The sequence below is a fragment of the Streptomyces sp. NPDC003011 genome (genome assembly GCF_053591515.1).
Genome location: NZ_JBSFTY010000057.1, coordinates 1 through 54,157, shown reverse-complemented (window position 1 = coordinate 54,157; position 54,157 = coordinate 1). Strand labels below are relative to the sequence as shown.

Here is a 54,157-nt window from a genome sequence, read left to right as displayed (position 1 = left end):
CAGGGCCCTTCTTCGGTGTCGTAGGGGTCTTCGGCGTCTTCCGCTTCGGCGAGGTCGGGCTGCCGCCGCCGGCTCCGCTTCCGCTCTTCTTCCGGCGCAGGATCCGGCCGAGGATGCTCGGCGAGGAGGCGCCGCCGGATGCTCCCGGCTTGCGGTGCTTGCCGCCCTTCGGCGCGAGCCCCCCCGCGCCCTTCCCCTTGCCGGACGACTTCGGGCCGCCCGGCAGGCCGCCGCCCTTGGCCCCGCCGAACAGGCCGCCCCGCATTCCGGAGGTGCTTGGCCCCTTCGTGCCGGCCAACGTGTTCCGCGGCGTCTTTCCGCCCAGGCCGGCCGGGGACATCTTCTTCCCCCCGCCCTTTCCGGCGGGGTTCCGAGATCCGCCGCCGCCCAGGGCGCCAGAGCCGCCCCCGCGCCCGCGCCCGGTGGAGCCGAGCCCGGCGCCGGAACGGTTCAGCGCTCCCGGTCGGCGGCTGCCGCCCGAGCCGAGCCCGCCCGAGCCGAGCCCGCCGGAGCCGCGGCCCTTGCCGGTTCCGCCGGAGCCCCGGCCACTGCCGGAGCGGCCCGCGCCGGCACCGCTGCCGGACCGGCGCGACCCTCCGGCCCCGGTGCCGCCGCCCGACCGGCCTCCGCGTCCTGGTCCGGCGCCGCCGTTGGACCGGCCGGCGCCTCCGTTCCTCCGGCTGCGGGCGCGTGAGGCGGCCCGGCGGCCCTTCAGGACGAGCGCGGTGGTCGCGGCGGCAGCGGCGGCGAGCACCGCGAAGATCACTATCTGCAGGCCGAACGTGTGGATCAGCCAGCACAGGCTGATCATGCCGACCAGCACGCCTCCGGGGATCAGGATCCCGGCGAGGCTGTCGTCGCTCGCGGTGGAGCGGCGGCGGGTGGTGCGCTGTGTTCCGCCCCCACCCGCAGCCGGGGCCTGCGGCTGCGCAGACGCCTGCGGCACGGCGGTGGCCGTGGCGCCGGGGGGCTGCATGTCGTAGCTGGGGGTGGTCACGGGGTGCTTCCTCCACTCGGGCGGGTCAGATCCGGTCGTTACTGTTCGTGTTCGCCGTGATGTCAAGCTGGGTTGTCAACGTCAACGTCAAGCGCGGATGTCAACGTCAATTGGCCTGATGAAAGGGCCCTTTTCCTGGGGCTGAGCCGGGATTCGGGGGTGTCTTCGTCAAGTCCGCTGCTTGACGTTGACGTTGACAACCCCGGCTTTACATCACGTTGTGTAGTTGTCGCGCGGATGGTCGGACGGGTTGGTCGCGGTCTGGGAGGCGCTCTCGGACGTGAGGTTGGAGTCGCCGCCGGGGTTCTCGTCGGCGCCGGGTCCCGCGTTGGTGAGTTCGACGAGGCTCTTGAGGTCGAGGCGGATCGTCAGCGGAAGCTCCACCGCCTTCTGGGTCGACGTCCTGAGCCCGCCGTTCGGGAAGGCGGTCCGCAGGTGGGCGTAGACCAGCTGCGTCGCACAATCCAGTGCGGTCACGGCATCGTTCGCCGTGGTCGCCGTCCACTCGTACTCGGTGCCGTTGATCGCGGTCATGTAGCTCTCCTTGGTCCAGATGTCGGTCAGTTGTCGGTGCCCGTGGCAGCGGTGGTCTCGGTCTCGCCGGTGGTCTCGATCACGTGGCGGCGCCCGCTGTTGAAGTACTCGCGTGCGAGCTTGAGGCGCAGGGCTGCAGTGGAGTGGGGACGGCCGGTGAGTTCCACCGCCTCGCCCGGGTTGTTCTTGGACCCGAGCTTCACGGAGTCAGCGCTGCCCCGCTCCCACATGAGGTCCAGCAGCGCCTGGATCTCGGCTTGCGCGTCGCCCAGGCTCGTGACCTTGGGAGTCTCGGTCTCATCGGTCTCACCAGACCCGACCTTGTCCTGGCTGTTGCTGGTCTCGTTGGACTCGCCAGACCTGGTCTCGGTGGTCTTGTTAGACCTGGTCTCGGTGGTCTCGTTGGTCCCGTTGGACTTGGTCTCGGTGGTCTCGGTGGTCTGATCGGTCTCGCTGGACTTGGTCTCGTTGGACTCGGTCCCAGTGGTCTCGCCGGACTTGTGTGCTCGCCTGGACCCACGCCGCCTGGACCTGGTCTGGGTCTCGCCGCCGGAACTGGACCTTGATGGTGCGCCAGCCGTGGTGTCGGACTTGGACTGCTCGGCAAGCGTCTGAGAGACCGGGATGCCATACCGGGCCAGGATCAGTGGACGCAGTTCCTCTGCGGTTGCCTCCCGCCGCCACTTGCCGAACTTGCCGGGGTGGCGCTGCTTGAGTTCCTGGATGTAGACCCGCCGCTCCTGCTCCTGCTTCAGCGCCTCGTCCAACTTGCGGATCTGCCAGATCCGCATCCGCCGCACGAGGAAGGCCGTGGAGGGGAAGGCCAGCAACCAGCGGTCCATGCCGACCGCCTCGATGTGCTGCCCGCTGCTGATCTTGGCGATGTGGGCCACGGCGTGCCGGCCGCCTTCAGTCGCGAGGACGAAGAGCATCGGCATGACGGTGTGCATGCCGACGGCCACCGGGTCGCCCCAGGAGGCGCTGGCGTTGAACCAGACGGTCGCGACCGTCAGGCCCCAGGCCGCCTGGCGCAGCAGGGGGAACGGCATGCGCCGCCAGGTGAGGAGCAAGTCGAAGGCGAACAGCACGACGATGCCGGCGTCGACTCCGATGGGCAGCCACTTGGAGAAGCCGCCGAATCCCTTCTGCTCGGCGAGTTCGCGTACGGCGGTGTAGGAGCCGGTGAAGCCGATGCCGCCGATGGCGGCCGCGCCGAAGAGGATGATGCCGATGAGGGCGGCGTGGACCCAGGTGACCTGGTTCTCTCCGGACTTGCGGCGCTCGAGGCGCTCCTTGCGGCGAGCGTCCTTGTCCTCGCGCTTGAGCTGCTTCTCCTTCAGTTTGAGGACGGTGGGGCTGAGGGCGTCGGCCATCTTCTGGTCGGCCTGCCGCATGAGCGCGTCGGCTCGCGTCTTGGTCTCCTCGGCTTCCAGCCTGACCTGCGTTGCCGCGTTCAGTTCCTGCTGGGCCTGCTCCTGGAGTCCCCGGGACGTTGCCGCAGCCTGGTCGAGGTACCCCTGGGCGAGCTCGGTGGCCCGGCTACGAGCCTCCTTCCCGGCGCGACGCTCGGATTCCGCTTCTGTGGTGGCGAGCTGACGTACACGTTCCGCTTCCTGATGGGCGCGGCTGCGGATCTCCTCAGCGGCGGCTTCTGCACGGGTGCGGATCGCCTCCGCCTGCCCGGTGGCCTCGGAGTGGATCCGCTCGGCCTCGCCGCGACTGCGCACAACCTCCTGGTGGGCCCGCTCGGCGTCACCGGCGGCCGCGGTGCGCACCCGCTCGGAGTCAGCCGCGGCGTCGGCACGAAGCTGCTCGGCATCGCTGCGGGCCCGGGCGAGTACCTGCTCGGCCTCGGCGCCGAACTCCTCCGCCCGGCGCCGCGCGGTCGCCACCAGCCGTTCGGCCTCCCGGCTAGCCGCGTCCCGGAGGTTGTCAGCCTCACGCCGGGCGGCAGCAAGGAGTTCGTCCGCCTCCCGACGTGCCTCGGCCAGATGGGCTTCGGCGGTCTCGCGGGCTGTCTTCTGGGCGCTCTCTGCCGCGTCGGCCGCTTCGGCGCGCAGACTCTCCGCCTGTGCACGGGCCCCGTCCAGCAGTTCGTCTGCCTGGGTACGCGCGCCAGTGAGGACCTCCTGAGCGGAGGATTCCGCGTCGGCGCGCAGGGCGTTGGCGTTCTGCTGGGCCTCGTCGAGCAGTTCCTGGACGGTCTTCTCTGTCTCCTGCTCGGCCTGGGCCAGGTGTGCCTTCGCCTGCTCCTCGGCGTCGGAGATGATGCGGCTCGCCTTCTGCTGTGCCTCCTTGACCAACTCGTCGGGTGCCGTGGCAGCCGTCTTCTGCCCGGCAGCACCCCGGCTGCGGGTGTTGGAGCGGCTGTTGCGTGCGGCCATGGTGAGTGGGGGTCCTTTCAGACGGTGAGCGCGAGAGCGGCGGTGACGACGAACAGCAGTCCGGCGCCCTTGAGCAGGAGCCCGGCGAGGGCCAGTCGTCGGAACTTGGCCTCGGTGATGCCGGACAGGACGATCAGTTCGCCGTGCCGGTCGGCGTCCGGGCCGAGGGCGAGGCTCAGTTCGTCGCGGCTGCAGCGGGCGTAGTGCAGGAAGTTCGCGTTGCTGCTGCCGGTGAGGCGGGGCAGAACGACGTCGAGCAGGAGCCAGGTAGCGATGCCGACCAGCAGGGCGGCCAGCCCGGCAAGGGCGGAGACGGGCCAGGGCTGACGCAGTACCGTGCCAGCCTGCTCGGCGAGCGGTCCGGCGACGATCGCGACACTGGCGAGGAGGATCGACGCCTTGGTGTCGGTACGGGCTATCTCGCCGCGCACCACGGTCAGTTCCTGTTCGACCCGGTCGTCGCCGGACCGCTCGAGGACCTCACGCGTCGCGCCGATCTCACCGGCGACGGCGAGCACCGCGAAGGGCAGGGCCACTCCGGGACCGGAGCTGTCCTCGGGGGTCCAGCCGCCCAGAGCACCAAGCGCTGAGCTGCGAGCTTCGACCGCCTGCTGGCGGCCGGCCGTCTGGTCCAGGTGGGTGGTCACCGTCCGTTGGTCCTTTCGTCTGCGGTGGCTGGTATCGGGGCCGCCCAGCACGGGCCGGGCGGCTGGCGGGTCAGGTGGAGATGGGACCGGTCGGGGTCTTGTGCAGGACCGGCCCCGCGGAGGCCGTCGACCGCGGCGGCCGCTGTCGCTCGGTTGCGGAGACGAGCAGGGCACGCTGCACGGCGAAGACGGCTTCGGCGGCTGCCTCACCGATCCACGGCCGGGCGGCCATCCACAGCTCGTTCAGCAGAGCCGCCTTCGACAGCACGGTGCTGCGCGTGTCGCCCACGACGTCTTCGCCGTTGCTCAGGCGCGTGAGCTTGGTGAGGACCGGCTCGATGGCGTACTCGTACTCGCCGGTGGCCACCACCGGGCTGAACGTGCCGTCTTCGGCGAAGGCGAGCAGGAGGTACAGGCGCGCCCGCCTGGCGTGGACGCCGGAGCGGATGTGGCCGTCCTTGTCCTCGCGACCGGCCGCCCGGTGCGGCCAGCCCTGGGGGTGCAGGCCCGACATGATCTGCTCGTGCTTGGCGAGTTCGCGCAGGTACTGCACGCGGCCGAGGCCGTCTTCCTCCGACAGTGCGAGCAGCGAGCTGTCGACGGCCCGGAGCTCCTTGTAGTAGTTGCGGCGGGCCAGGTGCCGGTTCCACAGCTTGTCGATGAGCTTCACGTACGGACCTCCTTCCTGGTGTGGGTGCCGCCCGGTCCTTCCGGGCGGTGCGGTGCGTGGCGCTGTTCCTCGGGAGCCACAGGCTCAGGGCGCGGGGAGTGCTAGGACGACCGTCAGGAGTCGCGGTGGCCGAGACGGTGGACGCGCTGTCCGTGTCCGTCGGCGTTCACCACGCGCTTGCCGTACTCGGCGACCTCGGCGCCCCGGGTCTCGTTCCCCTTGCGGGTGAGCGCCGCCCGGAGCGTTCCGGTGCCGGACGTGAACGAGGCTGCCGCCTCCCTGTCGCCATTGGCGATGGCCTGGTCGATGCCGCGGGTCATGGCGCGGTGACCGGTGACTTCGACGACCGCGTCGCGGATCCTGCGGATCATTGGGGTCCCTTCGTGGGTTCGGCCGGACTGGCTGAGGTTGTGCCGCCCGGTGCTTCCGGGCGGTGCGGTGCGTGGCGCTGTTCCTCGGGAGCCGCAGGCTCAGGGCACGGCGGTGGGGGCTGTGCTGGCGGCGTGGGTGCGACGGAGCTGGGAGACCATCGACACGACCAGGCCGAGGAGCAGTCCGACGGTGACGAACACGCCGGCCGCCCAAGCGAGATGCGCGAAGGCGCTCAGCCATCCATTGATCAGCACGTCGATCAGTGAGGCGATCGCGATGAGGAGTGCCGTGACGAGGACGAACATGACCGCCGCGACGCTGATGGGCTCCACCGCCCGGCTCGCCGCCGGGCTCCCCGCGCCCTTGGCGGGCGCCGGGAGCGGAGGAGTGAGGGGCGGGGGCGGGGTGGTGGCCGTAGCCGCAGCGCTCGGCATCAGCGCTCACCGCCCGACGTACCGGCCGGCCCGGCGCTCCGCGCGGAGACGAGGTGGTCACTGCCGGTCCACGCCATCCGGTCGAAGACCGTCTCACGCGGCACCGAACTGACCCGAGTGGTGGTGGTGTTCATCGTCAGTGCCTCCTTCCTGGGGGTGGGTGCCGCCCCGGGCGGGGCGGCACCTCGGGTCAGTGGTTCTCGTCGTCGTTGAGGTGGAACGTGGTGCGGAAGTCGGTCTGCGGGACCAGGCCGGTGGCCGCGTACGCGGTGGCGGACAGTGCCTCCCGTACACGCGGACCGAGCTCCTCGGTGACGTGCAGCAGGCCGTCCTGAACGAAGTCGCGGCCCGCAGTGCTCAGCGGGGCGTTGTCGCCCCGGAGCCGCACCACCGGGCTGGTGTGCAGGATGTCGAGGGCGGAGAGGATCTCGCCGAGCAGGCCCGCGTCGTGGGAGTCGGTGCCGCCCACCGACGCGATGTGCGCGGCGAGTTCGCGGCCGGTGGCCGCCGGGTTCTCCTTGAGCGCTTCGTGGAGCCGCGCGACGGCGGCGTAGGCGTCCGCCACGGCCTCGCCGACCGTGCTCGTCGTCTTCGTGGTCGTGTTCGCGGTCACTGCTCCCCCTCGACAGCGCGCAGTGCAGCGGCCGACTCCGTGTCGGAGCCCCGCACCTTCCCGGTCAGGTCGGCGACCTGTCCGGCCGAGACCTGGAAACTCCGCAGCGGACGCCGCATCGGCCCGTCCTGAGCACCGAGGGGCTCCAGCGTGATCTTCATGACGGGCGTGGAGTCCGAACCCGCCCGCAGTCCGGCCACGTACCAGCTGGCCAGGGCGTCACCGAGCGCGTCGCGTACCTCGTCGGCGTCCAGCACGACCGCCGGAGCGCCGGTGCCGGTCACGAGCGACAGCCGGCCCGTGCCGCTGACGGTCGGAGCCTGCGGGGCGCTGTCGGCCGTGGCTTCGTGCTCGCTGCGCGAGCCGGACCGCATCTCGCGGACCTCGATCGTCTCGATGACCGCGGGCATGTCCTTCAGCGGGCGCCGAACCGTCCCGCGCAGCCGCACCGGCTGACCCTCGAAGAGGAAATCGGAGACGGCCCCGTAGTGCTCGGCACCGATCAGGCACGTCGCCGACTCGCCGTTCATACCGGTGAGCAGGACGCTCGCACGAGGCTCGTGGCCCGGGCCGGTCACGGACAACGTGGTCACGGAACCGGTCGCGGTCACCTCGGTGCCGTGGGCGACGACGTCCAGGCTCTTGCTGTTCGGGCCGTAGTCGTCGAGGAAGTCCACGCGCATCCGCCCGGGACGGTGAAGAACCGCCGTAGACGCTGCCAGCGTGGAATCGTTGTAAGTGGGTGTGCGCCGTGCCAGAGGCGCACCGATAGCATCGGTCACAAGGACCACGACCCTTCGGCTTTGACGAGACGGAAAGGGTTTGGTTCGCAGGCCCCGAGTCGTTGGTGCACCCACACCGCCGGCTCGGGGCCGTTCCGCTTGATGTCGAGATGCTATACCAACCAGAGCGCCGTGGTCTAGGATACGACCCCGGAAGATGGAAGAGAGGGATAAGGCATGGCAGACGCCGCCGCCTACAGACGCGTTGCGGAAAGCGTGCGCGCCAAGATCGAGGCAGGCGACTACGCAGACAACTCGGAGAGGCGTCTGCCCAGCGTGGAGAGCATCGCGAAGGACCACGGCGTGTCGAAGCAGACAGCCCACAACGCCATCCAGGCGCTCGCGACCTCGGGACTCCTCCACGTTGTGCGTCGGCAGGGCGCTTTCGTTCGGGAGCGTCCGCGCGACCGTGCCGTAGTCCGTGATCGCACCGTGTACCGAGATGAGATCGGCTACTTCTTCGACAAGAACGCCCAGAACTGGCGCGCCGTGAGCCAGCCGAGGCACCGAATCGACCCGGCGCCCGACCACGTCGCCGACCTGCTCGGCGTCGCTCGCGGTGAGAACGTGCTGATCCGCGACCGCGACATGGGACCAGCTGACTCCGACCAGGCGCTGCAGGTGGCGATCAGCTACATCTCGCTTCAGGTCGTCGCCGAGATTCCCGTAGTCGGCGGGTCGGAGACGGGTCCCGGCGGCATCTACGACCGAATCGAAGAGCACTACGGCGCCCCGCTGGAGTGGCACGAAACCGTGTCGGCTCGTCTGGCGAACATGGACGAACAAGATCGGCTGGCCATCGCGCCGACAGCGGCTGTGCTGGTCGTTACTCGCGAGGCGCGGGTGACCCGTCAAGACGGGAGCTACCTGGTTGCCGAGGTGAACGAGACGAGCATGCCCGCCGATCTGTTCGCCGTGTCCTACACGGTCCAGCGCGACGACTCCGCGGCCTGGCCCCGTGACGAAGGCGCGTCGGCGACCTGATCCGCTGGTGTCGCTCAGTCGCCAACTGGGGCTTGCTGGCTGGAGCATGGAGTAGAAGCCTCCCTTCCGGGGGTGGTGATCGACACCGTGTGCCTGCGCGCTGAGGCGCGGGAAGGGGGACAGAGGCGGGCAGCGGAAGTGACCACCCCTTGTCCCCCCGCCACGCCCAGGTGCGGCGTGCCAGACTCGACAGCAAGGGGACGCGGCGACAGCTGCGGCGAAGGAGGGCACGGGATGTACGAAGACCGACCGGCCTGGGCTCAGCGCATGGAGGCCGAGCGGAAGGCCCGCGGTTGGTCGCCGCTGGAGGCAGCGCGCGCGATGATTGCCTACTCGGACGACCCCATGCCCGACGCCAAGACCGTGGCCCGCCAGTGGCGCCGGTGGGAGGCCGGCGAAGTCGAGCCCCGTGACCGCAAGACGTTGATCGCCCAGGTCTTCGGGACCACGACGCACGCCTTCTTCCCTGTGGCGTCGAAGCGTGACGGCCGTGCGGAAATCCAGGCCGTGTCCGGGATGGACACCGTGGACATAGTGGCCAGGCTGCGTGCCTCCGACTTGGACCAAGCCACCATGGACGCGCTCGCCATCACCGTGGACCGCCTGTGCTCGGAGTACGCCTACTTGCCCAGCGGGCAGCTTCTGGCGGAAGGCCGGGCGTGGCTGACCCGGGTGGTCGGCATGCAGTCGCAGCGCCTGACCCTCCACCAGCACCGGGAGGTACTTGTTCTGGCCGGCATGCTCACCCTGCTCGTTGGCTGCGTGGAGTACGACTCCGGAGGGCGCCAAGGACGCCTGGCCGCCGAGGGGACACGGCAAGCCGCGCTTGCCCTGGGCTCCGAGGCCGGACACGCGCCAATCGTCGGCTGGGCGCACGAGATGCAGGCCTGGTTCGCCCTGACTCGGGGCGACATCCGCGGGGTCATCGCGGCCTCGGACGAGGGCATCGCGGCAGCACCGAACGACAGCGTCGCCGTTCAACTCTGGGCCCAGAAGGCCAAGGCGTGGGCCCGCCTTGGCGACCGCCGCCAAGTCGAGGTCGCCCTCGACTCCGGCCGACGTCTCCTGGAGGGTATGTCGTACCCCGCCAACCCCGACAACCACTTCACGGTCGACCCGGCCAAGTGGGACTTCTACGCCATGGACTGCTACCGGCAGCTCGGCGAAGACGCCCTCGCCGAGACCCTCGCCCGCGAGGTTCTGCGGGTTGGGGTCGACTACGACGGCTCCGACCGCTCCCCCATGCGTAACGCCGAGGCCCGTGTCACGCTCGGTGTCGTCGCCGCCCGCCAGGGCGCAGTCGATGAGGCTGTCTCCTACGGGATGCGGGCCCTGGGGGGTGAACGGAAGTCCCTGCCGTCGCTGGCCATGGTTGCTGATGACCTCGGCGGAGCCCTCGCCCGCGATCACAAGGACCAGCCCGAGGCCCGCGAGTTCCTCGACCACCTCCGGGTGCTGCGCAGCGCCTGACGCGCCGATCGATTCCGTGAACGGGCCGCCCCTCGGGCGGCCCGTTTCGTGTGCCGACGTGCGGGGAGTCGATGCCACTGACGCCGCGTCAACGCCACAACGACTGTTGGAAGCTGAGGTCATTCCATTCCCTGGGCAGATGAGGGGGACTTATGGAGTGCTTAATTCAGCTTCTGGATCAAGGCGGTTGAGCGAGAGGCCCTGCCGTGTGCCTGGTGTATGACTGGTGTACGACTGGCCCCGTAAGCTGCTGTTGGCGCCAGCAGAGGGGGTGATCAAATGACGGTTGTTGTGAAGTGGACTGGCCGTGAAGCAGCTGCCCTGGGTAAGGCGCTCTCTCTTTCCATCCGGGGGTACGCCGAGTACTTGGACGTGAATCCAACGACCGTGCAGAAGTGGCGCAACCGAGGGCGGGATCTCGACGTCATGCCAGAGACCGCACAACTGTTGGACGAGGCGTTGCGGCGGTGTGCCCCCGAGGACGTAGCCAAGTTCGAGGCTGTGCTGGCGGAGGATGAGCGCACGACAGCCCCACTCGCGCCCTCAGCGTCAGGCCCCGTTCCTCTCGGGCCAGCGCGAGTAACCAGCCACAAGTTCGTCCCGGTCTACCTGGGCGCAGCCGTCGAGCCCCTGTTCGCCGAAGCCGAGCCATGTCCCCTCGGGCCCGGTGGCCTAGAGCACCGGGCACTTCCTGCCCGGCATCCCGACGCTGCGCCGGAGTCGCGGCTGCACCTATACGCGTGCGGCGTCGCGATCTTCCATCTCGTGCAGCCTCGGACCATCGAACGCCTCGGTGAGCTGGCTACCTGGCGATACCAGTCATACGTCACGGACATGGACTGGGTGACAGACCAGCTGCGGCAGCTCCTGGCGAAGAATGGCTCGTCCACGGAGGCCGCCGCGACGTACGTGCTGTCGGCCTACCACCTCAGGGACTCCCCCTGGGAAGGTCCCCACTTGGAGACGGCTCTTCAGGTCCTGACTACGCCTTCCGTGGTGGTAGACCGCGAACATCCCGCCGGTCCGCAGCGTCTCGGCGACCAGGCCGAACTTGCCCTGTTTGCCGAGGGCTACGCCCACCCCGACGCGGCCGACTTTGGCATCAGGGCAGTGTCGATGGGGCTGGCTGGCTGGTCTGGCGTGACCTATCACCCGCTCGCAGCCGAACGGGCGTTGCCAATGAATGCAATCGTCGATCTCGAGCTTGACGTCCAGACGCTGTGGGCCTTGAGCACGTACGTCCTTGACGAGGTGGAGGCCGCCCGGGATCCAGTCATGCCGGACGAGGCGTATGGCTGGCGGTGGCTGCGGGGCGCTTACTCGCGGTTGACTGCGGCACGGCCCCAAGAGACAGCCCAGCACCAACTGATGCGTGAAGCGGTCCTCGCAACAAGCCAGTTGCCGGACCGGCTGCGTGCGGCACAGGAAGCCCTACGCGAGTCGAGTATGTGACCGAACCCGTTTCGTCTGGAGGACTTGGTGATCCCTCGTACGGCAGCGCTCGTGGTTGTCGACGTACAACACGGCTTCGTCAACGACCACAGTGAGCACGTGGTGCCACAGGTGGTGCGGCTGGTCGATACGTGGGGTGCCGCAGGATTGCCGGTGGTCTTCGCCCGGTTCCACAACGTGCCCGGGTCACCGTACGAGCGGATCTCGAACTGGACGCGACTGCGCACGGCTGAGGAACAAGCACTGGTTGAAGCGTTGGAGCCGTACGTCGCCTCGGCGGCCTTCGTTGTCGACAAGACCGTCTCGAGCGCGCTGACCGAGGACCTGGCGCGTGTTGTAGAGGAGCGCGGTTGGACGGACCTGGTGCTGTGCGGCATCGACACCGACAGCTGCGTATACGACACCGCCGTAGCCGCGTATCACACCGGCCTCACCCCGTGGATTGTCACGGATGCGTGCGCTTCCACCGGCGGCACTGAGATGCATGACGCGGCTCTGCTGATGGCCCGGCGCAACATCGGTGCTCGCCAACTCCTCACCGTCGACCAGGTCGCGGACCAGTTTTTCGGCCACCCCGCTGCTGGAGAGGGAGCTTGCGCGTGACGTCCTGGGATGCAGATCTGCTCGTCGTCGGCGCCGGGCCGGCCGGGGTCGCCGCCGCGGTGATGGCGTCCAGTCTGCGGATGCAGACCGTGGTCGTCGAGGCCGAGCAGGTGGGGGCGAAGCTGCAGGCGATCGGTGCGATGGAGAACGTGCCGGGCGGCTGGTCGACCGGGCCGGCGCTCGCCGAGGCACTCGCAGCCGACTTGGCACGGCACCAGGAGCTGGGGCGCGTCAATGTGTTGTCCGGCCGCGCCGTACGGGTGGCCGGAGACGACGACGGTGCCGAGGTCGCCCTCGAGGACGGCCGCGTCCTGACCGCGTCTGCCGTTGTGGTGGCCACGGGGGTGACCACGCTCGCGCCTGCGGACGTCCCGTGGATCGATGCGCCTGACATCAGGTGGCTGCCGCCACTGTGGCGGGCAACCGCCGACGAGCTTAATGGTCGCCGAGTTGTGGTGCTGGGCGCGGACCGCCCGCTGGGCACCTGGCTGAACGCGCACACACAGGCCGACGTGCACTTCGACGTGCTGTTCCCCGGGGCCGACCTGTACAAGACGGACGAGGTGGCCGACGACCAGCGGCTGCGTCTCGACCTCGTCGACCGCGTCACCGTCGCTCGCGTATCTGAGGGCTTCCGAATCGCTGCCTGGCACCCAGCCGGCGGGGCACATACCTTCATTGTCGACACAGTGCTCACCAACCTGGGCTCCAAGCCGGCCGCAATTTCCGGGCTCGTCGTGGGTGCGGACGGATATTGCCCTCCGGACGAGCAGCACCCTCGAGTCTTCGTGGCGGGTGACCTAAAAGGCGCCAGAATGCAGCGCATCGCAGTAGCTATGGGAGATGGCTCCCGGGCAGCTCTGGCACCGTATTACCAGGCCCAGGCCGTGCCCGGCTGACAGGAACGCTCTGCTGTGGGATCGCAATTCCCGTGTCATTTTCTCCGCCGCAGTCTCACGCCGATGCCATGTCGCAGGTCAGCGGCTCGCATCGAACAGGAGGGCTGAGGAAATGACACGGAACCTGAGACGGATGGCGGATGACACGGCGTGAGACAACGAGCAAGGCCGCAGGTCACAGCGTCGGCACATGACACGCGGCCTGAGAACCTACAGCCGCCTGCGAACCCTTCGACGCGCGCCCAGCAGCACTCGCAGTGATCCCACCACCGGCGGTGATACGGACCCACGCAGCAGCCGTGCGCCATGCGCGAGCGCTGCGTCCGCGGTCAACAGCTCGATCTCGACGACCGCCTCCAACAGCACCCCGTTGGGGTTCGCGGTCAGGGCGGGCAGTTCCTTGGCCGCCAGCAGTGAGGCGCGGGCCGCCTCGATCTGGTTCTCCACCAACTCCCGTACGGCCGGCGATTCGCGCCCCTCCGCGAGGTCTTTCTCCGTCACCGAGAAGCGTTCCAGCGTCTCCGTTGGGATGCCCAGCCGCCCTTCCGTCAGGTCTTCGGCGAGGTCGTTGACGAAGTCCAGTCGCTGGCTGCCGTCGATGAACATGCGGCATGCTGCCCGGAAGGCACCGTCGTCGTGCTCCGGGCCCAACAGGGACGCGACGAGCATGAAGGCGGGCAGCGAGTAGGCGTCCAGGTAGGCCTGGTAGTCGGCCTCGGTGGCGAAGCCGGCGAATTCCAACTCGGCGGTGGCGGTGGACAGGTACTCCTCCACCACCTCCCGGAGTCGCGGGTATGTCGCGGTGGTGTTCAGCAGCGTACGGATCAGCGGATCGTCGCTCGCGCCGCTGTCCAGCGCCTTGCGGATCTCCTGTTCCCACGACGTCCACGCCGTGGCCCGCTGTGGCTTCGGGCCGGTGTCCAGCAGGTTGTCTCCGTGATGCATCACTGCTGTCGCCGCCACGACATGGGGCAGTACCGCCTTGGGCAGCAGCAGACGGGCCGCGAGGTACGAGGCGCGTCTAAATCGCGCGACGGACTCCCGTTGGGCGCCGTAGTCCTGCCGGAGGTCCGTCTCCCGTATCCCTGCAGCGTCCAAGCTCTGATTCCACGCACTCATGCGCCGATCGTAGGCAGGACGGGCCTGTCGGTCAGCCTGCCCAGCCGATGTCACGGACCTCGATCGCGCCGGCGTGCGGCTTGTAGTGGATCCAGCAGCGGTGTCCGAACGCCTCCCGGATCTCCTCGACGGAGCCTGGGTCTCGCACGTCGGGCCAGGCCCGCGGGTCCATGCGTGCGGCCTCCACGAGCGCCATCACCTCTTGCCGGGCGCGGTCGTCCGGCAGTTGGGCCATGACCTCGACCGCGAGTTCTTCCACCACTACGCCGTACCGCATTCCGCATGCCCCCGTGTGATCGACTCGGCAGCAGCGTACGAGGGAGTTGCCGCCCGCGTTTCGGCCTGTGGATAACTCGGGGCCTGCGGGAGCCGCCCACTGTGCCCACTGTCGCTCAGGTGCGCTGAGCAGCGTGAATGGCGCTGCGGATGGCGGTGTCGGCATGGCGGTCGTCTATCACTTCGTAGTAGTAGCGGGCGCCGTGCGGTTGGGCACGGAGTGCGGAAGCGACGGTTGCGGCGGCGTGCCCGGTCAAGGTGATCAGCCAGTCCCGGATGCTGTTGCGCGGGTCCCACCGGTCCCAGCGGCCGTCCCAGTCGCACATCCCCTGGACCGCGGCGTCGAGCATGGGCCATTCCTCCTCGTGTGCGGCGAGGCGAGCGACCTTGAGGAGCCACCAGATGGCTCGGGTGGCCTCTTCCTGGGTGGCCCAGTCCCCCCGGTCGCCGACCGCGTGTCCGGTCAGTGCCTTGACGACGGCGGTCGTCTGCTGAGGATTGGCGAGCAGTGCCGTCTCTGCCGCGCGGACATCGAGTTTGGTGACAGCGGCCAGGTAGAGCTCGTAGGAGTCGGGCTGGTCGGCGGCGAGGGTGAGGAGCTGGGCGGCTGCGGTGGTGTCGTCGCGCTCGTTAGCGTCCTCAAGGAGGCGCGCAGCGCGGATGATGGGGAGTTCGTCCTGGGAGCCCGTCTCGCGTTCCACGAGGGCGAGGAAGGCGTCGATGGTCTGGGGGCGTTGGGTGGGGTCGAGCTGGGTGGCCTGGCGTACGACGCCGTACCACGGCCCGGGCGGGGGCAGCAGGGCCACGTTCGCCTGGGGCCAGGTGCCGGTGAAGATCCAGCCGATGAGCTGTCCGAGGCTGTAGATGTCGCTGGCGGGGGTGATGTCGTGGCCGTCGACGGACAGTTCGGGTGCGGCGAAGCCTTCGGTGCCGATGCCGGCGCGGGTCAGGAGGCCGGCGGTGCTGGTCTCGCCGCGCGCGCGGCGCGCGATGCCCCAGTCCGCCACTACCCAGCGGCCGTCGAGGAGCAGGACGTTGGAGGGCTTGATGTCCCGGTGGATCCAGTCGTTGCGGTGTGCGTCGGCCAGGCCGGCCGCCACGGAGCCCACGAGGGTGTGCAGCTGCGTGGGGTTCTGCAGTTCGGTGCGTTTGTCCTCCACGGTGGCTTCGGCGAGCGGCATGACGAACCAGTCGTGGGCGGGGCTGAAGTCGAGGAGCGGCATGACGTGCGGGTTGCCTCCGAACCGCAGGGCGGCTTCCACCTCGCGCCGCATACGCCGTGCGTCCCTGTCGCCTTGGCCCCTGCGCCGTTTGAAGGCGACGACCGTACCGGAGGACTTGTGTTCGGCGCGGAAGACCTGGGCCTGCCCGCCGTCGTTGTTGAGCGGCAGTCGGTCGAGGCGGTAGTCGCGGCGCTCGCCCCGAGCCGTTTGTCGGACTGGGTCGTAGTCGGTTCCGGGGGCGGCGGCGGTGGCGGTGTCTGGTTCGGTGGGGGCGCGGTGTCCGGTGAGGCGTATCAGGGTCGCGCGGGTCCGTGTGGGGTCGTTGTCGGGCAGCGAACCGAGCAGGTAGAGCGGCCCGGCGCCGGGGTGCTGGGCAAGCCCGAAGACCTCACCGAGCTGGACCTCTGCCAGTGGCTCGCTGTCCCGGCTTGTGAGGTCGGTGCGATGTACGGCGACGCGGTTTCCGCTGCCGTCGGACGACACGCTCAGCACGCTGTCCGCGCCGGCGAGCAGCACGTGGGCGGGGAAGTGCACGGGGGTGGGGATCCATTCCTCGCGCTGCCCGGCATCGGTGGTGCGGGCCAGGTCGATCACGGCGCTGTTTCCAGAGGCGGCAAGGAAGAACCGGCGTCGGTCCAGCCACACGGCCGAGCGCACTGCTGCCTCGAAGGTGATCGGGTAGCGCATCTGCTCGCCTGCCCGTTCGCCAGCGCGCGTCAGTGCGAGAGACCCCTCGCCGGCTCCGAAGGTGACCCCGGATCCGGAGATCACCCAGGGTTCCCCGTCCGGCCCGGGCAGGAGGACCGCACCGTCTTCGAAGCCGCCCGCGACGGCGTCGAGCTGGCCGTGGCGCCAGCGCACGAGGGCGGAGCCGCACAGCACCCGTACGGCGCCGTCCTCGCCGACGAGCGGTGCGCCGTGGCAGCCGGGCAGCGGGAGGTGCCAGTGGGCCTGCCCGCGGGCGAGGTCGACCTTCAGCAGGCCATCGGGGCAGGTGACCAGCAGCGTGCTGTCGCTCAGCCAGGCCAATCCGGTGGGTCTGGTCTGCTGCGGCTGCCCGACGAGCAGGATCTCGGCCGTCACGCCCGCCCAGGGTCGGGTCTCCACGGCCAGCGGCGAGGTCAGCCGTGCGGGCGGGGTCATGTGCCAGGCCTGCGCCGCACGTTCGTCTCCGGCCATCAACTCGGCCAGCGGCGCATGGGTCAGATGCCGGCTGTAGAGGTCGTGGACCAGCTGGGCGAGCGGGAGAAGTCCAGTGGCGGCCGCTTCCAGATGCGTGCGGTCCACCAGGACGCAGAGCCCGGACGCGGCGGCGATCATCTGCTCGTCCGGGGCGCTGTGCTCCTGGTGCCAGTGGACGTGGACCCAGCGCAAGCGCATCTTGCCGAGGTCGTCCGCGACGTGTTCATGGACCCCCCGGAGATACGCTCCCCAGTCCTTCCGTGGCAGGCCGGGGTTGGTGACGGTGAGGAGGTAGTGCCCGCCGTCGAACACGAAGGAGAGCGCCTCGCCGAGCGCGAGGTACGGGATGGTCTGCGTGTGCGGGACGGACTGGTACAGCAGCGCCTGCACGATTTCTCGCACGGTCTCCGCTGAGACTCGGTCCTGCCGTGTGAGCTGGCCGTATTCGGCCAGCAGTTCCCCTACACCGTCCATGGATCGCTCCCGCCTTCGTGGCCGACGCCACCTCCCGGCGGCGGACGTCGGCAAGGTTCCGCCGCTGATATGCGCTGGTAAAGGAGGTAGCTACGGGAGGGAGCGGGTCTGTCGCCAGGCGCTGCACAGAGCGGTGAACTCTTTCTGGCGCTCTGCCAGCAGGTCCTGGGGACGCTGCAGATGGCAGTCCAGGAGGTACACGCCGTCCTGGAAGTGTTCGAAGCCGATGGCCGACCACAGCTGGCCCAGTTTGGCGGCGGCCTCGCGGTGTTGGGCCTCGCTCATCTCGCGGCCGTCGGCGGAGCCGGGTTCGCAGGCCACCGCCGTGCACCCGGAGGACAGGCGGCGGATGGCTGCGCCCGCCAGGGTGGAGCCCAGCCGGAAGCCACGCCAGGCCGGTTCGAGGATGACCCGGTCCATGACGAGCAGATCGCCCACTGGGTGGGCGAGGGTTTCTTCGCATGCTGGGTCCCACTGCCCGCGGGCGACGTCGAGGACGGTCTCGCCGATGCGGCAGAGGTCCTGACTGTGGGAGTCCATCGCCTCGAACGGATCGTCGGGGCCGAACATTCTCACCCGCGCGAAGGACATCCGGCCCACGGCCACGTCCTCCACCGCGTCCAGCGTCTGCTGGTCGACGTCGCTGTGCGCGGCCATGTCCTCGGCCAGGGTGTCCGCGTCGATCCGCGCGGTCACTTCCCAGATCTCCAGAGTGTCGTCGAACTCGAAGGCCTGCACGGGGTGTTCGTGGCGGTAGGCAAGGCTGATCAGCGACGGATCGGCAGGCAGCCGGGAGACATCAGGCAGTGCGGTGGTCACCTGGTCACCGTAGTAGCCACTGTGCCGTGTCCGCAGGGGAAAGAGCCACGTCCACCCCGTCCGCAGCTCGCTGCACCGTGTCGGCCGACGGCCGTTGTCTTCTGGCCGGGCCCGTAGCGCGGGCTAGGCCGCCGACGAAACCGGGAGGACCTGCGGCGCAGGGGCTTCGCGGATTACGCGAGATCGCTTCCCGCCGGGGGCGAGTCGCCGACGACCGCGGCGGTCTCGGCCACCAGGCGGTCAACCGGTCCTGTGTCGCCCAGCTCGACCGCGAGCAGGGCGCGTACGAAGGCGGTGAGCTCGATCCTGTCCGTCAGCACCTCGAAGCAGCGGTAAACGCTGGCCGAGTACCGGGCGCGATGCCGGCACCCCGCCTCCAGGCAGCGTCCTTCCGCTGCCAGAGCGAGCCGCTTGAAGGCCTCATCCTTCTCCTGCGTGAGCTGGGCGTCGCAGCCGAGGTGATCCAAAGTGATCCGGTGATGCGTGCCGGTTGCCTCGATCGTGAGCCGGCCGCCGCCGGGAGTGATGTAGCGACCGCAGGCCACCGGACCGTACGGGTGGATCAGCGGTACACCAGTCTCCGAGGCGCGCAGGACGGGCAGACCGTCGTACTCGACGTACGGACCTGCCATGCCGTGGTCAGCCATCCGATGCCCTCTCTACACGTCCGGGCCCAAGGTTACGGGCGCTCCGGCCCAGGTCGGCCACGGCGTACGGTGGCATACCGCGCACTCTTTGCTCGCCGGACTCCTCATCCGCAGGCCAGCGGCCGAACGGCCCGAGCTCGCCCGGCCCGCTCGCCCCGAGCAGCGCGGCCCCGCCCTTGTTCCGGTGCTCGCCGTGAATCACGGCCCCTCCTCGCCGTCGATGCCGTCGTACGCAGGCCATCCTCACGTGGACGGCCGGGCTGGCGGACCGTGTTCGCCGTGCTTGGCCCGAAGAGGTGGTCTCCGGTGGCCGCTACGGCATACGCCGGGTCCGGGGTTCACGCAACACCAGCTTCGGGGAGCACCGACGAAGCGCCGTGCGGCGCCGACGAGTTCGCCACCGCGGAGCAGCGACGACGCGGTCCTGCACCGCGACGAACGGGCGGCGCTCACAGGGATGAGCTGCGGGCGCGACAAGACTACGGTCGCCAACTCAGCACCCGTCAGCCCTCGTTCACGCCGTCACGCCAGGGGGCGGTGAGCGTTTGGTAGTGCTCATCGGTGATGAGGTCGCGGACAAGGACGGCAAGGGCGGCATGGGCGGTGGCGCCGCAGGCTCCGGCCTGAGCGGCCTCCTTGATCTCGTCCTTGCTGGGAGTTGCCTCACCGAGAATCTCGGCTTCCACGCCGCTCCAATCTCCGGCCTTGACAGCTGCCCGCGTGGCGTCCTCCGCAGCGTCCCAGACCGTTTGCCAGGTGCTGGCTCGACCAGAGCCCTCCGCAGCATCCCAGGACGCGGCCTGGGCGTCGTCCCAGGCGTCGGAGAACCGAGCATCAGGCCAGGCGGCGGCGAGTTGGACAGCCTCGGACGGCGTCAGGCGAGAGGCCCGCTCGATGAGCGCGGCCACTTCCTGTCCATTGGGGCCGTAGGCGCTTGGATCCGGCAGTCGCATGATGGAGCCTTCCTTGACAGGTGGTGAGGTGTTGTCTGTTTCGCGGCACCGCGATGCGGCGCAGCCCCCGGCGATTCGGGGGAACGCGGGTATGGCCCGTCGTGGTGGCCCCGCGAGTGCGGGGAAGCCGGCAACGCACAGGCGTGCCGTGGCCTCCAACATAGCTGGTCGCCTCGTCGGAGAGCGTGCCCCAGGGCAGAGCGCATCGTGACAGGCCACGGCCACCTCACCCGGTGCCGACGAGTTTGCTGCGTCGCGGCGCAGCTCGACGACTACCGTCGACGTGAAACGATCTCCCAAGAGGGGCGCATCGTCCCCCGCTCCCGCTCGGGAAAGCGTCCTGCGTTGACAGCGGTGTATCCGGTCACCGGGGTGACTCGCTTGTATCGCGGAGTAAGCGCGCAGCAGGGCGGATGGCGCCAGATCGCTTGGGGAACGATGCGGCGCCCACATCTTCGCTCGAACTTCGGTGATTCTGCTATGGGTTGGGGATGTCGTCGAGGTCGAACTCTCCGGTGACACCTGTCTCACAGAACAGGGCATCGTCATGCCGCACCCCACGCGGCCACAGGCCCTCGCAGTCCCGCTCATCGACGACCACGTGACCGGCTTCCAGGAGGAAGTACTGGAACCAGGCGAAGGCACGTTCCTCCCGAGGAACAGGGCCAATGCACCCCGCCCCCTCAGTCCACGGCCAGACCGCCTTGGAGCCGACAACAGGGTTGCCCGCCTCGTCCAGCGCGGGCCCGAACGCACCGATCCGGACGTAGATGTTCAGGCAGACACCACAGGAGCAGTGGGGCGTGACCAGGTCGCCGGGACGGCGGCCGTGGACCTTCCACGCGGGCCAGTGGTTCGTACGCGGCATCCACCCCTTCTTCTTCTGCTCGCGCACCAGCCGTGCGCAGCACTGGCAGGCCTTCGGGATCCGGCCGTGCGCGGCGATCATCGCCTCGTACTCGGCACGGGTGCTGGGCATGTAGAAGTCCGCGAGGTCCCCGCCGTATCCGGAGCCCCAGTCGGGCTTGCCCTTGTGGGCGAGCGGCAGCAGGTCGAGTCCGCTGGAGGCCTCCCGCAGCAGCGGCAGCAGGGCGGCGGTGTCGCTGTCGGCCGGCCACACGCCGTCCGGCAGTACGGTGACGATCCGTGCCGCTGCCGCTTCGGCGTCCGGGAGCGTCAGGTAGGGAAAGCGCGCGGCCACGATGCCGTCAGGGGTGGAGATGGTCCACGGCTGGATGCTGCCGCCCTCGTAGGCAGGGTGCTGGCGCAGGACTCGCTCACCGCGCGGCGGGAAGGACCAACCGGTGTGCACGACCAGGCCGCCCGGCTGGAGGTAGCCGATGCCCGGCTCGATCTTCATGTCGTCTGCCACGGCCGGGGCGAACTCGATCTCGGTCGCCCCGGCGGCCGGGGAGGTGCCGACGCTCACGCCGGCCCCTCGACGGCTTGAGGCACCATCACGACCGGGCGGCCGCGGTGGTCGAGGACGACCAGCGGACGCAGTTCGCTGGCGGCGTCGAACACGGCCTGCCCGATGTCGTTGCCGCCGACGACGGCGTCTGGACTGTCGGTGACGTCCATGAAGTCGACCGGGCACTGAAGAGCGGCCCGGACGGCCTCACGCGACGCGGCGAGCGCCGGGGGTCGCAGGCCCGCCGTGGTGGCGGCCTGGTCGAGGTCGGCGTCGGACGGACCATGGCCGACGCCCGAGCTGAGCACGGCGCTCACGAGCGCGGCCTGGTAGTGGGCGGGGTTGCTTCCTTCGCTGATCTGCATGTGCTGTTCGGCGCTCATGCTGCTCCTCCTTCGTCGTCTGGCGTGGTGCCCGGTCGCTGTGCTGGGCGCGCGCCGGCTCCTCGGGGCTGCGGCGGCAGGAATCCGACGCGAGCACCCGGGCGGTTCAGCCGCCGTCCGTGCTGTTCGTCCAGCGGTGTCCGTTGGGGCAGGCGAATGTGTGACTGCTCAGCAACTGGAACGGACCGCGGACGCGGGTCGGGGCGGGGGTGGTGTGCGGGGTCAGCCGCGGAGCATCCAGTAGTCGTCGCGGAGCATCCAGCGGACGAGGCTGCCGTCCTCCTTGCGGACGATGCGAACCGTCCCGTCCGACACGACGTCGTAGCCGGTGACTAGCGCGTGCAGCACGTCGCCCGCCACGATGTGCCCGTATACGTGATCCCACGGGCCGCGGCGCCGGACGAACTCCCACGTCTGGCCGTTGTCGGTGCTGGTCTCGCTGATGTAGTCGGCCGAGGTGTCGATGCTGGTGACGCGGACGTCCTTGTAGACGGTGTCGTGGTGGACGAACCAGTCGCTGCTGTCCATGTCGGGGACATCGCGGCGCTCGGCCGACGGGAGCGTAGCCATGGCAGGTCCTTCCGGGTGGGGCGGCGACGAGTTACGCCGTGGCGCGGACCGTGGCGGACATGCGGGTCAGGGCGATGTACTCGCTGTCGTTGCGGTGCTTGATGCTGCCGTCGTCGCCCCGTTCGGTGCTCTTGACGGCGAAGGAGAGGGTGCGCTTGTCGAACTCCCGGCGGGCCAAGGCCTCGTTGTCGACGAAGACCTTCTCGATGTATTCCGGGTAGAAGTCCTGAGCGGAGACGATCATCCAAACGGTGGGGCCGTCGGCCTCCAGCCGGTCGGCCATCTCGCCGAAGTACTCGTTCTGCCGTTTGGCGGTGCGCGGGTTGGCGTCGACAAGGTCGCCGAGGAAGCCGCAGAAGTCCCACGGGCTGAGGTTCTGGACGTGGTCCAGGACACTGTCCGGGGCCTTCTCGTTGTAGATGAACATCGTCCAGGCCACGGTGGCGTTGTAGCCGGCTGCGGTGCGTTCGTCGCGGTCGTCGGCGCGCTCCTCCGCAACGCTCTCGTGAGCGAAGCGGATGGCGTTGTCGATCCGGCGGTGCTGGTCGTGGCCGTTATCGAAGCGAGGGGTGCCGGGTGTGAGGGCGAGGGTGGTGCGGAGGTGGCTGGCGAAGGTCTGTCCGTTGGTCATGGCCCCTCCGGGTCGGCTGTCTGTCTGCAGCTGCGGGATCGCAATGCGCTGACGCATCCATAGAACTTGATTTAGAGTTGTCTGGTCAACCCCAATTAGACAGGGAATCCGCCGTGTACAGGAAGTCATCCGCGAACACCGTCGACAGCGCGCGCATTCGTCTTGAGCTCATCGTCAACGATGAGATCGACCGCGCGCTCCGCGAGCGGCACCCCGATGAAGGGACGGACGCATGCGCGCCCCAATGGTCACCACGTGCCCTGGGCCGACCGTTACGCATGACGATCCATCTCGCCCTCGACGACCTGGACCTGCCCGGCCCGGTATCCGCTCGGGTCGCTGCGGATCGATACACCACCCTGCAGGCCAACACCGTCGGCGAGGCCAAAGCCATTCTCAGCGAGGCCTTGGAAACGATCGACGCCGAGCTGAGGCGGCGGCCAGCTCACGGCCGACGCCGGCGCCGGGTTGCGGACCGGGACCGGCCACTGCGCACAGTCGTCCACTACGACCTCGACGACCTGGATCGCGACGGCCCGCTCGACGTCAACGAGTGCTGGCACATGCCCTACGACGGCGTCCCGCCCGGCCTTCAGCCGCGCAACTGTCACCCCGAGTACGCCGCGTACGACCGGCCTCGCGTGCGACACGAGCCGCAGTCACAGCCCCGCCGCACGCTGCTCCAGCGGATTCTCGGCGGGTGAGCGCCACCGCCACGCGGCGCGGTCCCGCCAAGCAGATCAGTGCCGCAGCGCGCCGTACGCCGAGGTCTTGGATGGAAGGGTCGTCATGATGCAGCTCGACCGGTTCGCCGACGGCCGGGAGCCCCGGATCAACCTCCTCCTCGACCTGGACCACCAGCGCCGGGCCATGGCGTTCCACGAGGCCGGGCATGCCGTACTCGGCATGCTGGCCGGCATGCGCTGCAATCACACCGGCCTGCTGTCCTACCTCACTCCCAGCCCTTCCGGCGACGGCATGGCGACCGCATGGACTGGACTGACGAACTGGGCTCCGTACTACGCCGTCTTCTTCGACATCGCGGTTGCGCACGGGGAAGCGGGCAGGGTGGCCGAGACCCGGTATCTGTCGCAAGGCGGGTTGCTCACGGTGTCGACCGAGCCGGACGCGAGGCACGATCGCCTCGCCGCGGCCGCACTGCTCGCTGATGTCGGGTACCGGATCGCGGCCGTGGGCGAGCCGGTACCCGCGTCCGGTACGACGTGGGAAGCCGTCACGATCGCCGCCGAACGACGGTGCGAGGAGGAATGGGCGCGCATCACCGCTGTGGCAGACGCGATCACGGCCGCCCCGTACCACACGGTTTCGGGCGACTTGGCGGCAGCGGCCGCAGGAATCCCTAACCCTCCGCGTGCCTGCATCACCGAGTGAGGGCCGGCCGGTGAACTCCGGCCGGTGCCCCTCCCGTTATCCGTTCATCGGCGGCCGACAACGTGAGCACGAGCGGGTACGGCATCCCTAGAGCCGGTTGAGGAGAGGCCACAGCAGCGTGTTCCGCCCCCACTGGGGGTCGACGAGCGTGATCTGCCAGGCGTCGACCACGGCGCGGACCGCGTGAGGGTGGCAGTACAGGAAGATGCGCCAGATCTCGCGAGGCAGAAGGTGGCCGCCGCAGTCGGTGTTGACGCTGTCGCCCCAGGTCGTCACATCGACCGAGCCCGGTTCAGCGTCCTTGTGGCGGATGCGCGGGGGGTAGGCCCGCACCAGCAGCCCGGCGTCCGCCGCCTGTGCCGCCAGGGCACCAGCGCGCAGAGGGTCGGCGACGAAGCCGCTGACGAAGGCCCGCTGGCGCCAGGGCCGTCCGAGGAAGGTCTCCAGCTCACCGGGCTGACTGCCGTCGGTGAGGAACCCGCCGCGGTTGGCGGCCTCGAGGGCGCCGAGCAGTGGCCGCGTCTCGAGGTCCGGGCCGGTGTGATGGCCGTTGGGGTGCCGCACCAACTCGCCCTTCATCCAGTCGGCTGTCAGCGCCGCCAGGTCGTCGAAGGTGCGTGCCGCGTACCAGGTCCGGGCATCGCGCAGCTGGCGTGCCGCTTCTCGCCCGTATCGCTTCAGCGTGCCGGTCACGGACCTGTCCGGGCGGCCTACGGCCGCGGTGGTCGACGGCGCGGGCAGAGGGTTGATCCCCGACGTCTCGCAGCGGGATCCCGGGCGGTGAGCATCACGGCCTCCGCGGTCTCGTTCGTCCAGCGGACCCTGCGGGCGGCGGGAGCTGCCGCCGGGGTGCTTACTCATGCCGGCCAGCTCGTTCGCGCCAGGCCAGGAATTCCTGCCGGACGTAGGCCCGGGTTCCGCCGGCGGGGTCGAACTCCGGGGAGTCGGGCCCGATCGGGCCGAGGACGTGGACGCTCGCGTGGTCGAGGTCGAACTTGAGGAAGTCGAACGCTGCGTGGACTGCCATCGTGCTCGCCGTGTCCACGGCTGCTTCGGCATACAGCGTGCGGTACACGTCCAGTTCGAGCTCGTGTGCCGCGCGGTCCAGGTAGGCGGCCCTGCGGAGAAGGAACTCGCGGTGCTCGCTGCTGTCCACCGCCGGCCCCTGATGTGCCAGGGCCGCGGTGGAGCGCGCGCTGACGTCTTCGGCGAGCAGCAGCAGGGCGAGTTCCTCGTCCACCAGGTCGGGGGCGCCGGAGTACGCGGTCGCGTAGTTGGGCGTGCTGAACAGCGGGGTCTCCCAGGCCTTCCAGCCGAAGCCGCATCCACGGCAGTTGAAGGTGTCGACGTCCTTGCCGCCGTCCGGGCCGTGGACGAGGTGAGCTTCCAGGTCGGTGCAGCCGCACTTGGCGCAGCGGATCGAGGGATTGGTGAGCATCAGGTCCTTCCCGGTCGGGTGCTGTCCTCCAGGTCTCGGCCGAGGATCCGGTCGGGGTCTGCGACGACGGGCCGCCACTTCAGGCGCGGGGCGGGGTCCCAGCTGGCTCGGAGGCTGATGGTGACGGAGAGCGGGCCGAGGGCGTATGTGCCGTGGGTGTTCAGCTGGTCGCGTGCCTCGCTGGGGTTGAAGTGGAGGTCCAGTTCGGTGGCGGCCAGGCTCAGGGCGCCGAGCGCGGTGACGAGTGCCGTCCGCGGCTCGGGCCCGGCGGTCAGGGTCTCTGTCATGCCGGGGCGTTGGACGACGACACGGTAGGTGGCGATCGCCTCGTGGATGTACTGCTCAGCGTCGCGGGCGACGCCTTCGACGACCCGGGCGACGATGTTGCAGATGTGCTCGGCCGCTGCACGCAGATCGAACTCGGGTCCGTCTCGTCCGGGGCCCAACTTCGGAAAGGCGCCGGATCCGGCGAGCAACAGTGCGGACTGGTAGTTGCCCCACCCTCGGATGTTGATCTCCAGACGGAATCCGTGGTCGCCGTCTGAGCTGAGCCACACGTCCGAGGCGCCGAGCGTGCTGAAGATGTGGTTGGTGCTCATGAACTCGAGGAGCCGGTTGGCGGTGGTGAGCGTGGGGTCGTGCTGGGGGATCATGGTTTCTACGAGTTCACGGATGGCACGGTCGCGGAAGGTCATCGTTCCTCCGAAGGGCATCGGCTGACGGCAATTGATCGTGTCGAAGAGGCCTGTCACCGATCAGCTGTGTCAGCTTTCCCGATGGTGCGCCGGTGTGTGGGATCCGCTGCGTGCATGTCAGCCGCCATCAGTGCTGTTCGTCCAACGGTGTCCGTCGGGGCACTCCAGCGTGTGGACACTGAGCAGTTGGTACGGGCCGCGGTCGTCCCATCGGTGAGTGCCGGCCGACGCCGTCGACTCGCACCAGGGGCACTTCCAGCTCGTGAGCTCGCACGTTGCCAGCGGCCTCGGGTCCGTCGACCGGGACGTCGGCTTCAAGACCGGGGGCATCACGGTCGGCATGGGCGTGAGCGGCGCCGCCGGCGGGTTCGGTTTGCGATCGCCCCAGGCATGGACGGCGATCCAGCCCCTGCCCAGGAGTCGCGCGGGGAACAGTTGAGCCAGCCCGAAGGCGCCGGCCGCAACCACCAGCGTGCTCACGGCAACCATCACCGCCGGGAGGTTCAGCACCCGCCACGCCACGGCACCAGATGCCGCAGCGGCGGCTCCTGCGACCACCACGTCTGCGTAGTAGATGGCTTCGGCCAGTGGCCGGGCGATCAGCTTCTTGCTGTTCGCCTTGGCACGCCCCGCGATCGCACCGACGGACGGCAACCGCCTGGGCTCGCGCTCGATGGACCACCACGAGTACTGGAGTCCTGCGGCCTCGATGATCGGGTCGTCGAGGTTCCATGCGTCGCTGGTGAATTGGTCCCAGCAGGCGGAGTCGGGGAAGTCACTGGCGGCGATGGCCTTGTTCAGGGTGACGAAGACGCCGCGCCTCTCCCGGTCGTCGTGCTCGCCGCCTCGGGGGTAGAACCACAGGACGTACCTGTGTTCGCCTGTCCCGAGGCGCTCTCGCCAGCGGCGCAGGCGGTTGCCGTAGCTGGCTGCGGTTTCGGCCGGGCGGTTCGCGGATCGGGTCTGCACGCGCACCTCCTGCAGTTCTGGGCTCCCGCAGCGACCCCCTGCGAACCGTCTCGGAAGGCGCACGAGACAGTCACGGCAGGCAGGATCGCAATACGGCTGGGAGACTCCATAGAACCGTATTCAGGGTTGCACAGTCAACCCGCAATTACGCCGGGCCCGCCCCCGCCTCCGGGCTCCGTCGTCCGCCGATCGGGTGCCGGACAGGGTGCTAACCTCCGGCGATGAGCAGCGCAGCCTCCGGCCTCGTGCCGGTCCACATCGGTCAACCGGAGCCCGGATCCGAGCGCGATCGGGCCTTGCGGCTCTGGGCGCAGCAGGGACGGGACCGCCCCGCGCCCATGCGGGTTCCCGAAGATGTGGACTGGCCGCGGCACGGCCTTCAGCCGAGGTGGCTGGGCATGGAGAGCAGCGACTGCGCTGCCGCTCTGTCGCCGGGCTATTTCCACAACCAGGGCGACGAGGAGATGAAGCGGCTCCTCGCCGGCGCCCGCCAGCGCGACGAGCTCGCTCTCGTGCTGACGGTGATCGGCCGAGTCGAAGAGGACCACCGTTCCCGCAATGTGTTCGGGTCCGCCGACGCGTCCGTGAACCTCGGCGATCTGTTCACGAGCGCGGGAGGCCGCCGCCTTCCCGCCGGAATGCGGCCCGAGATCGCGCCGGGCCTGAGCGGTGCCGACAGGGACCTCGCGATCCGGCTGCTCACCCGGCCCGCGGACGCCCCGTGGTGGAGTCTGCAGCTCAGCGGCACGCATCTGGTACGCGGCGACGGCTCCGGCTCCGAGGACCACCCGGCCGAGGGGGAACTGCACCCCATCCTGGTTGACGCCCTGGGGGACCCGGTGGTCGCCGCCTGGTCGCCACCGGCGGGAGACCAGCGCTGGTACGTGATTCCGGACGGCACCAGCTGGGACAACGTGCTGGGCTGGCTGGTCCACTGGGCACTGCCCGAGTACGTGCCCGGGGCGCTTCGCCGTGCCCGCTCGCCGTTCTTCGTCGACCCGGACCTGCAGACGGCCGGTGAGCAGAGCGCCCGGCAGGCGCTCGGAGAGCTGGAGGCGCAGTACGCCGAGGAGAAGCAGCGTCTGGAGCAGGCGCTGCGGGAGGCCGAAGAGAAGGCCGAACCCGTGCGGTACGGGCTGCTGTACGGCACCGGAGACGAACTGGCCGCCGCCGTCGCACAGGTACTGACCGCCGCCGGGATGAGCGCCGTCGACCTGGACGTGGAGCTCGGCGGTACGAAGTCCGCCGACCTGCTCGTCAGCGCCGAGGGAGTCTCTTCGCGTCTCGTCGAGGTCAAGGGCGTCTCCGGTCCCGCGCAGGAGCACCTCATCGGGCAACTCCAGCGGCATCTGGAGACCTGGCCGCATCTGCGGCCCGACGAACCGGTCTCCGAAGGCGTACTGATCATCAACCATCAGCACAAGCTGCACCCGTCGGAGCGGTCGGCGGACGTCTACAGCCGGCCCGAGGCCGTCGCCTCGCTGGCCTCCCTGCCGGTGACGGTCATCAGTACGGTGCAGCTGTTCAACTGGTGGCGCGTCGGCGACTGGACGGCGATCCGTACGGCCGTGCTCGGCGCCACGAGCGCGGACGAGCCAGCGCCTGACCCACCGCCGGCGCAGCCCGCTTCCGATCGACCGCGCCGGTGGTGGAAGGGCCGGGGTCGGTAGCAGACGCAGGCTACGCGGGAGGACTGAGAGTCCAGTGCGCTTGGTCGGCGTTAGGACTTCCTGGGAGTTGTGCCGACGGCGCCATCGAGCACGGAGACCCAGGAAGTCCCTGCCGCGCGGGAGTGTTGTCCGACCTCATCAGACCCGAGAGTCCGAAGAGCGAAGCTGGCCGCCGCGCAAAGCCAGGTGGGGGCTATGCAAGCACCTTTCAACGGTGCCCCGCAAGCGCCCACGCGTTCGAGCGGCGACGGCGTCTCCGGCCCATGCGGTGCAGGGCGTCGGCGCCGATGGTGCCCGCCCGAGTGCGCTGCGACCGGACTGCGCGATGCCAGCCCCCCGGCGCACCTGCACGGAATGCCTGGGCTATGAGTGATGGTGGCGTACGGCGTGACGTCCCGGGGCGTCGCTCATCGCGTCGTAGCATTTCGGGCTGCATGCCCGGCCGAGGCTCGCGCTCATCCAGCCCAGCTCAAGGAAGTCGTTCGGTTTCACCTCGAGGGAACCGCAGTTGTCGCAGTGCACGACATCCGGGCCCGGGCACGGAAGGTCCGGCTCGGGCTGCCCGATCGTAGGCTGCGGGTCGCGCAGTTTGTCGCGCACTTCGCGCCAAGCCGCCCGGGCGGTCCGGTCGGACATGTACGTCTTCGCCTCGTGCCCGGCGTCGGCGTCAATGCCGTAGTCCCACCATCCCTCGCCGACCGCCCACAGCGAGCGGGTTTCTCCGCCGCGGAGGGTGAAGTCGTGGCGAGTCAGGTCGGCGGACACGCCGGAGCCCTGCGGCCCGAACAGGCTGCGGTGGTCGTTGCTCCACTTCTCCACCTCGACGCTGGTGTGCGTGCGGGCGGTCGGGAGTTCGACGGCCAGGGCCTCCGGGACAGTCTCGGCGGCCTTCTCCAGCAAGTCGATGGCCGTGCGTCCGGCCTCGTTGGGGACGGCCAGGTCCTGGGCGATGACCTCGGCAACGGTACGGACGCGGCCGTCGTCGTCGGTGCGCAGTTCGTAGGCGCGGTAGGCGCCGATACCCGCCTCGGCGAGCTGGGCGGCCTCGGTGACACGCCAGCACTTGGCAGGGTCGGCCGGCTCGTGGTGCGGCTGGTAGACGGGCTTGGTCATGCCGCCCAGGCTCCAGCCGGCCGCGCTCCATTCCTCCTCCGTCCGGCCGGTGAGAGCGGCGGCGTCGTCGCCGTCGGCCACCGTCATCATCTCCAGCAGCCGGTAGAGGCGTTCGGGGGTGAATGGGGTGCCGGACAGGCGGGCGGCGGCCTGCGGGTCGGCTCCGGCGACGGCGTAGGCGGCCGCGGACCGGCCGAAGGCCTCCTCGTACGCGTCGATCACCGCGGCGCGGTCGTCGGTCAGTGGCAGCGCGTACTCGCTGAAGTAGCCGCCCATGGTGGAGCGGTGGACGTAGACGATTTTGGCGGCGGGGTCCACGGCCAGCTGGTCGCCGATCCCGCCGTGAGGGTAGTCGGTGGGTACGTAGCGCAGGGTGGCCGGCCGGTCGGAGGGCATCGTGGGCACACGTCCGGCGAAGGCGTCGGCCGGGGCGGGCGGGATGTCGTGCCAGTAGCGCATGCCGAGCAACTGGTGTCCGGCATGCCGCAGGTGGTCGTTCGGGTCGTCGTGCCTGCTGGCCACGATCGTGTAGGCGTCGGCTGGCTGGCCCCTCAGCGAGGTACGCGGCACCTCGCGGACCCGCAGCACCGTGCCAGGCGTCCAGGTGATTCGCCGCTGTGGTCCGCGGCCCTCGAGGAGGAGTTCGCCGACGACCAGCTCGCACGCTTCCAGCCGGGGCGCGGTCCACGAGGAGTGCTCCCCGGCGTACGCCAACCGCACGCCCGCCCAGGCCGGATCCAGGCGGCCGACGGTTTCGACGTCGTCCAGCCGGAGTTCCACATCCACATATTCGACCAGCTCGCGTCCGGTCCGCCCGTAGGCGTGCAGCAGCATGCCCAGCACCAGATCGGTCTGCCCGGTCGTGAATCGGGGGACGGCGCCGTCCCACTTGTCGAGGACGAACGGTGCGAGCTGCTCACGCCACAGCGGGTTCTGGGAGTCCGGGACATCCACGCGCAGGTCGGTGGAGCCAGCGGTGAAGTGCCAGTGGAATCCGGGCCGGGTCACACCGTGGTGGCGCCACCGGGCGGGTGGCGCCGCCGAGGCGTCCGAGGCTGCGCTGTGGCCGGAACGCAGGCGGTCGAGGGCCTGCGTGTAGGAGATCCCCTCCGCCGCGGCCAACTGGCGTGCTCGCGCCTTGAGATCGTTGCTTCCGTGCTTGGTCATGACTGGCCTCCGCCGGCGGTTCCCCACGCCTCCCGCCTGTGGCTCTGGTCATGGCCGGGCAGGGTCGATCGTCCGCGGGCCCTCACCCGGATCTGCGGTCCGGGTGCCTTGTCGGCGAGCCTTCGACCCGTGCCACCAGACGGCGTGGGCGCCTGTGGTGACGGTCTGGGTGCGTGCGCGTCCTGCACCACTCGGAACTGTAGGGGACGGCACCGACAACCGCGGAAGTCGTCACCCCTCGCCGACGCTGTAGCCGTCTCCCGTCGTACGGTGTCGGCAGGTTCGCCGCGGCGCCGTGAGGCGAACCGCCCCAGCCAGCGGTGACGGGATGCGAGGTCGGTGTGGAGGAGGACGAGGCGCTGCAGGGCATGCGGCGGTGGTCGGTGGCGTCCCTGCTGCGGGACGCCGCGCACACGGATGTTCTTGAGGAGAGGACCTGGGAGCAGGTCCGGCAGGAACTTCGGGACCGCTCCTGCGGCGTGCTGCCGGGCCTTCTGCCGCCGTCCTGCGAGGCGTTCGTGGTGGTCTTTCCGCTGGATCGCGGAGAGTTCGGCCGGATGCTGGAGGCGGCCCGTCAGACGGCGGAGACCGGCACGCAGCAGGCTGCGGAGGAACTCGCCCAGGCTGCCCGGTCGTTGGGCGCGCTGACCTCGGTGCCCAGCCAGCGGCTCTACCGTGGTGTCCCTCCGCTGCCGGGGGCTTCGCCTCGCGCGCGGCTGGACCACCGTGTCGGTATGGAGGGAGACGGCTACCTGGCGATGCCGGCCGCCGAGGCGCTCGGTGCGTTGGAGCTGGGCGGGCGGGCGCCCCGGCCGCGTGACGGGGTGTTTCCGCTCCCGCCGTACGCGTCGCCGGGGTCCTGGGTGGTGGTCCGCCGTGGTGTGCTTTCCGCGCCCGGCATCGTCCTGACCGGGGTCCAGGCCGCCTACAGCCACCGGGAGGGGATCGGCGCCGAGCAGCTCATCAGTTATCTGGGGACGGCGGCGGCTGCTCTGCACCCGGAGCCGTCTCGCTGATCACGATGTTCTCGGGCACCAGCTCCCCGGCGAAGATGGCAGCCCGGCCCCTGTCCAGGTCCAAGCGGCTGGCGACGGCGTTGAGCACCGCCTCGTCTGCCGCCTCCAGCAGAGCGTCAAGCTGTGCATCGTCGTCAGCTTTGCTCGGCTCGGCTCCCTGGGAAGTTCCTGGTTGCAGGGTCATGACTGGTGGTTGAGGTGTTCGAGGGCGCGCTGCAGCAGCGGGCGGTGCGCGGGGTAGAGGGTGCGCCCGGCCGCGGTGACCGCTGCCGTGAGCTGTTCGAGGGAGCCGAACGGCCACCATCCCGCGTCCGCAGCGTCGTCACCGGCGGTTGCGGCGACCTGCTCGGGCAGCTGGTAGAGGGCACTGGTGGACGCGACCCAGGCGTTGTCGGTGTTGCGCCAGTCGTCGATGACCTGGCGGCCGAGGATGGTGGGCTGCTGATCGGCCAGGTCGATGCCGGTTTCCTCGCGCAGCTCGCGCACCAGGGCGGCCGGGGCCGTCTCGCCCGGGTCGATCATGCCACCCGGGATGGCTTCCACCAGGATGTCGTCGCGGGTGATCAGCAGTACCCATCGCTGCTCACCGGTCCCGGCGACCACGATGGGGTCGGCGGCCTGGTTCTCGCCCCACTTGCCGAGGTTGCGCCCGGTACGCCCGGTGCGCCCGTGCGGGTGCAGCGGCCAGCCCCGCTCGTCGAACTCGAAGTGCACCAGGGCGCCGGCTTGCCGCTGCTCCCAGTCGCGCACCAGGTCGGGCGTGGCGTGCCCCTCGGCCCAGTCGGGCACGTGCTGGGTCAGCGCCAGTGGCCGCAGCTCGGGCGGCGTGATGTTCACCGGTGCGTACCCCGGCCAGCTCACCGACCAGCAGCGCCGATTCTCGGGCACGGGCACGCCGGGGTGGTCAACCGGGGCGTAGCCGTCCGGGCCGGGGGCCGCGATGTCGGCGGTGTAGCGGGTCTCGTTCATGATTTCTCCTGGTCGCTGCGGAACAGACGCTCAACGTTTGGTCGGCGCGATGAAACGGCGCACAGCGACCGTCAGGACGCAGACCTCGACGCAGCCCATCAGGACCGCGCCCGCCCGGACCGTGGCGGCAGCGGCTCCGGTGTGGTCGTGGATCAACAGTGTCGCGCCGAACTGCGTGCCCATGAACAGCGCCAGGCAGGCAATCATCAGCAGGGTCAGACGTACTCCCAGTGGCATCCAGTCCGGGCCGCGCGAGGGCCCCAGCCGGGTGGCGACGTGTTCCGCATGCGCGGCCAGGGCCAGTTCCTTGGCGATGGCGGGCTCGGTGGCGCTCCCGCAGGAGCAGTGTGCGACGTAGCAGGCCTCGCCGGCGCGCACCGACGCCTCATCGTCGATGACGATGTTCGGAACGTGGTGGCCGTCGTCGATGGCGAAACGATCGAGTGCCCCTTTCATCGCATGTCTCCGCTCGGTGCGTACAGGCCGGTGAGGAGGACCTCGAGCAGCTCGTAGACGTCCGTGTGGTGGGTGGTGCGGGCCTCGCCGGTGCGGGCGGTCACCTGTCCCGTCTTGAAGCGGAACCCGTAGGGGTGGGGTTCGCTGCCGTCGGGATCAGGGTCGTAGGCGAAGTCCGCGACGATGTCGAAGCGGCGGCCCTCGTGCTCGGTGCTGGCCTGCACGGTGAGATTGATGGTGTCGCGGCTGGGTCCGCTGGCGAGGGTCCCGGTCTGCTCGAAGTTGGGCAGCGAGCTGAGGCGGGAGGCGAACGGGCCGACGTCGCCGGTGATGTAGTCGCGTTCCTCGCCGTCGGTGTACCGGAGCTGGACGACGTGCTCGCCGCCGGCCAGCTCCTCGCTCAGCAGGCCGGGAAAGACGAACCGGCTGTGGCTGTAGGCCGTCCACAGCGGGGCCGCCTCGCCGGGGGTGGTGTGGTCGCGGGCACACCGAGAGCACATCGGGTCGTAACGGTCGACGACGACCTGGCAGAAGCCCTTGCCGCACCCGACGCACAGGAAGTCGTGGAGGTCACGCGTCCAGCAGGTGACCGTCATCGCGCCGAGCACGAGGTTGTCCCAGGAGCCGACGGTGAGCCCGCTGTCGACGACCGCCTGCTGCCGGTCGCGTGCGTACCAGGTGTAGACCCTGGCGGCGCGGCTTCGGCCGTGCAGGGAGATGAGAGTGTCGGCCCACGCCCTCTGCAGGGTCTTGTCCTGATCGCTCATGTCGGGGCGGCCGTTGTAGTCGACGAGGACGCCCATGCCGCGGTCGTCGGCGAAGAGGCGCTGCATCTGTGCCAGTAAGCGGCCTCGGGTGGTCTGGGCTGTGGTGCTGGTGGGCATGGGCTGCTCCTTCGGCAGGGGCGGTGGGTGCCCGGTCCGGTCGGTCAGGGCGCGAAGGCGGCCGGGACGGGTCCGTGGCCGGGGAAGGGAATGTCCGCGTCGGCGGGGCGGGCCGCCGGGTGGCGCAGGGCGGTGACCGGGACCGCACCGGGCTCGGTGGGCGGGGCGTAGACGAGGCGCCAGGTGCCCTCCCACTCACATCCGCAGGGATGGTCGGGGTGCGGGTGGCGGATGAACACGGCGTGGGTGTGCACCGCCCTCAGCAGCCTGGTGGTCCGGTTGGTGCCGGGTCCGGTGGTGCCGTTGCGGTGTTCCAGGTAGTCGGTGGCGGCCTCGCCGACGGCCATCCAGGGGTGATGGCCGAGCGCGATGAACGCGGCGGGCGGCTGAAGGTGGTCGTCCATCTCGGGGCCGATGCCGGTGATGAGCATCCCGTGGTGGGAGCGGAAGCCGTGCATCAGGGCGTCCTCGCCCTCGGGCATCCACAGGTGCTCGGTGGGGTGGGTGGCCCCGTCGTCGCCTTCGACCGTCTCCAGTGCGTACAGCGGGGGGTTCACGGTGCTCATGGGGACTGCTCCTGCTCGCTCAGAAAGGTCGTCGCCAGCGGGGTTGCACTGCTTTCACAGACTGGTTCGGCCGCACACGGCATCCAGCACCCGCCACAGCGCGTGGTCGCGGCCGATTTCGGGGTCGATGAGGGTCACCTGGATGGCCTCGGTCGCGGAGGTCACGGCCTTCTGCTGGGTGCCTTCCTCCCACAGGGCCTCCATCTCGCACGTGCCGATGCGGTGTCCCGCGAACTCGACGGGCTCGCCGTTGCGCTTGGTCACCGCGATCGGCCAGCTGTCGGCGCCCGCGGGGTGGTGGACGAAGACCTGGATGCCGGCGCGCCATGCCTCTGCCGCGATGCGGTGCAGCAGTGCGTCGTTGTCGCGGGCGATGAGGCCGGTGACCGTGGCCAGTTGCTCCCACCGCTCGCCCTCGCTCGTCCGTACCCTGCCCGGTCGGATGCTTCCGGCGAGCGTGACGATCCCGGCCGTGTTCGCGGCCGCCAGGGTCGGGACGAAGGGCCGGATCTGGTCGGCCACCTCGTCGGGCCCGTTGGGGTGTTCGCCCTGGATGCGGCCCTGCAGCCAGGCCGCGTTCAGGCGGCCGACGTCTGCGAGGGTGCTGGCCGTGCGCCACTTGGGGGACACGGCGAGGGGTTCTGCGGTGACGTCTTGGGTCATGATGGGATGGGCTCCGTTGGTTGGCGAGGCGTTGGGTTGTGGTGGGTTCGGCCGCGGTGCCGGGTGAGGGCCCGGCGGGCGGGGTGGAATCAACCTACTGAATTTCAGGTGTTCGGGACAACCCTACTTTTGGTCGGCGGCCCGTACGGGCCTGTGGCGCGCGGAGTTAAGGCGTCCTTCCCGTGCGCGTGCGCCACAGCTCGTCGAACTCGTCGAGGGCTTCCTCGGCGCTGCGTTCACCGGCGGCGTACGCCAGTTCCAGGCCGGTGTCCGGGCGCGCGAGGTCGAGGGGCGTGTGGGGGCACGGCGGGCGCAGCGGTGTGCGGAACCAGGCGACGACGTTGGGGACGGTGTTCAGTGCGTCGATGGTCACGCAGGTGGCGGTGAACCGCGCGAGTCGGGTGTGCGCCTGCTGACCGGCCGGTTCACCGGCCCGCCAGCCGGCGACCGTCTCTTCTGTGACATCGAGGAGGGCGGCGTACTCCTCGAGCCATCCCAGTTCGTCCAGGCGGGAGACCAGCTCGGCCGCCGGCGTCATGGAGAGCGCGTCCGCCAGTTCATCGCGCTGGCGCGAGGCTCCGGGCGCCCTCTGCGTGAGCAGCCTGCCCGGGTGCGGAGTCCGTACGGCGACGTCGACGGACGGCCCCTGGGAGAGCACCGTGCGCAGCAGTTCGCGCAGTTCCGTGTTGTTCGGGTCCCGGGCAAGGAGCGAAGCTTCGTCGAGGAAAATGACGAACTGGCCCTCGGTGATCGCTTCGGGGGTGCCATGACGCCGCTCGATCTCGCGCTGGGCGCGCCGCAGCTGCGCCATGAAGGCGTTCAGCGGGGCGTCCGCCGGCAGCACCTGTTTCCCCATGGCCGCCCGGCCAAGGAACTCGCGCTTCGCGTCCGGCCCGGAGATCACCTCCAGCCTCACGGCAGGTGCTTCCGGCGTGGGTTCGGGGTCCATGGTGAGGGTCCTTTCCGGTTGACGTCGCGCTCCCGTGACGCTGCCCGGTGCGGGCGCGTCGGCATCGTACGCGAGGACGAGCGGGTGGAGCTCGGGGTCGGGCGTGTGCTCATGAGTCAGGCCGGGCTGGCGGCTCATGTCATGGACGTGGGGCCGTGGACGCGGGCGGAGAAGTGCGCGCGTGCCCGTTCCACACGCGAGCCTGCCGAGTCACGGACGTAGCTGGCCGCACTGTCGATCGCGTCGACCGCGGATTCAAGCTCGTCGTCCAGTTCGGCGGAGCCGTCGTTGAACGGTGCAGTCGTCGCGGTGAACAGGTCGCCGAGGACGCCCAGGATGCTGTTGTCCGCGTCGCGGTCGTCGTGGAGCGCGCCCAGCAGGACGAGGCGGGCATGGTCGTCGAGCCCGGCCCGGGCCTCACGGAGCATCTGCCGTAGATGGAGGCGCGCTACGGCGGCTGAGCGGCGGATCCGCTCGCTCTGCCCCGTGTCGGTCATGCCGTCGTCGGCGCGGTCGACCAGCGATCCATGGTGGTCCTGAGCGCCTCGTGCCAGTCGCCGGTGAACGCCGCGGGGGCGCTGAGGTCGCTTCCGATGATCGAGAAGACGGCTTCGCGGGCGTCGTTGTCGTCGGCCGGCTGGTAAGGGGCGAGCTTTCCGGTGGTGGCGGTGGAGTCGGAGGGGGTCGTCTTCACGGGGTTCTCCTCGGGGTCTGCTGGTCTGACTCGGGGTGGTCCCGCCACCGACTCGGCGGGACCACCCCGGGCCGGGTCAGCTGCTGGTGGTGGCTCGGCGGCGGTATCGGACGGTCCTGGCGAGTCGATTGACGTCGCAGGGGCCGCTGTGACTCATCTCGTCGGGGTCCGCCAGGGGCGGGGCGAGGTTCACCCGTCGCCGCCCTCGGACTTCAGCAGTGCATCGAACCCGGCGAACATGTTGGCAACGGCCTTGTCACTGGCGTCCAGAGCAGGCGGCCGCGTGGCTTCCTCTGAGCAGTTCCGGTAGTCGGCGATCGACACCGCTCCGTCGGAGAGGGCCTGCACGTCCTGCGCGGACAGCCACACGTCGCCGATGTACCGGCCATCCGGGAGGCGCAAGGTTGCCATCAGCGCGCGGTCGGTATCCGGACCCATGTTCTTCAGTGCCTGGTAGAGGGCCTGGGCGGCCGCTTCAGGGTTCAGCGAGGGTTCAGGGCCGGGCTGGGTCTGGGACTGTTCGATGCTGGTCGAGGCCGCGTAGTCGGCATGGGTGAGCAGCTCATCGGTCATCGCGGCGAGGTCGCTGGTGAGCGTGCGCGCGGTGACGTCGTCGACGCCGGCCGCGTCCAGGACTTCCCGGGTGCCCGCATCGATGATCCGGAAGATGAACGTGGGCTGGTCGGGTGTGGGTCCCATGGCGGTGAGCTGGTTCAGCAGGCGGGCGATCTCCTCGGCCACCTTCCGGCGCTCGCTGGTGTCACGGTCCATCAGTTGTCCACCGCCTTCACGATGACGAGGAAGTTGTCCGTCGCGAGGTCCATGACGACCTCGGCGGGCAGGCCCTCAAGACGGCGGGCCTGGGCGAACTCCTCCGCGGGCCACGAGCCGCGCGGCCCGCCGGCGGGGAACCTCTCCAGGACAGTGCGGTCCGTCCTCATCGTCCGGTCACCTCCCGGGCGGCCCAGGCCTCGATGACGGTCATCGTCAGGACCCTCGTCGCGGTGCCGCGCAGCTTCACGCGGGCCCCGTCCACCAGGACGTCCTTGAGGCGGGTGTACGACGGGTCGGGGACGAGGATGATGGCGGTGCCGCCGGAGCCGTCGATGACGGCGCGGGCGCGGCCGCCGCGCGCCGGTTCGACGCTCTTCACGTCGACGGTGGCCTCCACGGTGGCGCCTGGGGTGACCTTGTGCAGCGGCTGGCAGTTCGGGCCGAGGTCGGTGGAGAAGTTCACGAGCAGGCCGCCGGGGGCGTCGATGGGCTGCGGGCTCGGGGCGGTGTCCGAGCGAATGGTGCAGGTGACCTGGCTCGCCGCTGTCGGGCGAGCGCCGGTACGTGCAGACATGAGGATCACTCCTCCTGTGTGCGGAGTCGGGTGGAGCCCGGTCGGAGAGTGCTCTCCGGGAAGGACTGATTCCGAGACTAGGGAATAAAGGTTGCATAGACAACCCCACTTTGATGGAAATGCAGGCCCTCGGCACCCGTCTGCCCGCCGTTCCCCATCGGTCACACCTGCGCCCCACCCCCGGGCTCCCTGCCGGTCGCGGGTTCAGAAGCTCTCCTGGAGGCGAAAGGCGGTTTGGCCTCGCTGCTGCTCCGGCCGCGCGGTGTGGATCAGCGGCAGGAAGATGCGGGCGCCGGAGTGGAACTCGGCGCCGACGCCGGGGTGGCTCGGCGGTGTGTCCCGCGCGCTGTAGGCCCAGACCCGGGCGATCTCCGGGGAGCCCATGTTGGTCACCGCAGCCGCGAGGTACCGCTCGGCGCTGTGGGGGGTGATGTGCCCCTTGGTGATGTCGTACAGGTTCGGCCAGGGGGCTCCCGGCAGGCAGGCGCCGGTGACGGGCACTTCAGGCTGGTCGTAATTGTCACCGGGAGCTCCGGTGGCGGTGATCCCGAGCCAGAGACGGGAACCGCTGGTGAAGGTGACTTCCAGCCCGAAGGGGCGGCTGCCTGGTTCACTCCAGGCGTCCACGGACTTGATGTCCGGGGCGGTGAGTGCGGTCAGGCAGAATTCCTGGAAGCGTTGCGGACGCATGGCGCATTCCTCCTTTATCGGGCGGGTTGCTTGAAGCGTACGCGCCAGCAGTGACAGTCGGTGCGTGAGCTGCGAGCAGTCTCAGAGCAGGGCGAGCGGGGCGTGTGACCGGTAGCCCTCCCGCGGAGGGCGGTGGCCCGATACCGTGGGGGCATGGCCCGCATCAGCATCGATCTGCCCGACGACGACTACCAGCGGCTCCTGGCCGAGGCGGAGGAGCAGCACGAGCCCGCCGAGGAGTACGCCGGCCGCGTCCTGGCGCAGAGCCTGAACAAGAAGCGCTTCCTCGAGGGCAGCGCTCTGTTCATCAGCACTCCCGGCATGCGCGAAGAGTTCGCGAGCCGCTTCGGACCGCAGGCCGGTACCGCCTCCACGGCGGCCTGAGGCGCATCGGTGGAACTGCAAGTAGACGTTCCGTGGCTACTGGAGATCGCCCGGACCCAGCTCGGTGACCCGGATGTCACGGACTGGGGGGCGTTGGAGGCAGCGCGGGCCAGGCACTGCTTTCGGGTGATGGACGACCTCGTCTACGACAGGCCCCATCACCGGGCCGCCGCTCTCTTCCACTCCCTTTGCCGCGTCCCTGCCCTGGAGCACGGCAACGAGTTCTTCGCGGCGGCGGCAGGGGCGGGCTACCTGCACGCGAGCGGAATCCAAGTCCACGCCACGGCCAAGGAGGCCGCCGACCTTGCCGAGCAGGTGACTGCCGGGCAGTTGGACGTGCGCTCCCTGGCGCATGCGCTGAAGGCGTGGACTGAGCGTCCCCAGCCCTAGTCAGGGCTCCGGCCCTGGCCGGCCCGCTCGGAGCGCCATCGGCCTGAGCGCTCCGAGCAGCGCAACGTAGTGAGCTTCAGGAGCCAGCGGGTGCTATGTCTGCTGTGCGGCCTTGCTGTGAACGCGGGGTCTTGGCGCCCACCTTGCCTGGCTCGATGGTCCTCGGGTCGACGGCTTCGCCGGGCGCGCCCACCTCGTAGTCGCCATTCGGATCGCTGTCGCGGTCGTGCGGCAGGAGGAAGAACACCCGGCGGGCAAAGAGGCCGCTGTCGGGGTCCCGCTCGGCGTCCGCTGCGAGATTGGTGTAGCCGACGATACGGCCAGCACGGTCGTACCGGGGCTTTCCGCGCCGGTTGTTGACCTTGTCCAGGGCCTGCCGGACGTAGTCGAGGTTCGCCGAGTCCTCCAGCCACACCACTTCTACTTCACCGGTGAGCTGGCTGTCTTGCAGCATCGAGCTCATGGCCGCAGACCCTCCTGGTTCTCTTGAGCCGGCCTCTGGCCTGCGCGGGCGGTCACGCCGCTCGTCCGCTGGCCCCCAGTGGGGCCCTGTCCGAGGTCGCGTCCTTCATCGTACGGCCAGGCGTGCAACTGCCCCAGAGCGCAGAGGATCATCGCCCCTGCCCCCCTCGGTGGTCGCCCTGGCCGGGGCCTGGCCCCTCTGTACCGACTTCGGCGAGCAGCGCCAAGCCGGGGTACAGCTTCCTGTCGTTGTTCTTGATCATCTCGGCTGGCGAGGACAGTCCGAGTTCCTGCCGGATCCGGCTGGCGAAAGCCCGGCTCGTCGCCCTGCTGATTCCCTCATCCGCACACCAGCGGCTGTAGGTCTCGTACAGGAGCTTCTGCTCAACGCGCAGGTCCGGGTCGGGCCGGCCTTCGTCGCCCTTGGTGCACCGCTCGCTGATGAACCGTCCGATGTGGTCCTCGGTCTTCTCGTACGCCTCGGTCGCCAGGCGTACGGATGCCGGTCCGGTGAGAGGGTCCCGGGTGGCCAGGTACAGCCGGGCTCCGTCGATCAGCCACTGCAGGATGCCCGGGCCCTCGTCACGGACGAGTTCGGCCGCCAGGTTGTCGATCTTACGCTCGTTGGGGACCTTGCGTTCGAAGGGGATAAGCCGGATGCGTCGCCAGAATGCGTAGCCCCCGGTGCCGACTTCGGGCCGGTGGTTTCCCAGGAGCCACAGCTTGTGGGTGGGCGTGAACGTGAAGAAGTTTTGCCGCATCCGCCGTGCGGTGATGGCGTCCCCGCCTGTCAGAAGCTTGACCCGGGCCTCGTTGAACTTGTCGTTCGGCTTGAGCTCGCTGCACACGACGATGCGACGCCCGTGCAGTTCAGTGAGTTCGGTGCTGTGCTCAGTGAACTTCCCCTTCTCCATCAGGAAGCCGGGCGGCGCCGCATTCGCGTAGTCGCCAAGGATCTGCATCATCACGTCCAGAAGAACGCTCTTGCCGTTGGCGCCGGAGCCGTGGAGGAAAGGCAGGACCTGCGCGCCGACGTCGCCGGTGACGGAGTACCCGAGCAGCAGACGAAGGAACCGGATGGTTTCCAGGCCCCTCTCGTCGTCACCGAAGGTCTCCCGCAGAAACGCCTCCCACCGCGGGATCGGGATGTTCATCGGGCCCACGGTGGTGGCGCGGGAGTGCATGTCGGTGAGCGGGTTGGGCTTGCGCAGCTCGCCCGTCTTCAGATCGACGACTCCGTTCGGCGTGCACAGGGAGTAGATGTCCCCGTCCAACACGTCCGGGTCCAGGCTCAGCCCGGGCGCAGCCTGAGCCTGCTGCAGAAGCGCCTTCACACCAGCGGTGGACTGGGTGCGCTTGCGGTGGGCATCCAACTTGCTGTCGCTGAACCTCCCCCGGCGGTCGGACAGCGGGATCTGCTCAGCCATGTCGCCTGCAGCCCAGATAGCCGCCTTCTCCCCGCCGGTGCGCCTCCACCGGTACTGGTCCCAGCAGAACCAGCCCAGCCCTTCGACATGCCGGAACCGGTCGCTGTACAGGCGCGCGAACAGCTTGGCGTTGCCGCGGTCCGTCAGCTCATCGGGGAAGAGCGTGAGGTCAGCTCCGGTGTGGAGGTCAGGGGCATCGGTCTGTTGCGCCGGCAGCGTTGCGGAGCCGCTCAGGCCCAGGTCCAAGGTCTGCTGCTGATGGATCTGCTGTGCGGCGACCACGGGGTCGAAGTGGACGTTCTCGGCGCTGCTCATGAGCGTCCTCGGGGGTGGAACGGGCGCTGCGCGCCAGCGGACAGAGCGGAATCGATGATCGACAGACTGCGCCGCTCGAGGTGCGGACGTGCCCGGTTGGCTGCTTCTAGCAGCTGTGCTCGCACGTCGATCTCCTTGAGATGACCGCCCTGGATCAGCCCTCCAGCCGTGAAGGCAGCCCGGTTGAGCTTCTCGGTGAAACCGGCCCCCTCGGGGATCGCCGCGCACGCCTCGACCTCCGCCAGCAGCGGTGCCAGGAGGCGACTGGCGGCTGTGGGCGCGCGCCGTGGACGCCGTGCCGACGGCACCGCCTGGGCGGTCTGCGGGCTGGCGGGCGCCGCCGGGACGTGGCCGGTGCGGGCCAGCTCGACTGCGAGCCAATCCGGGAGGAGGGCCGGTTGGCGTGCTTCTCCTACCGCTGTGTAGGTGCCGGCTGCGGTACGAGTCGTCGGCGCGATGATGTAGCCGTGGTCCGAGCGCACATCGACCTGCCAGGCCAGTGCAACCTTCGGGCTCGATCCGGCGGATGACCGGTAGCGGATCTCCGGGTGCGGGTTGCGGTACCAGACGTGAAGGCCTCCCGAAGGAGTGCGCACCCGGAGGGTCTGCTCGTCGTCGGCCGGGCTCGGCTGTTCCCGCAGGGCGGCGAGGAGCGCGAGGGTGTCGAATCCGGTGGCCAGTCCCGTGAGGGTGACCTTCGGTCCGATCGGAATGCCCGGCAGCAGCCGGGACCGGTCGGGGAGGTCTGCGGAGTGGGCGTCCACGTCGATGACGACCAAGTCCGCCGGACCGCAGGAGACCCCCACACCGAAGCGCGGCTGCGTCGACCACCAGGCATCGATGCGTTCTCCTGACGTGGTCGCGGCATGAAAACCGTGACACCAACGCCCGGCCGGGATGCAGAGGCAGGCGGTGGGCGCATGCCGATCCTGCCTGCAGGGCTCGCAGTTGGCCGCGGGCGTCTTCTGCCGGGGAGCCAAGGGATGGACTGGCCAGCCGTTGCCCGCGCACCAGCGGGCCACAGCGTGGGGGTCTGCTGTCCCTACTGGGGCTGTGGAGGCTGTCGCAACCTGGCGTGACACTGGCGTCCTTGTCGGGTTTCTTCAGTCGTCGCCGTCAGTCCCGTTGGGAAGGCCCTGGTCAGCCTGGCGGGCCCAGCGGCTGACGGGACTGACGGGACTAAGGAATTCGCATGCGGCACTGAGGGTAGCGCACGAGCGCCCACGGGCGGGGAGCCTCTCCTGCGTGTCGGAAGTTCAGTCCCGTCAGTCCCTTAGTCCCGTCCGCCGGCGGCGGAGCCGGTCGGTCCCAGGAACGGGACCGACCGGGCTTCGGTCCCGTGGCGTTCCTTGAGTCCCGTCTCGGTCCCGTGAAAGAACAGCAGGTCAGGGCGTCCCGCTCATCAGGAACGGGACTGACGGGACCGAGAGTGCCATATATGAGCCGCATACCTCTGTAGGCGACGGTAGCTACTCTTTCGTTTCGTGCGCGCGCATACGCACACACGTGATGGCCATAAGCGGCAATGTCAGTCCCGTTAGTCCCGTTGAATCCCGCGAGAGTGCCGGTGACCTGCGTTTTTCCTGTGCGGGACTGAACGGGACTGAAGAGATGGGACACCCCGCCGGTCCCGTCAGCCGCCACCGCACGGTGGCGTGTCTGGAGAACACGGTCCCGTCAGTCCCGTCAGCCGCCGGCGTCAGGACTTCAGGACTCCCTGACCCGTACGAAGCGCAGCGTCGGATGCCGTGTGGTGCCGACCGCGACCTCCACCACGAGGGTGGCAGCCAGGGGCCAACGTCCGTCAGGACGGCGTGCTGAGAGACGGCTGGCGACTGCTCGGCCGACCGACACACGGTCCGCAGGGCTGAGTTGGGCCGTGCGTCGGATCCTGCCGTCGGGCAGCCGTACGACGAGGCTGGCGGGACGGTCGGGGGGTCCGATCACAGACAGAAGCTCTGCGTCGAGGGTCTCGCTGTGCCTCACTTTGACCCACCGGGTTCGCGCCGGGACGTACAAGCTCTCGGGCCGCTTCAGGACGAGGCCTTCCACTCCTGCGAACCGCAGCGCCTCGTACCACAGAAGAGCTTCTTCCCGGCTGGTCGTGGCATCCACCTGTTGCACCGGCGGGCCGGCCTCGGCGACGACCTGTTCCAGGTGAGCGAGCCGCTCGCTCAGCGGCCGCAGCCGCAGGTCGGTTGCGGGTCTGGCGAGGACATCGAACAGCACGAACGCGACGGGCGGCCACTTGCGGCGGTCCCGGCCGCGGCGCCGGGCGAGTGCGCTGAAGCTGATCCGTTCGTTTTCCCAGGCGACGAGTTCTCCGTCGACGACCGTGCCGATGGCGCAGTGCGCAAGGGCGGTGAGCACCTCAGGGAACAAGGGCCCGAGATCGTTGCCTTCGCGGGAGAGGAGGAGGGGACGGTGGTCCTCGAGGACGGCGCCGACGGCACGCCAACCGTCGAGCTTCACTTCCGCGCGCAGGGCGGCCGGCCACTGCGCCGCAGACGGGAGACGATCGGTGGCGACCGGCCGTACGACGTCCACCGGCGGCCGCACGGGCACCAGGTTGTCCTTCACCCGGCCAAGCCCACCGGCCTGCTGCTCTTCCGGCCCGGCGGCGCGCACGCCAGCCAGGATGGTGTCCACCGGACGGCGGTCCTCGATCGCGGCACCGGACAAGGCTGTGTCCCCCTCGACAGAGGCTGGAGTCGAGCGGGACACAGGGAGAGTTCAGGAGCTGACGGCGGCGGTGTTGAGCAGGCGCTCCAAGCGGGCGTCCCGGTCGTCGGCGAGGAGGTCGAGGAAGGACAGCCCGGGCTGGAAACGGAACCGTGTCCAGGCGGGGACCAGCTGCAGCTGCGCGTCATGGTCGGTCAGACGGCGCATGCCAACCTTCCACTGCTCGTCGATGGGCAGCGTCTCCCAGTAGGCCCAGACATCGCTCGCGTCAGCGTCCGCACCGACGACTTCGTGCCCCCAGTCCGCCCGTGGCACAGGGAACGACTCAGCGTACGAGACGACCACGGGCTGGTCATCGCGCCGCTGAAGGAGGGCCTGGACGTCCTCCCATCCGTGGCCGCGGCGGTAGGCACCCTCGGTAAGAGCTTCGTCGATGATGTCGGCGAGCCAGGCTCGGTGTGAGCCGTCGACCCAGCAGTTGTTTTCGCACTGGCCGAACAGGCGGGCAGCCAGTTTGACGATGTCGCTGCCCAGCACCAGAGCAGTGTTGAGGACGAGTGGGTACATGCCGATCTCGTGCTCATGGTGGATCGCGACCGGGTCGGCGAGGACGGGATTGAGTGCCTGTTTCTAAGCCCCGGTCCTGAGTAGCCTTGGGGCCTACGCTGGCGTCGTGTTCGAGGACGCCGGGCAAGCCGCGGAGAGGATCTGCCGGGGCTGCGGTGAACGGCTGAGGCCGGGCACCCGGTCTGGGGCGGTGTTCTGCTCGTCGGCGTGTCGTGCCAGGCAGTGGCGGTCGGAACGGCGGTTGCGCAAGCGGCTGGCGGCGGTCCAGGCCGGTGCGGGTGAGGCCGAGTGTCCCGAGTGCGGGGCTCGGTGGGTGGCCGGCGTCGACCGTCGCTCGGACGCCGTGTATTGCTCGCGTCGGTGCGTGGTGAGGGCCTGGAGGCGACGGAAGGAATCGTTCACCGAACAGTCACAGTGACCGGTGGGCGAACGCATCCGGGGACCGTTTTCGTTCACCATCCGGTCATTTGCGGTCATTCGTTGTGATCTTCGGATTTTCAGTCTGACTCTCGGTTCAGGAGGCGGGCCTTGTCCCGTCACGGTCTGAAGTGCCGTGCCTTGGCCCGCGCTTGGGGTGGTGAGAGCCATGTCCGAGGAAACCGAGAAGGTCGGAGCCGTCAGCCAGTCCCGCTACGAAGAGATCGTGGCCGAGCTGCGGCAGGTCGTCGAACAGCAGACGCAGGGCCAGTTCACGATCGGTGACCGGGCCCTGGAGATCGAGCCGATGCGCTCGCAGAACGAGGAGTCGGCGGTGCTGCCGGGCCGGGAGTTGTTCACGGTCCGCCAGGCCCTGACACGGCTGGCCGAGGACATCGGCCTGCGTCGCACCACGGTGGAGAATGCCCGCTGGACAGCGTCGCGGTGGCCGAAGGAGCATCGTCAGGCGGGGGTGTCCTTCACCGTCCACCGGGTCCTGGGCAGCATTCCTGACGAGGAAGAGCGGTTCGCCGCGATCAAGACCCCGCCGCCGGGCAAGTCCCGCTGGACGGTGGACGACGCCAACCGGCGCATCGGTCGCCAGGTCGAGAACCCCATCTCGCGGCAGGAGAAGGTCACCGCCATCCACTCCCTGGCCCGCGACGAGGAGGTCGCCGCGGCGGTGACCACCGACTTCCTCAAGCGGCCCACGGTCGCGGCGAAGGTGCCGGCCACGGAGAAGGTCCGGGTGGTGCAGGAGTTCACCCGCGACGAGTCGGTGGCCACCACCGCGGCGACCAGCCTGCTGCGCAGGCCGGACGTCGCGTTCAAGGCGATGGCCGACGACACCGCCCGCTTCCAGGTCAACCAGGCCCAGAACGAACGCAGCCGGCAGGCCCGCGAGGACTTCGACCGCACCAGCCCGGTCGCCCCGGCTGTTCGCCAGATCGACCGGACGGTGGAGTTCCTGGACCTGGTCACCGCCTGCCACTCCTTCGTCGCCGCGGCCGGCCGCACCGTCCCCGGCCTGCGGGACCGCACCCTGAACGAGGACGAACGCACGATCGTCCACGAGAACGTCGCCAGGGTGCGGGCCACGCTGGACTGGATCGAGACCGCGGTCGACACCGGCAAGGTCGACATGGACGACGAGCTCGCCCGCATGCTGAAGGGTGAATAGGCATGCCCCGCGCCTCACGGCGACGGGGAGATGCCGCCCGCCGGCACGCGGACACCATCCGCTTCGTGCTGTTCGAGGCCAGGCCCGCCGGACTGCTGATGCACCAGCTCACCCGCGCCAGCGGACTGTCACCCAGCCAGGTCAGATCGGGTCTGGCCGCGCTGCGGGACGAGGCGGCCTCCAAGGGCTGGCCGCCGCTGATCTGGACCAGGGGCGACGGCTATCAGCTCGGCGCCGAGCGGGCCGCTCTGGAGGCATACGAACGGGCCGTCGTCTCGGAGAAGCTGACCGAGTTCCGCCGGTTCATCACCGGCACCGTCGCTCCGCATGCCGCCGCCCACCCGAACGACAAGTGGGTACGTCACATCGTCGCCCAGCTCAACTCCATCGAATCCACCCTCGACCTCATCGCAAGCTCCTGACCAGCGGCGGGGGCCGCCCGGCAAAGCCGGGCGGCCCCCGCCCAAGGGAATGGCCATGCGTCGTCGCCGCTATCCCTCGGACACCACCGACGCCGAGTGGGCACTGATCGAACCGCTCCTTCCGGCCCCGGCCTGCGAGACGCCGCGAGGCGGCAGGCCGGAGAAACATCCCCGCCGCGAGATCGTGGATGCGATTCGCTATGTCGTCGACACCGGCTGCAAATGGAGGGCACTGCCTGCGGACTTCCCGCCCTGGCGCACGGTCTGGGGGTTCATGGCCCGCTGGGCCGCAGCCGGTGTCATCGGCCAGATCCGCGACCAGCTCGCCACCCGCATCCGACGGGAGATGGGCAAAGGCCCCAGGGCGGTGGCCACCGTGATCGACTCACAGTCGGTGAAGGCCGCCGAGACCGTCGGCAAGGACAGTCGCGGCTACGACGCGGGCAAAAAGATCAACGGACGCAAGCGGCACCTGGTGGTGGACACCCGCGGCCTGCCGCTGATGGTCATGGTCACCCCCGCAGACCTGCACGACTCCGCCGCCGCGAAGGAAGTCCTCTTCCGCCTCCGCCTGATGCACCCGGAGATCACGATCGTCTGGGCCGACTCCGCCTATGCGGGCAAGCTTGTGACCTGGGCAAAGAAGCACCTGAACCTGACGATCAAGACTGTCAGCCGTCCCCGTGACACCTCCGGCTTCATCGTGCTGCCCCGCCGCTGGGTCGTCGAGCGGTCGCTGTCCTGGATCATGCAGGCCCGCCGGCATGCGAGGGACTACGAACGGCTGGTCCAGCACTCCGAGACCCTGATCACCTGGGCGGCCATCACCCTGATGACCCGCCGTCTCACCCGCGGCACCAAGAGCCTGAACCGGCTTCCCATCACCCCACGGGCGCTGAAACGAGCAGCCGCCTGACCTACCGATCAGCCAGAACGAGCAGGTCACCGCCGTCGGACGGTTCCGTGACGGTGTGTCCCATCTGGAGAAGGAGACCCGAAACCGCAGCCTGCACTATCGCCTGCATGCTGTCGCCGGAGGCACCAGGCTGATCCCTCGCCAGCGAGGTGAACCCGTCCGAGGCCGTCCACCTCACCAACACTCCGGCCGGCACCTCCGTCACCTCAAGCCCCGGCCTGCCGTCCTCCATATCGTCACCGACCAGGTGAAAACCTGCCTGAATCAAGGCATGGCGAACCTGCATAAGCAGGTCGGACGGGGCAGGTGACACAGGCCCCGCCTGCCCCGATTCGGGGCGATCAATCCTCCCGGCTTAGACAAGCACCTTTTAGCGTTCTTCCGACGCCTGCTTCAACGCATGCCGCAGCTCATCCCTGTCCGGCAGACCAGACAGGGCACCATCTGTGCTCCGATAGACCCGGCAAGCCAGCCCAGCCTCCCGGCCGGGCTCGGCAAAGGGATCCGCGCCGTTGATCAGAACCGTCGGCGACCCGACGAAACCCAGTTCAGCAGCCTGCCGTTGGTTGTCGACCACACGGATCAAGACGTCCTGGTCAGGCAACCCGACGTCCGCCAAGGCCCGCGTCAGCAGGTCACGGGCTGGGCTCTCGTTGGGACAGTCCGGCACTACCAGCAGCTCGATATCCACCCTTCCATCCTCGCTCGCATCTAGGCGTCGCCCAAGTACAGACCCTGCGGATCACCCGGCGGTTCAAAAACAGGCACTGAGGGAGCGGACGTACTCGTGCTGCCAGCGCAGGGTGTCCTTCTGCCCCGGGGCGGGCAGGAACTGCATCGCGTGGTCCGGGGGAAGCAGCTCCCACAGCCGGGTCGCTTTCGGGCCGGAGGCACGCTGGCCCAGCAGAACGCCGGCGGCGGTGTCGTGAGCGATCTGGTAGAGCCACGGGCGTTCGCTTCCGCGTAACTGCGCGGCGCCGTCCTGGTCTTGGAAGCGGATGAAGCTCACGGTGCTCCTTTTCCAGCGAGGGACGTTGGGTGAGGTTGTTCGTCGACGAGGGTCATGCCGCGCCGACAGGAGAGTCGCTGTCGGTGGCAGCGGGGGGTGTAGCGCGAGGCCAGGTATGGCCCTGGTCGTCCTTGTGGTCGTCCGGGTGATGTCTCTCAATCTCGCATGACCACGGTTTGGTGGGGTGTTCGTCGCCGCAGGTGATGACGAACCCGTGTCGGCGGAACGCGGCGACGATCGCGGAATCATCAGCGAACTCGCCGAGCGACTCATCTACGGTGTCCCAACCGCAGTCCCGCAGACCGTCGATGAGGACGCCGCAGACCTCGGTCTTGGTGGTGTCGTCTACGTCGAGTTCGATCAGCTTGCGGGCCACGCGTTCGAAGGCGGCGTTGCCGCCGGCCCAGCCCATGTCAGGCCTTCTCCTCGGCCGTCGTGTTCTGCTTGCGCAGCGGAGCAACGTAGGCGACGTACAGCCGGGTTCTACCGTCGACGTCGTCGGTGTACGCGTCGTACGCCCCGGCCGGGCCGTAGTGGCCGTCCCCGTCCTGGACCAAGTCGGCCATGACCTCCGCGGCGTACGAGGTGATGTAGCTGTCGACGGGCAGGTAGACGCCGGGCATCTCGCGGAGGCCTTCGGCGGCTGCAGCGTGGTCGGCTCGGGGCGGAGCCGTCGTCTTGGTCATGTGGATCTCTCCTTACGGTCTGTTCAGTGGGAGGTGAGGCGTGGAGCCGTTGGTCATCCGCTGCGCGGGGCGGGGCCCAGCAGCTCGGCGACTCGGCGGAACTTGTCCTCGCGGTTGCCTTGCACCGTGGCGATGCGGACGTGGGCGCAGTTGCCGGGATCGGGACCGGCATGGCGCGTGAAGATGGCTGCGCACAGCGGCAGCGTGACGCCGGGGAAGATGCGCGTGGGGCCCGGCGGCGCCTTGCCCTCGGGGGTGAGGTCGATGATGAAGCCGCGGTCGGCGGCCTGCCGCATACGACTGCGCATGCCGGCGAAGGCGTCCCCCTTCAGCCAGGCGCTCGGGGTGAGGAAGGCGATCACGCCGGCGTTCAGACGGGTCTCGAAGGCCCGCCAGAGCGCCCACCGCCAGAAGTACACGTACAGGTTGGACAGCGCGTACTCGAACCGGCCCTGGCCGGGGGCACGGAACTCGTCCAGGCTCGGCCGCCACAGCTCGTCCGGGGCTCGCTCTGCCGACCGGCGAGGGCGTCGGGCCTCGATCCACGGGGCCGCGTCCTTGGCCTTGTCCCGGTAGGGCGGATTGCCCACGATCGCCAGCGGCTTCGGGGACTTGAGGCGCTCGGCCAGCGCCGGGGGCAGATCACCGTCGAGCGCGTTGCCGACGACGATGTTGGCGTCGAGCCAGTCGATCGGCGTGAAGCCGCTGGTCTCCAGCCAGCATGCCGACTTGGCGAGGTCGACTGCGACCGGGTCGGTGTCGATGCCGAACACGCAGGCCTTCATGACGTCCGCCATGACGGCCGTGATGGTGAGGGGCGCCGGAGCATGCGTGCCGTACTGGAGACCGACGTAGGCGGTGGCCAGGCTCCGGGCTGCCGCGAGCAGGAACACTCCGCCGCCGCAGGCCGGATCGAGCACGGACAGGTCGAGGGCGTCGGCGGGATCGTCGTCCAGGTACAGGTCGGTGATCTCGCTCAGGGCGGCGCGGGTGAGTGAGTGGGCGAGTTGGGGTGGGGTGTACCAGGCTCCGGACTCGCTGCGGTCGTCGGTGTCGAGGAGCTGTTCGCGCAGGGCGCCGAGCTCGGCGGCGCCCCACTGGCTGAGGTCGCCGAGGTCGGCCAGGAGCTTGGTGACGCGCTGAGCTGTGCCGTCAGGCAGGCGTATGGGCCAGGGCCGGGGAAGGCCACGGGCGGCGGCGACCGAGTTGACGGCCAGGCGCACGATCTCGCGGTGACCGGCGGGACCTGGGGCTTCAGCGGCGAGTGCCTCGAGGGTGCTGCTCACGAGAGGGCTCCTTGGGCGAATGCCGGGCAGCAGTGCCCCGCCGCCTGTACGGGCGGCGGGGCACTCGGGGGAGCTGAGCTGTCGGCGACTCAGGCGGGGACCACTCTACAGAATTAGCGTTGTCTAGGCAACTTCGTATTGCGCAGGGTGGAGTCCAGTAGGGTCATCTGGTGCCACTCCGGCATCCGGCGCAGGATCCTCTGACGCCAGGCGAGCGCGTAGCGCAGGCAGTTGGCGCAGCTGCGGTGAGTGCAGCCGGGCAGTGCGTCCGCGCGGCGGGCGCTGTAGGACCAGGCGAGCGAGTCGGCGGACACCAGCAGGTGGTGGGCCTTCTCCAGGCCGCGGGTCTTGAAGCCGAAACCGTGGAGCCGGGTGATGCCGATCTCGCGGAGGGCCTCGATGATGCGCAGGGCTTCGGCGGTGTTGTGGCGGCGGCACATCGACCCCAGGCCGACGACCGGGTGCAGGCTGAGGTCGAAGCCGTAGTTGGCGTAGATCTCCACCCCGCGCAGGTAGTCGTCGCGGGTCCACCCCTGAAGGACCGGGACCCAGGGGAGGTCGGGGTCTGCGTACTGGAGGTTGAGGTAGTTCTCGACGGTGCGCAGCTGGTGTTCCTCGACGGTGAGGCCGGTCCGGCGAAGGATCCACGGTTCGCACATCCAGTCCTGGGGGCAGGCGAACTCCAGCAGGCCGATCTGGTCGTAGTAGCGGCGGACCGCGGCGGCGTAGGCGGCGGCGTCGGTGCGCCATTCGCCGTACAGGTACAGCTCGCTGTAGGCGCCGGAGTCGAGCGCCCAGGGGACGACGGCGCGCGGCAGGGTGCGCCGCGGGGCGAGGCGGCGGTGGGATACGAACAGGCGGACCGGCTGACGGGCGAGGAATCCTCTCAGCTGCGGCTCGGCGAGCCAGTGCGGCATGTGGGTGCCCAGGTACAGGGTGGAGCCGATGTCCTCGTCCGGCCAGATGAGCTGGTCTTCGGTGATGAGGGTGCGGTAGCGGGGCCGGTACTTGCGGTGCGGGTGATCGTCGGTGAGCTTGACGGCGTGCCAGTGCTGCGGATCGGTGATGACGGAAGGGGCGGTCGGCATTCCAGGCTCCGATTCTCGTGCCCACTGCTGACGCAATGGCGGTAGAGGCTACGCAAATAGAGTGTTTCAAGCAACCCCTTTTCACGGAGGGTCCGAATCCCGTCCTGGAGTGGCGCGAGTCACATTCTCTGGCCGGACTCTGGTGATCGACTTGCGGAGAGCGCCAGTTGGGGCCGCCGAGGTCGGGAGCGGGGAAGCCTCTTGGGTGCAGGAGTGCCGCCAGGGTTGCCCCATTCGCACGCACGTTCGAAACTCGTGCTGTGGAGACGGCCGCGATCACCCCAGGACAGCGCGGGCGCGACGGACAGCGAGCCGGTATCCCGGTGCCGGGCGCGCTCGGCACACTGCTGCCCGACGGGATGCTCTCCCGCGGCAGCACCGTCAGCATCCCGGGCGACCTGCCGCTCCTGCTCGCGCTCGGCGCTGCAGCCGGGGCCGGCCACACTGCCTGGGCAGCGGTCGGCATGCCCTACCTCGGGGCCCTCGCAGCACGCAGCGCCGGACTCGACCTGGAGTGCGGTCTGTGGGTGGACGCGCCGGGCGAGCGCTGGCCGGAGGCCGTCTCCACGCTCACCGACGGCGTCCCGCTGATCCTGCTGGGCCCCGTGGGACCGGTCGCCGAGCGCACCCACCGGCGCCTGACCGGCGGCCTGCGCCGCAGCGGCACCGTGCTGCTGGTCGCCGGGGACTGGCCCGGAGCCCAGGTGCGGCTGAGGGTCGAGACCGCGTCCTGGGAAGGAGTGGGGCGCGGACACGGCCTGCTGCGCCGGCGCCGGGTGCGGGTCACCGCGTCGGGCCGCGGCGCCGCTGCCGCAGCGCGCACCACCGACCTGTGGCTTCCGGGCCCGGACGGCTTGGTGCACCCCGTCGCGGCGCCCGCACCGTCCGCCGATGCGCCGCGGACGCGCCTGCGCGCGGTGGGGTGATCCCGGTGAGTAGATGCATGGTCGTATGGGCGATGGACTGGCCGCTGGTCGCCGCCGAGGTCCCCGCCGACGAACCGGTCGCCGTCACCGCTGCCGGACACGTCGTGGCGTGCACGGCCGCGGCCCGCGCAGCGGGCGTACGGCGCGGCATGCGCATCCGGCAGGCCGTCGGCAAGCTGCCTGAACTGCGCCTTCGTCCCCGGGATCCGGCGGGCGAGACCCGCGCGTTCGAGCCGCTGCTGCACCGTTTCGAGCGCGACGTCGTCGCCCGCCTGGAGCTGCTGCGGCCCGGCCTGGTCGCGCTGCCCGCCCGCGGCGCGGCCCGGTACTGGGGCGGAGAGGAGCCGCTCGCCGAGCGGCTGCGCGAGGCGGCGGCCACGCTCGGCATCGCCTGCCAGACCGGGGCGGCCGACACCGTCTTCGCGGCCGCGCTCGCCGCCCGCCGCGATCTGCTGGTGCCGCCCGGCGCCACACCCCGCTTCCTGGCCGACTACGGGCTCGGCGTCCTGGGACGCCCGGCCCTGGCCGACCTGCTGGTCCGGCTCGGCATCCGCACCCTCGGCGACTTCGCGGAGCTGCCCGCCGACGCTGTCGTGACCCGGTTCGGACCCGACGGCGCCGCAGCGCAACGGCTCGCCCGCGGCAGGGAGGATCACGGGCTGGATGCGCGCCCGGCCACCGACGGCCGCCGGGTCGAGCACCGCTTCGACCCGCCCGAGACCCGTCTGGAGGCTGCCTCGTTCGCGGGGAAGGCGCTCGCCGTACGGCTGCACCGCGCCTTGGAAGAGGCCG

The 54,157-nt window shown here is 69.7% G+C and carries 64 protein-coding genes (1 of these 64 cut by a window edge); 16 read left to right on the top strand and 48 right to left on the bottom strand.

All coding sequences use genetic code 11. The features are described from left to right. The 10 genes from ACWD0J_RS27270 to ACWD0J_RS27225 all read right to left on the bottom strand — a co-directional run. Positions 1-997, bottom strand: partial view of a hypothetical protein gene (locus tag ACWD0J_RS27270; RefSeq protein ID WP_451498488.1) — the beginning only. The gene continues 1,439 nt to the left of window position 1, outside the view; the window shows 997 of its 2,436 coding nt (coding positions 1-997); the start codon lies at positions 995-997; its stop codon lies beyond the left edge, outside the window. 213 nt (positions 998-1,210) lie between these two features. Further along, on the bottom strand, positions 1,211-1,531 hold the full coding sequence (locus ACWD0J_RS27265) for a hypothetical protein (RefSeq protein WP_451498487.1): 321 nt from the start codon (positions 1,529-1,531) through the stop codon (positions 1,211-1,213). A 26-nt stretch (positions 1,532-1,557) separates the two neighbouring features. Then, positions 1,558-3,915 carry a DUF2637 domain-containing protein gene (locus tag ACWD0J_RS27260; RefSeq protein ID WP_451498486.1) on the bottom strand — a complete coding sequence of 786 codons (2,358 nt, stop codon included), beginning with the start codon at positions 3,913-3,915 and terminating at the stop codon, positions 1,558-1,560. A 17-nt stretch (positions 3,916-3,932) separates the two neighbouring features. Then, positions 3,933-4,562 carry a Pycsar system effector family protein gene (locus tag ACWD0J_RS27255; RefSeq protein ID WP_451498485.1) on the bottom strand — a complete coding sequence of 210 codons (630 nt, stop codon included), beginning with the start codon at positions 4,560-4,562 and terminating at the stop codon, positions 3,933-3,935. Between the two features lie 70 nt (positions 4,563-4,632). Then, the gene (locus ACWD0J_RS27250) at positions 4,633-5,232 is read right to left on the bottom strand and encodes a hypothetical protein (protein ID WP_451498484.1); all 600 of its coding nucleotides are present in this window, start codon (positions 5,230-5,232) and stop codon (positions 4,633-4,635) included. A gap of 113 nt (positions 5,233-5,345) precedes the next feature. Next, positions 5,346-5,603: a hypothetical protein gene (locus ACWD0J_RS27245; RefSeq protein WP_451498483.1), complete on the bottom strand. Its 258-nt coding sequence runs from the start codon at positions 5,601-5,603 to the stop codon at positions 5,346-5,348. A 99-nt stretch (positions 5,604-5,702) separates the two neighbouring features. Next, positions 5,703-6,038: a hypothetical protein gene (locus tag ACWD0J_RS27240; RefSeq protein WP_451498482.1), complete on the bottom strand. Its 336-nt coding sequence runs from the start codon at positions 6,036-6,038 to the stop codon at positions 5,703-5,705. Beyond that, entirely contained in the window at positions 6,038-6,172 is a 135-nt protein-coding gene (locus ACWD0J_RS27235; protein ID WP_451498481.1) for a hypothetical protein, read from the bottom strand. Before ACWD0J_RS27235 ends, ACWD0J_RS27240 begins: the two co-directional genes overlap by 1 nt. Before the next feature lie 56 nt (positions 6,173-6,228). After that, positions 6,229-6,651, bottom strand: a complete 423-nt coding sequence (locus ACWD0J_RS27230) for a hypothetical protein (protein ID WP_451498480.1) — start codon at positions 6,649-6,651, stop codon at positions 6,229-6,231. Beyond that, positions 6,648-7,334 (bottom strand): hypothetical protein, encoded by a 687-nt coding sequence (locus tag ACWD0J_RS27225; RefSeq protein ID WP_451498479.1) that lies wholly within the window; start codon positions 7,332-7,334, stop codon positions 6,648-6,650. The genes ACWD0J_RS27230 and ACWD0J_RS27225 overlap by 4 nt, the downstream gene beginning before the upstream one ends. 276 nt (positions 7,335-7,610) lie before the next feature. Here ACWD0J_RS27225 and ACWD0J_RS27220 point away from each other — a divergent pair, with 276 nt between their 5' ends. From ACWD0J_RS27220 to ACWD0J_RS27200, 5 genes are all read left to right on the top strand, one after another. Continuing rightward, positions 7,611-8,417, top strand: a complete 807-nt coding sequence (locus ACWD0J_RS27220; protein ID WP_451498478.1) for a GntR family transcriptional regulator — start codon at positions 7,611-7,613, stop codon at positions 8,415-8,417. A gap of 234 nt (positions 8,418-8,651) precedes the next feature. Continuing rightward, positions 8,652-9,887, top strand: coding sequence for an XRE family transcriptional regulator (locus ACWD0J_RS27215; RefSeq protein WP_451498477.1), 1,236 nt, complete (start codon positions 8,652-8,654; stop codon positions 9,885-9,887). A 279-nt stretch (positions 9,888-10,166) separates the two neighbouring features. Beyond that, positions 10,167-11,339: a helix-turn-helix domain-containing protein gene (locus ACWD0J_RS27210; protein WP_451498476.1), complete on the top strand. Its 1,173-nt coding sequence runs from the start codon at positions 10,167-10,169 to the stop codon at positions 11,337-11,339. Positions 11,340-11,390: 51 nt separating this feature from the next. Then, complete coding sequence (locus tag ACWD0J_RS27205; protein ID WP_451498475.1) at positions 11,391-11,942, top strand: isochorismatase family cysteine hydrolase; 552 nt, start codon at positions 11,391-11,393, stop codon at positions 11,940-11,942. After that, complete coding sequence (locus ACWD0J_RS27200; protein WP_451498474.1) at positions 11,939-12,841, top strand: FAD/NAD(P)-binding protein; 903 nt, start codon at positions 11,939-11,941, stop codon at positions 12,839-12,841. The genes ACWD0J_RS27205 and ACWD0J_RS27200 overlap by 4 nt, the downstream gene beginning before the upstream one ends. Positions 12,842-13,051: 210 nt before the next feature. Here ACWD0J_RS27200 and ACWD0J_RS27195 read toward each other — a convergent pair whose 3' ends face one another. From ACWD0J_RS27195 to ACWD0J_RS27150, 10 genes are all read right to left on the bottom strand, one after another. After that, positions 13,052-13,960 carry a squalene/phytoene synthase family protein gene (locus tag ACWD0J_RS27195; RefSeq protein ID WP_451498473.1) on the bottom strand — a complete coding sequence of 303 codons (909 nt, stop codon included), beginning with the start codon at positions 13,958-13,960 and terminating at the stop codon, positions 13,052-13,054. A 31-nt stretch (positions 13,961-13,991) separates the two neighbouring features. After that, positions 13,992-14,237, bottom strand: coding sequence for a hypothetical protein (locus ACWD0J_RS27190; RefSeq protein ID WP_451498472.1), 246 nt, complete (start codon positions 14,235-14,237; stop codon positions 13,992-13,994). A 115-nt stretch (positions 14,238-14,352) separates the two neighbouring features. After that, entirely contained in the window at positions 14,353-17,115 is a 2,763-nt protein-coding gene (locus tag ACWD0J_RS27185; protein WP_451498471.1) for a serine/threonine-protein kinase, read from the bottom strand. A gap of 90 nt (positions 17,116-17,205) precedes the next feature. After that, complete coding sequence (locus ACWD0J_RS27180) at positions 17,206-17,934, bottom strand: hypothetical protein (RefSeq protein ID WP_451498470.1); 729 nt, start codon at positions 17,932-17,934, stop codon at positions 17,206-17,208. Positions 17,935-18,107: 173 nt separating this feature from the next. After that, positions 18,108-18,581 (bottom strand): DUF6420 family protein, encoded by a 474-nt coding sequence (locus ACWD0J_RS27175; RefSeq protein WP_451498469.1) that lies wholly within the window; start codon positions 18,579-18,581, stop codon positions 18,108-18,110. 503 nt (positions 18,582-19,084) lie between these two features. Further along, on the bottom strand, positions 19,085-19,534 hold the full coding sequence (locus tag ACWD0J_RS27170) for a hypothetical protein (protein ID WP_451498468.1): 450 nt from the start codon (positions 19,532-19,534) through the stop codon (positions 19,085-19,087). Positions 19,535-20,012: 478 nt separating this feature from the next. Beyond that, complete coding sequence (locus tag ACWD0J_RS27165) at positions 20,013-20,963, bottom strand: hypothetical protein (RefSeq protein WP_451498467.1); 951 nt, start codon at positions 20,961-20,963, stop codon at positions 20,013-20,015. After that, positions 20,960-21,328: a hypothetical protein gene (locus ACWD0J_RS27160; protein WP_451498466.1), complete on the bottom strand. Its 369-nt coding sequence runs from the start codon at positions 21,326-21,328 to the stop codon at positions 20,960-20,962. Before ACWD0J_RS27160 ends, ACWD0J_RS27165 begins: the two co-directional genes overlap by 4 nt. A gap of 222 nt (positions 21,329-21,550) precedes the next feature. Further along, a complete protein-coding gene (locus ACWD0J_RS27155) occupies positions 21,551-21,898 on the bottom strand; it encodes a hypothetical protein (RefSeq protein WP_451498465.1) in 348 nt (115 codons plus the stop codon). 31 nt (positions 21,899-21,929) lie between these two features. Then, on the bottom strand, positions 21,930-22,529 hold the full coding sequence (locus tag ACWD0J_RS27150; RefSeq protein WP_451498464.1) for a hypothetical protein: 600 nt from the start codon (positions 22,527-22,529) through the stop codon (positions 21,930-21,932). Between the two features lie 113 nt (positions 22,530-22,642). Between ACWD0J_RS27150 and ACWD0J_RS27145 the strand changes: the two genes are divergently transcribed. Continuing rightward, the gene (locus ACWD0J_RS27145; RefSeq protein ID WP_451498463.1) at positions 22,643-23,233 is read left to right on the top strand and encodes a hypothetical protein; all 591 of its coding nucleotides are present in this window, start codon (positions 22,643-22,645) and stop codon (positions 23,231-23,233) included. Positions 23,234-23,318: 85 nt separating this feature from the next. Further along, positions 23,319-23,921: a hypothetical protein gene (locus ACWD0J_RS27140; protein WP_451498462.1), complete on the top strand. Its 603-nt coding sequence runs from the start codon at positions 23,319-23,321 to the stop codon at positions 23,919-23,921. Positions 23,922-24,008: 87 nt separating this feature from the next. Here the strand turns inward: ACWD0J_RS27140 and ACWD0J_RS27135 are convergent, their stop codons facing one another. The 4 genes from ACWD0J_RS27135 to ACWD0J_RS27120 form a co-directional block, all read right to left on the bottom strand. After that, the gene (locus ACWD0J_RS27135; protein WP_451498461.1) at positions 24,009-24,614 is read right to left on the bottom strand and encodes a DUF6919 domain-containing protein; all 606 of its coding nucleotides are present in this window, start codon (positions 24,612-24,614) and stop codon (positions 24,009-24,011) included. A 160-nt stretch (positions 24,615-24,774) separates the two neighbouring features. After that, a complete protein-coding gene (locus ACWD0J_RS27130) occupies positions 24,775-25,359 on the bottom strand; it encodes a hypothetical protein (RefSeq protein WP_451498460.1) in 585 nt (194 codons plus the stop codon). Then, positions 25,359-26,072 (bottom strand): hypothetical protein, encoded by a 714-nt coding sequence (locus ACWD0J_RS27125; protein ID WP_451498459.1) that lies wholly within the window; start codon positions 26,070-26,072, stop codon positions 25,359-25,361. Before ACWD0J_RS27125 ends, ACWD0J_RS27130 begins: the two co-directional genes overlap by 1 nt. A gap of 99 nt (positions 26,073-26,171) precedes the next feature. Then, on the bottom strand, positions 26,172-27,023 hold the full coding sequence (locus ACWD0J_RS27120) for a hypothetical protein (RefSeq protein WP_451498458.1): 852 nt from the start codon (positions 27,021-27,023) through the stop codon (positions 26,172-26,174). Between the two features lie 398 nt (positions 27,024-27,421). Here ACWD0J_RS27120 and ACWD0J_RS27115 point away from each other — a divergent pair, with 398 nt between their 5' ends. Further along, positions 27,422-28,693, top strand: a complete 1,272-nt coding sequence (locus ACWD0J_RS27115) for a hypothetical protein (RefSeq protein ID WP_451498457.1) — start codon at positions 27,422-27,424, stop codon at positions 28,691-28,693. Positions 28,694-29,056: 363 nt separating this feature from the next. Here ACWD0J_RS27115 and ACWD0J_RS27110 read toward each other — a convergent pair whose 3' ends face one another. Beyond that, positions 29,057-30,973, bottom strand: a complete 1,917-nt coding sequence (locus ACWD0J_RS27110) for a hypothetical protein (protein WP_451498456.1) — start codon at positions 30,971-30,973, stop codon at positions 29,057-29,059. A 320-nt stretch (positions 30,974-31,293) separates the two neighbouring features. Between ACWD0J_RS27110 and ACWD0J_RS27105 the strand changes: the two genes are divergently transcribed. Next, a complete protein-coding gene (locus ACWD0J_RS27105; RefSeq protein ID WP_451498455.1) occupies positions 31,294-31,989 on the top strand; it encodes a hypothetical protein in 696 nt (231 codons plus the stop codon). Between the two features lie 180 nt (positions 31,990-32,169). Here the strand turns inward: ACWD0J_RS27105 and ACWD0J_RS27100 are convergent, their stop codons facing one another. The 12 genes from ACWD0J_RS27100 to ACWD0J_RS27045 all read right to left on the bottom strand — a co-directional run bounded on the left by ACWD0J_RS27100 (position 32,170) and on the right by ACWD0J_RS27045 (position 39,208). After that, positions 32,170-32,958: an NUDIX domain-containing protein gene (locus ACWD0J_RS27100; protein WP_451498454.1), complete on the bottom strand. Its 789-nt coding sequence runs from the start codon at positions 32,956-32,958 to the stop codon at positions 32,170-32,172. A gap of 30 nt (positions 32,959-32,988) precedes the next feature. Continuing rightward, the gene (locus tag ACWD0J_RS27095; RefSeq protein ID WP_451498453.1) at positions 32,989-33,414 is read right to left on the bottom strand and encodes a hypothetical protein; all 426 of its coding nucleotides are present in this window, start codon (positions 33,412-33,414) and stop codon (positions 32,989-32,991) included. Beyond that, positions 33,411-34,298 (bottom strand): hypothetical protein, encoded by an 888-nt coding sequence (locus ACWD0J_RS27090; RefSeq protein ID WP_451498452.1) that lies wholly within the window; start codon positions 34,296-34,298, stop codon positions 33,411-33,413. The genes ACWD0J_RS27095 and ACWD0J_RS27090 overlap by 4 nt, the downstream gene beginning before the upstream one ends. A 44-nt stretch (positions 34,299-34,342) precedes the next feature. Next, positions 34,343-34,864, bottom strand: coding sequence for a hypothetical protein (locus ACWD0J_RS27085; RefSeq protein WP_451498451.1), 522 nt, complete (start codon positions 34,862-34,864; stop codon positions 34,343-34,345). 54 nt (positions 34,865-34,918) lie between these two features. After that, on the bottom strand, positions 34,919-35,527 hold the full coding sequence (locus tag ACWD0J_RS27080) for a DUF6919 domain-containing protein (RefSeq protein WP_451498450.1): 609 nt from the start codon (positions 35,525-35,527) through the stop codon (positions 34,919-34,921). Between the two features lie 166 nt (positions 35,528-35,693). Further along, the gene (locus ACWD0J_RS27075; protein ID WP_451498449.1) at positions 35,694-36,476 is read right to left on the bottom strand and encodes a hypothetical protein; all 783 of its coding nucleotides are present in this window, start codon (positions 36,474-36,476) and stop codon (positions 35,694-35,696) included. A gap of 134 nt (positions 36,477-36,610) precedes the next feature. Continuing rightward, positions 36,611-36,973 carry a hypothetical protein gene (locus ACWD0J_RS27070; RefSeq protein ID WP_451498448.1) on the bottom strand — a complete coding sequence of 121 codons (363 nt, stop codon included), beginning with the start codon at positions 36,971-36,973 and terminating at the stop codon, positions 36,611-36,613. Continuing rightward, complete coding sequence (locus tag ACWD0J_RS27065; RefSeq protein WP_451498447.1) at positions 36,970-37,170, bottom strand: hypothetical protein; 201 nt, start codon at positions 37,168-37,170, stop codon at positions 36,970-36,972. The genes ACWD0J_RS27070 and ACWD0J_RS27065 overlap by 4 nt, the downstream gene beginning before the upstream one ends. A gap of 189 nt (positions 37,171-37,359) precedes the next feature. Beyond that, complete coding sequence (locus ACWD0J_RS27060) at positions 37,360-37,941, bottom strand: hypothetical protein (protein WP_451498446.1); 582 nt, start codon at positions 37,939-37,941, stop codon at positions 37,360-37,362. Then, complete coding sequence (locus ACWD0J_RS27055; protein WP_451498445.1) at positions 37,941-38,111, bottom strand: hypothetical protein; 171 nt, start codon at positions 38,109-38,111, stop codon at positions 37,941-37,943. Before ACWD0J_RS27055 ends, ACWD0J_RS27060 begins: the two co-directional genes overlap by 1 nt. Next, the gene (locus ACWD0J_RS27050; protein ID WP_451498444.1) at positions 38,108-38,518 is read right to left on the bottom strand and encodes a hypothetical protein; all 411 of its coding nucleotides are present in this window, start codon (positions 38,516-38,518) and stop codon (positions 38,108-38,110) included. Before ACWD0J_RS27050 ends, ACWD0J_RS27055 begins: the two co-directional genes overlap by 4 nt. Before the next feature lie 204 nt (positions 38,519-38,722). After that, positions 38,723-39,208 carry a hypothetical protein gene (locus tag ACWD0J_RS27045; protein ID WP_451498443.1) on the bottom strand — a complete coding sequence of 162 codons (486 nt, stop codon included), beginning with the start codon at positions 39,206-39,208 and terminating at the stop codon, positions 38,723-38,725. Between the two features lie 153 nt (positions 39,209-39,361). On the opposite strand from ACWD0J_RS27045, the gene ACWD0J_RS27040 reads away from it, so the two are divergent. Both ACWD0J_RS27040 and ACWD0J_RS27035 read left to right on the top strand, forming a co-directional pair. Beyond that, positions 39,362-39,592, top strand: coding sequence for a hypothetical protein (locus ACWD0J_RS27040; protein WP_451498442.1), 231 nt, complete (start codon positions 39,362-39,364; stop codon positions 39,590-39,592). A gap of 9 nt (positions 39,593-39,601) precedes the next feature. Then, positions 39,602-39,982: a fic family toxin-antitoxin system, toxin component gene (locus ACWD0J_RS27035; protein ID WP_451498441.1), complete on the top strand. Its 381-nt coding sequence runs from the start codon at positions 39,602-39,604 to the stop codon at positions 39,980-39,982. A 76-nt stretch (positions 39,983-40,058) separates the two neighbouring features. Here ACWD0J_RS27035 and ACWD0J_RS27030 read toward each other — a convergent pair whose 3' ends face one another. The 5 genes from ACWD0J_RS27030 to ACWD0J_RS27010 all read right to left on the bottom strand — a co-directional run bounded on the left by ACWD0J_RS27030 (position 40,059) and on the right by ACWD0J_RS27010 (position 45,405). Beyond that, positions 40,059-40,445, bottom strand: a complete 387-nt coding sequence (locus ACWD0J_RS27030; RefSeq protein ID WP_365270177.1) for a DUF6009 family protein — start codon at positions 40,443-40,445, stop codon at positions 40,059-40,061. A gap of 148 nt (positions 40,446-40,593) precedes the next feature. Further along, positions 40,594-42,186 (bottom strand): DNA primase family protein, encoded by a 1,593-nt coding sequence (locus ACWD0J_RS27025; RefSeq protein ID WP_451498440.1) that lies wholly within the window; start codon positions 42,184-42,186, stop codon positions 40,594-40,596. After that, on the bottom strand, positions 42,183-43,208 hold the full coding sequence (locus ACWD0J_RS27020; protein WP_365270171.1) for a bifunctional DNA primase/polymerase: 1,026 nt from the start codon (positions 43,206-43,208) through the stop codon (positions 42,183-42,185). Before ACWD0J_RS27020 ends, ACWD0J_RS27025 begins: the two co-directional genes overlap by 4 nt. Positions 43,209-43,893: 685 nt before the next feature. Continuing rightward, positions 43,894-44,835 (bottom strand): ATP-dependent DNA ligase, encoded by a 942-nt coding sequence (locus ACWD0J_RS27015; protein ID WP_451498439.1) that lies wholly within the window; start codon positions 44,833-44,835, stop codon positions 43,894-43,896. Positions 44,836-44,919: 84 nt separating this feature from the next. Continuing rightward, positions 44,920-45,405, bottom strand: a complete 486-nt coding sequence (locus tag ACWD0J_RS27010) for a hypothetical protein (RefSeq protein ID WP_451498438.1) — start codon at positions 45,403-45,405, stop codon at positions 44,920-44,922. Positions 45,406-46,021: 616 nt separating this feature from the next. Between ACWD0J_RS27010 and ACWD0J_RS27005 the strand changes: the two genes are divergently transcribed. Genes ACWD0J_RS27005 through ACWD0J_RS26995 form a run of 3 tightly spaced genes read left to right on the top strand, consistent with a single transcriptional unit; the run spans position 46,022 to position 48,370 of the window. Beyond that, positions 46,022-47,032 (top strand): DUF6192 family protein, encoded by a 1,011-nt coding sequence (locus tag ACWD0J_RS27005; protein WP_451498437.1) that lies wholly within the window; start codon positions 46,022-46,024, stop codon positions 47,030-47,032. 2 nt (positions 47,033-47,034) lie between these two features. Further along, positions 47,035-47,454 (top strand): RacP protein, encoded by a 420-nt coding sequence (locus tag ACWD0J_RS27000; RefSeq protein WP_451498436.1) that lies wholly within the window; start codon positions 47,035-47,037, stop codon positions 47,452-47,454. A gap of 55 nt (positions 47,455-47,509) precedes the next feature. Further along, positions 47,510-48,370, top strand: a complete 861-nt coding sequence (locus ACWD0J_RS26995; RefSeq protein WP_451498435.1) for an IS5 family transposase — start codon at positions 47,510-47,512, stop codon at positions 48,368-48,370. Between the two features lie 370 nt (positions 48,371-48,740). On the opposite strand, the gene ACWD0J_RS26990 is transcribed toward ACWD0J_RS26995, so the two are convergent. From ACWD0J_RS26990 to ACWD0J_RS26965, 6 genes are all read right to left on the bottom strand, one after another. Beyond that, positions 48,741-49,061, bottom strand: coding sequence for a DsbA family protein (locus tag ACWD0J_RS26990; protein WP_451498434.1), 321 nt, complete (start codon positions 49,059-49,061; stop codon positions 48,741-48,743). Between the two features lie 63 nt (positions 49,062-49,124). Next, the gene (locus ACWD0J_RS26985) at positions 49,125-49,379 is read right to left on the bottom strand and encodes a hypothetical protein (RefSeq protein ID WP_451498433.1); all 255 of its coding nucleotides are present in this window, start codon (positions 49,377-49,379) and stop codon (positions 49,125-49,127) included. A gap of 52 nt (positions 49,380-49,431) precedes the next feature. Beyond that, complete coding sequence (locus ACWD0J_RS26980) at positions 49,432-49,791, bottom strand: hypothetical protein (protein WP_451498432.1); 360 nt, start codon at positions 49,789-49,791, stop codon at positions 49,432-49,434. 1 nt (position 49,792) lies between these two features. Then, positions 49,793-50,065, bottom strand: a complete 273-nt coding sequence (locus ACWD0J_RS26975; RefSeq protein WP_365270168.1) for a hypothetical protein — start codon at positions 50,063-50,065, stop codon at positions 49,793-49,795. A gap of 53 nt (positions 50,066-50,118) precedes the next feature. Next, positions 50,119-51,351: an Eco57I restriction-modification methylase domain-containing protein gene (locus ACWD0J_RS26970; RefSeq protein ID WP_451498431.1), complete on the bottom strand. Its 1,233-nt coding sequence runs from the start codon at positions 51,349-51,351 to the stop codon at positions 50,119-50,121. Positions 51,352-51,464: 113 nt separating this feature from the next. Then, a complete protein-coding gene (locus ACWD0J_RS26965; protein WP_451498430.1) occupies positions 51,465-52,439 on the bottom strand; it encodes a deazapurine DNA modification protein DpdA family protein in 975 nt (324 codons plus the stop codon). A gap of 260 nt (positions 52,440-52,699) precedes the next feature. On the opposite strand from ACWD0J_RS26965, the gene ACWD0J_RS26960 reads away from it, so the two are divergent. Next, positions 52,700-53,365, top strand: a complete 666-nt coding sequence (locus ACWD0J_RS26960) for a hypothetical protein (protein ID WP_451498429.1) — start codon at positions 52,700-52,702, stop codon at positions 53,363-53,365. Positions 53,366-53,370: 5 nt separating this feature from the next. Then, positions 53,371-54,157: Y-family DNA polymerase (locus ACWD0J_RS26955; protein WP_451498428.1), on the top strand; the 787-nt coding region annotated here is incomplete at its 3' end.

Bases quoted from the DNA above. Each gene is read 5' to 3' on its own strand.
- ACWD0J_RS27085 (WP_451498451.1), bottom strand. From the start codon at position 34,864: ATGAGCACCGTGAACCCCCCGCTGTACGCACTGGAGACGGTCGAAGGC.
- ACWD0J_RS26975 (WP_365270168.1), bottom strand. From the start codon at position 50,065: ATGACCAAGACGACGGCTCCGCCCCGAGCCGACCACGCTGCAGCCGCC.
- ACWD0J_RS27030 (WP_365270177.1), bottom strand. From the start codon at position 40,445: ATGAGCTCGATGCTGCAAGACAGCCAGCTCACCGGTGAAGTAGAAGTG.
- ACWD0J_RS27060 (WP_451498446.1), bottom strand. From the start codon at position 37,941: ATGGACCGTGACACCAGCGAGCGCCGGAAGGTGGCCGAGGAGATCGCC.
- ACWD0J_RS27220 (WP_451498478.1), top strand. From the start codon at position 7,611: ATGGCAGACGCCGCCGCCTACAGACGCGTTGCGGAAAGCGTGCGCGCC.
- ACWD0J_RS27000 (WP_451498436.1), top strand. From the start codon at position 47,035: ATGCCCCGCGCCTCACGGCGACGGGGAGATGCCGCCCGCCGGCACGCG.
- ACWD0J_RS27190 (WP_451498472.1), bottom strand. From the start codon at position 14,237: ATGCGGTACGGCGTAGTGGTGGAAGAACTCGCGGTCGAGGTCATGGCC.
- ACWD0J_RS27095 (WP_451498453.1), bottom strand. From the start codon at position 33,414: ATGAAAGGGGCACTCGATCGTTTCGCCATCGACGACGGCCACCACGTT.
- ACWD0J_RS27110 (WP_451498456.1), bottom strand. From the start codon at position 30,973: ATGACCAAGCACGGAAGCAACGATCTCAAGGCGCGAGCACGCCAGTTG.
- ACWD0J_RS27055 (WP_451498445.1), bottom strand. From the start codon at position 38,111: ATGAGGACGGACCGCACTGTCCTGGAGAGGTTCCCCGCCGGCGGGCCG.
- ACWD0J_RS27225 (WP_451498479.1), bottom strand. From the start codon at position 7,334: ATGCGCGTGGACTTCCTCGACGACTACGGCCCGAACAGCAAGAGCCTG.
- ACWD0J_RS26995 (WP_451498435.1), top strand. From the start codon at position 47,510: ATGCGTCGTCGCCGCTATCCCTCGGACACCACCGACGCCGAGTGGGCA.
- ACWD0J_RS27090 (WP_451498452.1), bottom strand. From the start codon at position 34,298: ATGCCCACCAGCACCACAGCCCAGACCACCCGAGGCCGCTTACTGGCA.
- ACWD0J_RS27115 (WP_451498457.1), top strand. From the start codon at position 27,422: ATGGAGAGCAGCGACTGCGCTGCCGCTCTGTCGCCGGGCTATTTCCAC.
- ACWD0J_RS27235 (WP_451498481.1), bottom strand. From the start codon at position 6,172: ATGAACACCACCACCACTCGGGTCAGTTCGGTGCCGCGTGAGACGGTC.
- ACWD0J_RS27025 (WP_451498440.1), bottom strand. From the start codon at position 42,186: ATGAGCAGCGCCGAGAACGTCCACTTCGACCCCGTGGTCGCCGCACAG.
- ACWD0J_RS27215 (WP_451498477.1), top strand. From the start codon at position 8,652: ATGTACGAAGACCGACCGGCCTGGGCTCAGCGCATGGAGGCCGAGCGG.
- ACWD0J_RS27005 (WP_451498437.1), top strand. From the start codon at position 46,022: ATGTCCGAGGAAACCGAGAAGGTCGGAGCCGTCAGCCAGTCCCGCTAC.
- ACWD0J_RS27130 (WP_451498460.1), bottom strand. From the start codon at position 25,359: ATGCTCACCAATCCCTCGATCCGCTGCGCCAAGTGCGGCTGCACCGAC.
- ACWD0J_RS27125 (WP_451498459.1), bottom strand. From the start codon at position 26,072: ATGCCCTTCGGAGGAACGATGACCTTCCGCGACCGTGCCATCCGTGAA.
- ACWD0J_RS27260 (WP_451498486.1), bottom strand. From the start codon at position 3,915: ATGGCCGCACGCAACAGCCGCTCCAACACCCGCAGCCGGGGTGCTGCC.
- ACWD0J_RS27245 (WP_451498483.1), bottom strand. From the start codon at position 5,603: ATGATCCGCAGGATCCGCGACGCGGTCGTCGAAGTCACCGGTCACCGC.
- ACWD0J_RS27140 (WP_451498462.1), top strand. From the start codon at position 23,319: ATGATGCAGCTCGACCGGTTCGCCGACGGCCGGGAGCCCCGGATCAAC.
- ACWD0J_RS27080 (WP_451498450.1), bottom strand. From the start codon at position 35,527: ATGACCCAAGACGTCACCGCAGAACCCCTCGCCGTGTCCCCCAAGTGG.
- ACWD0J_RS27210 (WP_451498476.1), top strand. From the start codon at position 10,167: ATGACGGTTGTTGTGAAGTGGACTGGCCGTGAAGCAGCTGCCCTGGGT.
- ACWD0J_RS27240 (WP_451498482.1), bottom strand. From the start codon at position 6,038: ATGCCGAGCGCTGCGGCTACGGCCACCACCCCGCCCCCGCCCCTCACT.
- ACWD0J_RS27170 (WP_451498468.1), bottom strand. From the start codon at position 19,534: ATGCGACTGCCGGATCCAAGCGCCTACGGCCCCAATGGACAGGAAGTG.
- ACWD0J_RS26965 (WP_451498430.1), bottom strand. From the start codon at position 52,439: ATGCCGACCGCCCCTTCCGTCATCACCGATCCGCAGCACTGGCACGCC.
- ACWD0J_RS27175 (WP_451498469.1), bottom strand. From the start codon at position 18,581: ATGGCTGACCACGGCATGGCAGGTCCGTACGTCGAGTACGACGGTCTG.
- ACWD0J_RS27050 (WP_451498444.1), bottom strand. From the start codon at position 38,518: ATGTCTGCACGTACCGGCGCTCGCCCGACAGCGGCGAGCCAGGTCACC.
- ACWD0J_RS27100 (WP_451498454.1), bottom strand. From the start codon at position 32,958: ATGAACGAGACCCGCTACACCGCCGACATCGCGGCCCCCGGCCCGGAC.
- ACWD0J_RS27040 (WP_451498442.1), top strand. From the start codon at position 39,362: ATGGCCCGCATCAGCATCGATCTGCCCGACGACGACTACCAGCGGCTC.
- ACWD0J_RS27195 (WP_451498473.1), bottom strand. From the start codon at position 13,960: ATGAGTGCGTGGAATCAGAGCTTGGACGCTGCAGGGATACGGGAGACG.
- ACWD0J_RS26980 (WP_451498432.1), bottom strand. From the start codon at position 49,791: ATGGGCTGGGCCGGCGGCAACGCCGCCTTCGAACGCGTGGCCCGCAAG.
- ACWD0J_RS27160 (WP_451498466.1), bottom strand. From the start codon at position 21,328: ATGAGCGCCGAACAGCACATGCAGATCAGCGAAGGAAGCAACCCCGCC.
- ACWD0J_RS27075 (WP_451498449.1), bottom strand. From the start codon at position 36,476: ATGGACCCCGAACCCACGCCGGAAGCACCTGCCGTGAGGCTGGAGGTG.
- ACWD0J_RS27265 (WP_451498487.1), bottom strand. From the start codon at position 1,531: ATGACCGCGATCAACGGCACCGAGTACGAGTGGACGGCGACCACGGCG.
- ACWD0J_RS27150 (WP_451498464.1), bottom strand. From the start codon at position 22,529: ATGACCAACGGACAGACCTTCGCCAGCCACCTCCGCACCACCCTCGCC.
- ACWD0J_RS27185 (WP_451498471.1), bottom strand. From the start codon at position 17,115: ATGGACGGTGTAGGGGAACTGCTGGCCGAATACGGCCAGCTCACACGG.
- ACWD0J_RS27070 (WP_451498448.1), bottom strand. From the start codon at position 36,973: ATGACCGACACGGGGCAGAGCGAGCGGATCCGCCGCTCAGCCGCCGTA.
- ACWD0J_RS27045 (WP_451498443.1), bottom strand. From the start codon at position 39,208: ATGCGTCCGCAACGCTTCCAGGAATTCTGCCTGACCGCACTCACCGCC.
- ACWD0J_RS27155 (WP_451498465.1), bottom strand. From the start codon at position 21,898: ATGGCTACGCTCCCGTCGGCCGAGCGCCGCGATGTCCCCGACATGGAC.